General features: G+C 39.7%; 51 protein-coding genes and 2 other annotated features (2 of these 53 running past the window's edge). Of the genes, 34 read left to right on the top strand and 17 right to left on the bottom strand.

All coding sequences use genetic code 11. The features are described from left to right. Positions 1-77 carry the start of a class I SAM-dependent methyltransferase gene (locus tag MKX73_RS01615; RefSeq protein WP_340716032.1) on the bottom strand. It extends 505 nt beyond the left edge of the window, so only the first 77 of its 582 coding nucleotides appear in the window; it begins with the start codon at positions 75-77; the stop codon falls past the left edge of the window. Continuing rightward, positions 74-1,030 carry a TIGR01212 family radical SAM protein gene (locus MKX73_RS01610; RefSeq protein WP_340716031.1) on the bottom strand — a complete coding sequence of 319 codons (957 nt, stop codon included), beginning with the start codon at positions 1,028-1,030 and terminating at the stop codon, positions 74-76. Before MKX73_RS01610 ends, MKX73_RS01615 begins: the two co-directional genes overlap by 4 nt. A 133-nt stretch (positions 1,031-1,163) precedes the next feature. Between MKX73_RS01610 and MKX73_RS01605 the strand changes: the two genes are divergently transcribed. The 3 genes from MKX73_RS01605 (at position 1,164) to MKX73_RS01595 (ending at position 7,224) form a co-directional block, all read left to right on the top strand. After that, complete coding sequence (locus tag MKX73_RS01605) at positions 1,164-2,333, top strand: MDR family MFS transporter (RefSeq protein WP_340716030.1); 1,170 nt, start codon at positions 1,164-1,166, stop codon at positions 2,331-2,333. A gap of 51 nt (positions 2,334-2,384) precedes the next feature. Beyond that, positions 2,385-2,600 (top strand) — a binding site (T-box leader). 112 nt (positions 2,601-2,712) lie between these two features. Continuing rightward, on the top strand, positions 2,713-5,127 hold the full coding sequence (gene leuS / locus MKX73_RS01600; protein WP_340716029.1) for a leucine--tRNA ligase: 2,415 nt from the start codon (positions 2,713-2,715) through the stop codon (positions 5,125-5,127). Positions 5,128-5,655: 528 nt separating this feature from the next. Beyond that, positions 5,656-7,224 carry an IS1182 family transposase gene (locus MKX73_RS01595; protein ID WP_340715958.1) on the top strand — a complete coding sequence of 523 codons (1,569 nt, stop codon included), beginning with the start codon at positions 5,656-5,658 and terminating at the stop codon, positions 7,222-7,224. A 269-nt stretch (positions 7,225-7,493) separates the two neighbouring features. Here the strand turns inward: MKX73_RS01595 and MKX73_RS01590 are convergent, their stop codons facing one another. After that, positions 7,494-8,717 (bottom strand): IS110 family transposase, encoded by a 1,224-nt coding sequence (locus MKX73_RS01590; protein ID WP_340715959.1) that lies wholly within the window; start codon positions 8,715-8,717, stop codon positions 7,494-7,496. Between the two features lie 362 nt (positions 8,718-9,079). On the opposite strand from MKX73_RS01590, the gene MKX73_RS01585 reads away from it, so the two are divergent. Then, positions 9,080-9,514: a CoxG family protein gene (locus MKX73_RS01585; protein ID WP_340716028.1), complete on the top strand. Its 435-nt coding sequence runs from the start codon at positions 9,080-9,082 to the stop codon at positions 9,512-9,514. A gap of 198 nt (positions 9,515-9,712) precedes the next feature. On the opposite strand, the gene MKX73_RS01580 is transcribed toward MKX73_RS01585, so the two are convergent. Beyond that, on the bottom strand, positions 9,713-10,663 hold the full coding sequence (locus tag MKX73_RS01580; protein ID WP_340716027.1) for a nuclease-related domain-containing protein: 951 nt from the start codon (positions 10,661-10,663) through the stop codon (positions 9,713-9,715). A gap of 314 nt (positions 10,664-10,977) precedes the next feature. Between MKX73_RS01580 and trhA the strand changes: the two genes are divergently transcribed. Then, complete coding sequence (gene trhA, locus MKX73_RS01575; RefSeq protein WP_340716026.1) at positions 10,978-11,619, top strand: PAQR family membrane homeostasis protein TrhA; 642 nt, start codon at positions 10,978-10,980, stop codon at positions 11,617-11,619. Positions 11,620-11,659: 40 nt separating this feature from the next. Here the strand turns inward: trhA and MKX73_RS01570 are convergent, their stop codons facing one another. Together MKX73_RS01570 and MKX73_RS01565 are read right to left on the bottom strand one after the other, a co-directional pair. Continuing rightward, complete coding sequence (locus tag MKX73_RS01570; protein WP_340716025.1) at positions 11,660-12,475, bottom strand: cysteine methyltransferase; 816 nt, start codon at positions 12,473-12,475, stop codon at positions 11,660-11,662. Between the two features lie 89 nt (positions 12,476-12,564). Further along, positions 12,565-13,818 carry a BaiN/RdsA family NAD(P)/FAD-dependent oxidoreductase gene (locus MKX73_RS01565; RefSeq protein WP_339176634.1) on the bottom strand — a complete coding sequence of 418 codons (1,254 nt, stop codon included), beginning with the start codon at positions 13,816-13,818 and terminating at the stop codon, positions 12,565-12,567. Positions 13,819-14,080: 262 nt separating this feature from the next. Here MKX73_RS01565 and MKX73_RS01560 point away from each other — a divergent pair, with 262 nt between their 5' ends. Both MKX73_RS01560 and MKX73_RS01555 read left to right on the top strand, forming a co-directional pair. Beyond that, positions 14,081-15,697 (top strand): putative polysaccharide biosynthesis protein, encoded by a 1,617-nt coding sequence (locus MKX73_RS01560; RefSeq protein WP_340716024.1) that lies wholly within the window; start codon positions 14,081-14,083, stop codon positions 15,695-15,697. A 50-nt stretch (positions 15,698-15,747) separates the two neighbouring features. Beyond that, positions 15,748-16,461: a pseudouridine synthase gene (locus MKX73_RS01555; RefSeq protein ID WP_340716023.1), complete on the top strand. Its 714-nt coding sequence runs from the start codon at positions 15,748-15,750 to the stop codon at positions 16,459-16,461. A gap of 189 nt (positions 16,462-16,650) precedes the next feature. Here MKX73_RS01555 and MKX73_RS01550 read toward each other — a convergent pair whose 3' ends face one another. Further along, positions 16,651-16,872, bottom strand: coding sequence for a DeoR family transcriptional regulator (locus MKX73_RS01550; RefSeq protein WP_008408196.1), 222 nt, complete (start codon positions 16,870-16,872; stop codon positions 16,651-16,653). Positions 16,873-17,198: 326 nt separating this feature from the next. Between MKX73_RS01550 and pepV the strand changes: the two genes are divergently transcribed. The 6 genes from pepV (at position 17,199) to MKX73_RS01520 (ending at position 23,101) form a co-directional block, all read left to right on the top strand. After that, positions 17,199-18,593, top strand: coding sequence for a dipeptidase PepV (gene pepV / locus MKX73_RS01545; RefSeq protein ID WP_340716022.1), 1,395 nt, complete (start codon positions 17,199-17,201; stop codon positions 18,591-18,593). Between the two features lie 19 nt (positions 18,594-18,612). Continuing rightward, positions 18,613-19,464, top strand: a complete 852-nt coding sequence (dat, locus tag MKX73_RS01540) for a D-amino-acid transaminase (RefSeq protein ID WP_340716021.1) — start codon at positions 18,613-18,615, stop codon at positions 19,462-19,464. 117 nt (positions 19,465-19,581) lie between these two features. Continuing rightward, positions 19,582-20,580, top strand: coding sequence for a nuclease-related domain-containing protein (locus tag MKX73_RS01535; RefSeq protein WP_340716020.1), 999 nt, complete (start codon positions 19,582-19,584; stop codon positions 20,578-20,580). Positions 20,581-20,583: 3 nt separating this feature from the next. Then, complete coding sequence (locus MKX73_RS01530; protein ID WP_340716019.1) at positions 20,584-21,504, top strand: diacylglycerol/lipid kinase family protein; 921 nt, start codon at positions 20,584-20,586, stop codon at positions 21,502-21,504. 65 nt (positions 21,505-21,569) lie between these two features. Next, a complete protein-coding gene (trmB, locus tag MKX73_RS01525; protein WP_340716018.1) occupies positions 21,570-22,217 on the top strand; it encodes a tRNA (guanosine(46)-N7)-methyltransferase TrmB in 648 nt (215 codons plus the stop codon). A gap of 23 nt (positions 22,218-22,240) precedes the next feature. Continuing rightward, complete coding sequence (locus MKX73_RS01520) at positions 22,241-23,101, top strand: YtnP family quorum-quenching lactonase (RefSeq protein ID WP_340716017.1); 861 nt, start codon at positions 22,241-22,243, stop codon at positions 23,099-23,101. Positions 23,102-23,143: 42 nt separating this feature from the next. Here the strand turns inward: MKX73_RS01520 and MKX73_RS01515 are convergent, their stop codons facing one another. The 3 genes from MKX73_RS01515 to MKX73_RS01505 form a co-directional block, all read right to left on the bottom strand. Beyond that, the gene (locus MKX73_RS01515; protein ID WP_339195445.1) at positions 23,144-23,827 is read right to left on the bottom strand and encodes a DUF3169 family protein; all 684 of its coding nucleotides are present in this window, start codon (positions 23,825-23,827) and stop codon (positions 23,144-23,146) included. Further along, complete coding sequence (locus MKX73_RS01510; protein ID WP_339172676.1) at positions 23,827-24,030, bottom strand: helix-turn-helix transcriptional regulator; 204 nt, start codon at positions 24,028-24,030, stop codon at positions 23,827-23,829. The genes MKX73_RS01515 and MKX73_RS01510 overlap by 1 nt, the downstream gene beginning before the upstream one ends. A gap of 133 nt (positions 24,031-24,163) precedes the next feature. Next, positions 24,164-24,478: a peptidase M4 gene (locus MKX73_RS01505; protein ID WP_079528542.1), complete on the bottom strand. Its 315-nt coding sequence runs from the start codon at positions 24,476-24,478 to the stop codon at positions 24,164-24,166. Between the two features lie 146 nt (positions 24,479-24,624). Here MKX73_RS01505 and MKX73_RS01500 point away from each other — a divergent pair, with 146 nt between their 5' ends. From MKX73_RS01500 to MKX73_RS01460, 9 genes are all read left to right on the top strand, one after another. Further along, the gene (locus MKX73_RS01500; RefSeq protein ID WP_340716016.1) at positions 24,625-25,701 is read left to right on the top strand and encodes a M42 family metallopeptidase; all 1,077 of its coding nucleotides are present in this window, start codon (positions 24,625-24,627) and stop codon (positions 25,699-25,701) included. Positions 25,702-25,856: 155 nt separating this feature from the next. After that, complete coding sequence (locus tag MKX73_RS01495) at positions 25,857-26,393, top strand: DUF84 family protein (RefSeq protein ID WP_340716015.1); 537 nt, start codon at positions 25,857-25,859, stop codon at positions 26,391-26,393. A 72-nt stretch (positions 26,394-26,465) separates the two neighbouring features. After that, positions 26,466-26,984, top strand: a complete 519-nt coding sequence (locus MKX73_RS01490) for a hypothetical protein (RefSeq protein ID WP_340716014.1) — start codon at positions 26,466-26,468, stop codon at positions 26,982-26,984. A 108-nt stretch (positions 26,985-27,092) separates the two neighbouring features. Beyond that, complete coding sequence (locus tag MKX73_RS01485) at positions 27,093-27,908, top strand: DUF1444 domain-containing protein (RefSeq protein WP_340716013.1); 816 nt, start codon at positions 27,093-27,095, stop codon at positions 27,906-27,908. After that, complete coding sequence (ytpR, locus tag MKX73_RS01480; RefSeq protein WP_340716012.1) at positions 27,905-28,519, top strand: YtpR family tRNA-binding protein; 615 nt, start codon at positions 27,905-27,907, stop codon at positions 28,517-28,519. Before MKX73_RS01485 ends, ytpR begins: the two co-directional genes overlap by 4 nt. Before the next feature lie 210 nt (positions 28,520-28,729). Beyond that, the gene (locus MKX73_RS01475; protein WP_340716011.1) at positions 28,730-31,897 is read left to right on the top strand and encodes a DNA translocase FtsK; all 3,168 of its coding nucleotides are present in this window, start codon (positions 28,730-28,732) and stop codon (positions 31,895-31,897) included. Positions 31,898-32,042: 145 nt separating this feature from the next. Beyond that, positions 32,043-33,341, top strand: coding sequence for a UDP-N-acetylmuramate--L-alanine ligase (gene murC / locus MKX73_RS01470; protein WP_340716010.1), 1,299 nt, complete (start codon positions 32,043-32,045; stop codon positions 33,339-33,341). Between the two features lie 388 nt (positions 33,342-33,729). Further along, complete coding sequence (locus MKX73_RS01465; protein WP_251686455.1) at positions 33,730-34,239, top strand: DUF948 domain-containing protein; 510 nt, start codon at positions 33,730-33,732, stop codon at positions 34,237-34,239. A gap of 40 nt (positions 34,240-34,279) precedes the next feature. Beyond that, on the top strand, positions 34,280-34,762 hold the full coding sequence (locus MKX73_RS01460) for a YtxH domain-containing protein (protein WP_340716009.1): 483 nt from the start codon (positions 34,280-34,282) through the stop codon (positions 34,760-34,762). A gap of 37 nt (positions 34,763-34,799) precedes the next feature. Here the strand turns inward: MKX73_RS01460 and pilM are convergent, their stop codons facing one another. Then, positions 34,800-36,956, bottom strand: a complete 2,157-nt coding sequence (gene pilM / locus MKX73_RS01455) for a pilus assembly protein PilM (protein WP_340716008.1) — start codon at positions 36,954-36,956, stop codon at positions 34,800-34,802. A 177-nt stretch (positions 36,957-37,133) separates the two neighbouring features. Between pilM and MKX73_RS01450 the strand changes: the two genes are divergently transcribed. The 3 genes from MKX73_RS01450 to ccpA all read left to right on the top strand — a co-directional run bounded on the left by MKX73_RS01450 (position 37,134) and on the right by ccpA (position 40,312). Then, complete coding sequence (locus tag MKX73_RS01450; protein ID WP_340716007.1) at positions 37,134-38,219, top strand: bifunctional 3-deoxy-7-phosphoheptulonate synthase/chorismate mutase; 1,086 nt, start codon at positions 37,134-37,136, stop codon at positions 38,217-38,219. 126 nt (positions 38,220-38,345) lie between these two features. After that, positions 38,346-39,107 (top strand): 3-hydroxybutyrate dehydrogenase, encoded by a 762-nt coding sequence (locus tag MKX73_RS01445; protein ID WP_340718827.1) that lies wholly within the window; start codon positions 38,346-38,348, stop codon positions 39,105-39,107. 206 nt (positions 39,108-39,313) lie between these two features. Next, complete coding sequence (gene ccpA / locus MKX73_RS01440) at positions 39,314-40,312, top strand: catabolite control protein A (RefSeq protein ID WP_340716006.1); 999 nt, start codon at positions 39,314-39,316, stop codon at positions 40,310-40,312. A gap of 74 nt (positions 40,313-40,386) precedes the next feature. Here ccpA and MKX73_RS01435 read toward each other — a convergent pair whose 3' ends face one another. Genes MKX73_RS01435 through MKX73_RS01425 form a run of 3 tightly spaced genes read right to left on the bottom strand, consistent with a single transcriptional unit; the run spans position 40,387 to position 42,852 of the window. Further along, positions 40,387-41,550 (bottom strand): acetoin utilization protein AcuC, encoded by a 1,164-nt coding sequence (locus MKX73_RS01435; protein WP_340716005.1) that lies wholly within the window; start codon positions 41,548-41,550, stop codon positions 40,387-40,389. After that, positions 41,547-42,194 carry an acetoin utilization AcuB family protein gene (locus tag MKX73_RS01430; protein ID WP_340716004.1) on the bottom strand — a complete coding sequence of 216 codons (648 nt, stop codon included), beginning with the start codon at positions 42,192-42,194 and terminating at the stop codon, positions 41,547-41,549. The genes MKX73_RS01435 and MKX73_RS01430 overlap by 4 nt, the downstream gene beginning before the upstream one ends. Positions 42,195-42,219: 25 nt before the next feature. Beyond that, positions 42,220-42,852 (bottom strand): GNAT family N-acetyltransferase, encoded by a 633-nt coding sequence (locus MKX73_RS01425; RefSeq protein WP_340716003.1) that lies wholly within the window; start codon positions 42,850-42,852, stop codon positions 42,220-42,222. Between the two features lie 164 nt (positions 42,853-43,016). On the opposite strand from MKX73_RS01425, the gene acsA reads away from it, so the two are divergent. The 5 genes from acsA (at position 43,017) to MKX73_RS01400 (ending at position 49,271) form a co-directional block, all read left to right on the top strand. Continuing rightward, positions 43,017-44,744: an acetate--CoA ligase gene (acsA, locus tag MKX73_RS01420; RefSeq protein WP_445783300.1), complete on the top strand. Its 1,728-nt coding sequence runs from the start codon at positions 43,017-43,019 to the stop codon at positions 44,742-44,744. A gap of 199 nt (positions 44,745-44,943) precedes the next feature. After that, entirely contained in the window at positions 44,944-45,978 is a 1,035-nt protein-coding gene (argC, locus tag MKX73_RS01415) for an N-acetyl-gamma-glutamyl-phosphate reductase (RefSeq protein WP_340716002.1), read from the top strand. Between the two features lie 182 nt (positions 45,979-46,160). Further along, a complete protein-coding gene (argJ, locus tag MKX73_RS01410; RefSeq protein WP_340716001.1) occupies positions 46,161-47,384 on the top strand; it encodes a bifunctional ornithine acetyltransferase/N-acetylglutamate synthase in 1,224 nt (407 codons plus the stop codon). Continuing rightward, entirely contained in the window at positions 47,347-48,123 is a 777-nt protein-coding gene (argB, locus tag MKX73_RS01405) for an acetylglutamate kinase (protein ID WP_340716000.1), read from the top strand. The genes argJ and argB overlap by 38 nt, the downstream gene beginning before the upstream one ends. Further along, positions 48,120-49,271, top strand: coding sequence for an acetylornithine transaminase (locus MKX73_RS01400; RefSeq protein ID WP_340715999.1), 1,152 nt, complete (start codon positions 48,120-48,122; stop codon positions 49,269-49,271). The genes argB and MKX73_RS01400 overlap by 4 nt, the downstream gene beginning before the upstream one ends. Positions 49,272-49,325: 54 nt before the next feature. Here MKX73_RS01400 and MKX73_RS01395 read toward each other — a convergent pair whose 3' ends face one another. Next, positions 49,326-52,196 (bottom strand): transglycosylase domain-containing protein, encoded by a 2,871-nt coding sequence (locus MKX73_RS01395; protein ID WP_340715998.1) that lies wholly within the window; start codon positions 52,194-52,196, stop codon positions 49,326-49,328. A 102-nt stretch (positions 52,197-52,298) separates the two neighbouring features. Beyond that, positions 52,299-52,506 (top strand) — a binding site (T-box leader). 73 nt (positions 52,507-52,579) lie between these two features. On the opposite strand from MKX73_RS01395, the gene tyrS reads away from it, so the two are divergent. The 3 genes from tyrS (at position 52,580) to MKX73_RS01380 (ending at position 55,826) form a co-directional block, all read left to right on the top strand. Further along, on the top strand, positions 52,580-53,851 hold the full coding sequence (gene tyrS, locus MKX73_RS01390) for a tyrosine--tRNA ligase (protein WP_340715997.1): 1,272 nt from the start codon (positions 52,580-52,582) through the stop codon (positions 53,849-53,851). A gap of 93 nt (positions 53,852-53,944) precedes the next feature. Further along, a complete protein-coding gene (locus MKX73_RS01385) occupies positions 53,945-55,117 on the top strand; it encodes a PstS family phosphate ABC transporter substrate-binding protein (protein WP_340715996.1) in 1,173 nt (390 codons plus the stop codon). A gap of 97 nt (positions 55,118-55,214) precedes the next feature. Then, positions 55,215-55,826, top strand: a complete 612-nt coding sequence (locus MKX73_RS01380) for a YIP1 family protein (RefSeq protein ID WP_340715995.1) — start codon at positions 55,215-55,217, stop codon at positions 55,824-55,826. A gap of 224 nt (positions 55,827-56,050) precedes the next feature. Here MKX73_RS01380 and MKX73_RS01375 read toward each other — a convergent pair whose 3' ends face one another. Further along, entirely contained in the window at positions 56,051-56,206 is a 156-nt protein-coding gene (locus MKX73_RS01375) for a YjcZ family sporulation protein (protein ID WP_340715994.1), read from the bottom strand. Between the two features lie 163 nt (positions 56,207-56,369). Then, complete coding sequence (rpsD, locus tag MKX73_RS01370) at positions 56,370-56,972, bottom strand: 30S ribosomal protein S4 (protein WP_008407801.1); 603 nt, start codon at positions 56,970-56,972, stop codon at positions 56,370-56,372. Between the two features lie 486 nt (positions 56,973-57,458). On the opposite strand from rpsD, the gene MKX73_RS01365 reads away from it, so the two are divergent. After that, on the top strand, positions 57,459-57,671 hold the 5' portion of the coding sequence (locus MKX73_RS01365) for a diguanylate cyclase domain-containing protein (RefSeq protein WP_340715993.1). 1,650 nt of this gene lie beyond the right edge of the window; 213 of the gene's 1,863 nt are visible here — the first part of the coding sequence; its start codon is at positions 57,459-57,461; its stop codon lies off the right edge, out of view.

The following is a 57,671-nucleotide window of genomic DNA, read 5'->3' as shown; positions in this document are numbered from 1 at the left end:
TCGACTGCAATATCTCCCTCGGAAACTGACATTTCCAATAAGGTTTGGGCATATTGAAGAACACGTTCTAGTTTCATTTTTTCACATCCGCCTTATAAAACTTTCCTTGGTAAGAACCGCGGCGTTCCAGCTCTGCATCAATTCCGTTCAGAACTTCCCATTTGTTGACAGACCACATTGGACCAATCATTAAATCGATCGGACCATCACCGGTAATACGGTGGACGATCATTTCAGGAGGAATAATTTCCAGCTGATCTGCCACCAGTTGAATATAAGCATCCTTCTCCATAAATTCCAGCATGCCTTTTTCGTACTGCTTCACAAGCGGTGTCCCTTTTAAAAGGTGCAGCAGATGGATTTTGATGCCTTGTACATCCAGTTTCGCCACTTCACGTGCTGTTTCCATCATCATATCGTAATCCTCTAAAGGTAATCCGTTAATAATATGTGTCACGACACGAATTCCATGCTTGCGCAATTTATTGACACCTTCCACATATGTCGCGTAATCATGTGCACGGTTAATTAAATTTGCTGTTTTTTCATGAACTGTTTGAAGTCCCAGTTCCACCCACAAATACGTACGTTCATTTAACTCTGCCAAATACTCTACAACATCATCCGGCAAACAGTCAGGACGCGTTGCAATTGAAAGCCCCATTACTCCTTCACAGGCAAGTGCTGCTTCAAACTTTTCCTTTAATACTTCAAGTGGAGCATGCGTATTTGTATACGCTTGGAAATACGCCATTGTTAAGCCGTCTTTCCATTTGTTCTCCATTTTTGCTTTAATCTTTTCGAACTGTACGGGAATCGGATCGACTTTACTGCCCGCAAAGTCTCCTGAACCTGCTGCCGAACAGAATGTACAACCGCCAAAAGCGACTGTACCATCACGGTTTGGGCAATCAAAACCTGCATCCAAAGCAACCTTGTAAACTTTCTTTCCGAATTCATTTCGCAGATAGCGATTCCATGTATAATAACGTTTCCCGTCTGACGGGAAAGGGAAATTTGTTTCAGTCATTCCTAGTTCACTCCTCTAACGTATTATTCTAACACGGACGGAACATCGTGTCCTACTAGAAATCTTTTTCTTGTACAAATTCCTGTTACAGAATAAACTAGTAAATTGAGCAAATATTGAAGGAGGAAGTTGAGTGCCGAAACAAGTATGGTTTTTAATTATTGGCACATTCGTAAATACGGTCGGAAATTCATTTTTATGGCCTTTAAATAGTATTTATATTCATGATCATTTAGGAAAATCTTTAACTACCGCTGGAATTGTCCTCATGCTGAATTCATTGGCAGGTGTGTTCGGCAATCTGGTAGGTGGTTATTTATTTGATAGATTAGGTGGCTATAAAGCAATTTTAATTGGGGTTGTATTTAATTTATTGTCAATCACACTGTTAACCATTTGGCATGACTGGCCGCAATACATCATATTTTTGACGATGTTGGGCTTTAGCGGGGGGATTGTGTACCCGGCGATTTATGCGATAGCAGGGAGTGCCTGGCCAGAAGGGGGGCGACGTGCGTTTAATTCGATCTTTTTGGCGAACAACGTAGGGGTCGCAATTGGACCGGCATTGGCAGGCATTGTTGCCGATATTAAATTTGACTATGTATTTAGTGCGAATCTATTTTTCTACGCTGTATTTTTTGTGCTTGTCATCACGACATATAAGCGGTTTGATATGAAGGGACTGACAACAAAGCCGTTCTCAGGTAATGAGACAAAACGAAGAAACAGGGGACCGATTGTGGCGATCAGTATATTAAGTATATCATTAATCGTCTGCTGGTTAAGTTACTCTCAATGGAGCGCGACCATTTCTTCTTATACGCAGGGGCTGGGAATGAGCCTGTCCGAATACAGTTTACTATGGACGATTAACGGATTTATGATCGTTGCAGTTCAACCGATTATCCGACCGCTTGTCACACGCTGGGAAAACAAAATAAAACATCAGCTGGTTCTTGGTCTCATATTGATGTCGCTATCTTATATCGTCGTCTATTTTGCCCAGGACTTTAAGATGTTTGCTGCAGCGATGGTCATTTTGACGTTCGGCGAAGTGTTCTTTACACCGGTAATTCCGATGATTGCCAATAAATTGGCGCCTCATGGACAAGAGGGTTTCTATCAAGGGCTAGTCAACAGTGCATCAACAATGGGACGGATGATTGGTCCTGTGTTTGGCGGGTTAATGGTAGATTTATATGGCATGCAAATTTTGATGCTAATATTATCCCTGCTCATTGTCATGGCTATTATTCCGTGTCTGGTCTTTGATCGGACGCTGGGAAAAGAACAAACATAAAACAGTTACTTGTACTTTTGTGTTGAATTCGTTAAAATGAATGAAATAATAATATTGACTGTGATGAGGAATAGTAAACGGACGCACTTTATAGAGAGCTGGCGGCAGGTGGAAGCCGGTAAGTGTCAAGTTGAACTCGCCTCGGAGTTTGCTTTAGTGAAGTAATAGTAGCTAATGGCCGTGTATTCGCGTTAAGAAATGAAGCTGAGTGCTGCGTCACTAATTTGGGTGGTACCGCGGGAGTATAAAATACCTCTCGTCCCTTCTTATCATAAGATGGGACGGGATTTTTTTATTTTTTAAATATTCTGTTAAATCATTGATGATGCGCCTAAAATACATAAACCACAGCAAGAATATATTTAAAGGAGGAATTATTGTGAGTTTTAATCATCAGCAAATTGAAAAAAAGTGGCAAACGTTTTGGGATGTCAATAAAACATTCAAAACTGAAAATGAAATGGATAAACCGAAATTTTATGCATTGGATATGTTCCCGTATCCATCAGGTGCGGGTCTGCACGTAGGACACCCTGAAGGCTATACGGCGACAGATATTTTATCTCGTTTTAAACGTATGCAAGGCTATAATGTACTTCATCCAATGGGTTGGGATGCATTCGGTTTACCTGCAGAGCAATATGCACTTGATACAGGAAATGACCCTGCTGAATTTACGGCAAAAAACATCGCAACATTTAAACGTCAAATTAACGAACTAGGTTTCTCTTATGACTGGGATCGTGAAATTAATACAACTGACCCGTCATACTACAAATGGACGCAATGGATTTTCACTAAGTTAGTGGAAATGGATTTAGCGTATGTGGATGAAGTGGCAGTAAACTGGTGTGAAGCATTAGGTACAGTACTTGCAAACGAAGAAGTAATCGACGGAGTTTCTGAGCGCGGCGGCCACCCGGTAGTTCGTCGTCCGATGCGACAATGGGTACTGCGTATTACAAAATATGCAGACCGTTTAGTCGATGATTTAGTTGATGTTGACTGGCCTGAATCGATCAAGGAAATGCAGCGTAACTGGATCGGCCGTTCTGAAGGCGCACAAGTGAAATTCACAGTTGCCAACACAGACAAAAACTTCGAAGTATTCACAACACGTCCGGATACATTATTTGGCGCGACTTATTGTGTATTAGCTCCAGAGCATAAATTAGTAGCTGACATTACTACTGCAGAGCAAAAAGAAGCGGTAGAAGCATACTTGGAAAAAGTATCGTTAAAATCTGATTTAGAACGTACAGACTTAGCAAAAGAAAAAACAGGTGTATTCACAGGTGCTTATGCAGTGAACCCGATTAACGGCAAACAAGTGCCAATCTGGATTGCGGATTATGTATTGGCAACATACGGAACAGGTGCAATTATGGCTGTTCCTGCACACGATGAGCGCGACTATGAATTTGCTAAAGAGTTCAACTTGGAAATTATTCCGGTTCTTGAAGGCGGAGACATCGAGAATGAAGCATTCACTGGTGACGGTGCGCACATTAACTCGGACTTCCTGAACGGATTAAATAAAGCAGAAGGTATTGCGAAGGCAATTGAATGGTTAGTGGAAAATGGTGTAGGGGAAAAGAAAATCACTTACCGTCTACGTGACTGGTTATTCAGCCGTCAACGTTATTGGGGTGAACCAATTCCAGTAATTCACTGGGAAGATGGCACAATGACTACGATCCCTGTAGAAGAGCTGCCACTGGAATTACCGAAAACAACAAACATCCGACCTTCAGGTACAGGTGAATCACCACTTGCAAATATTGAAGAATGGGTAAATGTAGTTGATCCGGTAACAGGCAAAAAAGGACGCCGTGAAACGAATACAATGCCGCAATGGGCTGGTTCATCATGGTACTTCCTGCGCTATATCGATCCGAAAAATGATCAGGCGCTTGCAGATCCTGAACTATTAAAACACTGGCTTCCAGTCGATATTTATATCGGTGGTGCTGAGCACGCGGTACTTCACTTACTATACGCACGCTTCTGGCATAAAGTGCTTTATGATTTAGGGCTAGTTCATACGAAGGAACCGTTCCAAAAGTTATTTAACCAAGGGATGATTCTAGGTGAAGGTAATGAAAAAATGTCTAAATCTAAAGGCAATGTAGTAAACCCGGATGACATTATCGCTTCACACGGTGCAGATACATTACGTTTATACGAAATGTTCATGGGTCCACTGGAAGCTTCTGTAGCATGGAGCACGAACGGCCTTGATGGGGCACGTCGTTTCCTAGATCGTATCTGGCGTCTATTCGTAACAGATGAAGGAAAGCTAGCTGCAAAAATTCAAGATTCTTCTGATACGACATTGGAAAAAGTGTATCACCAAACTGTGAAAAAAGTGACAGAAGACTATGAAGGCATTCGCTTCAACACAGCGATTTCACAAATGATGGTATTCATTAATGACTGCTACAAAGCGGAAGTAATTCCAACAGAATATGCAAAAGGCTTCGTGAAGCTTTTATCACCGATCGCACCGCATATTGCCGAAGAGCTTTGGTCAATTTTAGGACATGAAGACACAATTACGTATGCAACATGGCCAACATTCGATGAGTCGAAACTAGTAGACGATGAAATCGAAGTTGTTGTACAAGTTTTAGGTAAAGTACGTGCAAAAGTAACGGTTGCAAAAGATATTACTAAAGAAGAGTTAGAAAAAGTTGCTTTAGCAGACAGCAAAGTACAAGAATTTATCGAAGGAAAAGCAGTTGTGAAAGTAATTGTCATCCCAGGTAAATTAGTTAATATCGTTGTTAAATAATTATTGAAATAAAATTAATGAGGCAGGGACATAAGTAGAATGACCGTTAAATAATAGGAAAGCCTTTGTTAAGAAACGGATATTTTGCAAAATTGATTGGAATGCAGGGCGACTCCTGCGGGAATAGCGTGACGCCTGAGACTACAGGCTCAGGCCACGCCCGCGGAAAGCGTCCCGGAATGGAAATCAATTTTAACGCTCAGCAAAAAAAGGGGGTGGGACAAAACCCGCCTCAAAATCAAAAGCCGTTCAAATTTTACGATGAGTAAAGTTTGAACGGCTTTATTATTATGTGTCTACTATGTAGTCGTTGTTCTCCGTTACGGCGGACGCTTTCCTGGGGGCACGGCTCGAGCCTGTAGTCTCTCCCACGTGCTTGTCCCCTGGGAGTCGCCGCCTTCACTCCGAACAACTAATTTTTCTTCTATATCAAGTAAATCTCTGCATAATTTCAGGCATGAAAAAAGGACATTCTCTGTTAAAATTTAAGTATCCTACAACCAAATTTCAAACGAAAGAAGTGTCCCTATGTTTAAAGATTATAACATGAATCAAATTATATTACCGCTAGATTTAGAAGTAAAGTTACATAAAAATGATATTGCCTTTTCTATCCATCATTTGGTCGAAAGCATTCCGAACGAAGCTTTCGCTCCTTTTATTCACCATACTGGTTGTCCATCATATCATCCACGTATGATGCTAAAGCTGATTTTATGCGGTTACACACAATCCACTTTTTCAGGAAGAAAAATAGAGGATCTGACAAGAGACAGTATCCGTATGATGTGGCTTGCCCAAGGATATGAACCAAGTTATCGCACTATTAACCGTTTTCGTGTACATCCCAATATGAAGGAACTCATTCGCCAATGTTTTGTACAATTCCGCTGTCAGCTAGTTGAAGAAAAACTCATCGATCAAGAAGCGATTTTTATCGATGGCACAAAGATTGAGGCAAATGCCAATAAGTTCACATTTGTTTGGAAAAAATCAGTGGAAAAACATCATACCAACCTCGTAGAAAAATCAAATAAACTTTACGATGAGTTATTGGAACATCAAATTATTCCTGAAATCAAACGTGAAAGTGATGAGCAGTTATCGATAGAAGAGTTAACTCAAGTAGCACATCACCTAGAAGAAGTAGTCGACGACTATACAAGCAAAATAGAACATTCTGAAGATGTCATTGAGCGAAAAAGATTACGTAGCGAACGAAAAACACCGAAGCAAATCCTCAAACAAGTACATGATTGGATCATAAGAAAGCAGAAATACCAAAAAGATTTTGAAGTGTTTGGCACACGTAACAGTTATTCAAAGACGGATCATGAAGCAACATTTATGCGGATGAAAGATGACTATATGCAAAACGGCCAATTGAAGCCAGGGTATAATGTACAAATCGCTACAGAAGGTCAATATACACTCGCGTACGATGTATTTCCAAATCCAACAGACACGAAAACACTTATTCCATTTCTTAGTCAAATTGAAGAAAATTATTTCGAGTTACCAAAACATATTGTAGCGGATGCCGGATACGGCAGTGAACAGAATTACCATGATATTCTTAACAAACGCAAACGAACTCCACTCATTACATTTAATCAATACTTGAACGAACAGAAGCGAAAATATAAAAATGATCCTTTTAAGACAAGTAATTGGGTGTATGAGAAAGAAAACGATGTCTACATTTGCCCAAATGAAAAGAGATTACGATTCCAATATAACTCTGTTCGTACAGATAAATCGGGTTTCCAACGAGAATTTAAAATCTATGAATGTGAGGAATGTACAGGGTGTCCTTTCCGTACAAAATGTACAAAAGCTGCAGAAGGTAAAAATCGTAGACTCATGATTAATGAGAAATGGGAAAAACAAAAAGAAGAAGTAAGAGTGAAGCTTTCAGAAGAAAAAACGGCTGCCATTTATCGTCGACGTAAAATCGACGTGGAACCAGTTTTTGGATTCTTGAAGGCTAATTTGTGTTTCCGTCGATTTTCTGTTCGTGGAAAATCGAAAGTTACTAACGAAATAGGTTTGGCATTAATGGCCACAAATTTAAGGAAGTATGCGGTAAGAGGATAACACCTCTTCCAATATTTTCTTTATAAAACGCAAAAAAGAGAAATTGCATTGTGCAATTTCTCTTTTTGCGTAAACTGGAACTAATTCTGTCCCAACCCCTTTCTTACGATTAGTCAAGTGTATTCTACAACTTTAGTAGCTATTTTAGATTTGAGTGTAGGGGCATAGTTTCTCTCTTTATTTTACACGTATATTTTTATATGCCAAAAAGACCTAACGATTTTTATTTTTTTCGAGAGGTCTGTATGATATAGTGGAGTTACGTTTTATTACGATTTCTGAGCTGGTAGTGCGGACTCATAATCGTAAAGGATGCCTCGTGTTAATAACTGAAATGTCACTTTCAGAAACTTATTAACACAGGCGATGATCGCAACCTTATGAGGCTTTCTCTGAGGTTGCGTTTTTAATTTATAATAGTAATCCGCAAAATGATTTGGTTTCTCTTTTAACATAAGCATCCCTTGCATCATGAAATATAAAATTTTCCGCAAATGTTTATTCCCACGCTTATTGATACGATCCCGATATTGTGTGTTCCCGGATTGATAGCGCATGATATCGATCCCTGCGTAGGCGTTTAATTGTTTTGCATTTCGGAAGCGGCGAATATCACCGATTTCACCAATCAAGCGACAAGCTGTTGATTCACCCACACCAGGGATGGAGCGTAATACAAGATATTCTTGACGTTCTTTTGATAGCTCCGTCATCTGTTGGACAAGCGCCTCTTTCTTTTCCTTCAGTTCTGCAATACGAGTTGCGTAATCCTTTACTTGATCACACCTTACATCTGTCGGCTTAATGGCCGGATAACTATTTTGAGCTGCTTCCATCAGTTCAACGGCTTTTTTCTCTGCACGAGTAAGGGAAAGGTTCTTTTTCGTATTCGCCTTCAACCGATTTTTTATGACGGTTTTTGAATGAGACAAAACAAAGGTAGGGTGTGGGTAAAGCTGTACGATATTTAAAAATAATGCGGAACTTGGCGTAATGAGTTTTTCAAGCTCTGGAAAACTCATCTGTAAAATCGCATGCATCCGACTCTTTAGTAAAATCATTTCCTCATCGATTTCATCATAATAGCGTGTAAGTGCACGCATCTGTTCATAATAATCATCTTGAACGTAAGTCGCTTCACGTTCCAATCTAAAATGCGTTTTGGCTAGTTCATGTGCGTCACTTACATCCGTTTTATGGCGTCGCATTTTCGCCATCTGTAAATTCGCTTCAAGTGGATTCATCCGACTATATGTATAGCCATGATTTTTGAAAAACGCTTCTACTGATTTGGAATAGACGCCTGTTGCTTCAAATACAATTTCAGGAGCTTGTCCATCTAGTTTCTTCATTTCTTCGATACGCTCGTGTAATCGCTCAAAGTCAATTCGTGTGTGATTTAATTCGCCTTCAAACTCACATTTTCGATACCGATCATAAATAACGACCGAACTTTTGCCTTTACTAACATCTAACGCAATGACATGTTTCATGATTTCATTCTCCTTTTTAGCCAGTCATAGAAGCCTTCACAATACCTTATCGATTCCACTTTCTTATACACGATCTCTTTGGACCCAACATACTAAACTGATTCATATAAGGGCGTGAAGTTAGCCGGTTTTTTTAAACGGACTCACAAATGGTCCCAGGGGCTGGTCGGCTTTTCTTCACTTCTACTATAAAAAAATAGTAGCACAAACCATGGCCTTGGTTTGTACTACTAATGTTAGTATGTTTTTTATTTAGATTTTGCATGAAAAGCAAAAATAACTATGTTGCGTAACTGATTTCTATGTAATACTAGAATAGTAAATGGTCACATTTAATGAATTGAAGAAAGAAGTGTAACAACATGGCACAAGCATCACATTCAGTACAAATCCCAGTTAGCCAGGAGAAAGTATGGGCTTTCGTAAGTAAAATTGAAAAATGGGCTGTATTGGTTCCAGCTTACAAAGAGCATAAAGAACTGGATGCCCAAACATCACATTGGACATTCGAAGGAAACTTTAAAGGCTTAAAGAAAAAAGTTGAAATCGAAATCAAAATTATCGAAATGAATGAGCCTTCTAAAATCAAATTTGAAATTACAGGGCTATCGGATAATATTAAAGGCGGCGGTGAATTTACTGCCGAGCCGAAAGATGGCGATACATATATGACCGGTACAGTAGAAGTAACTGCCGGCGGTCTTTCAGGCGCAGTATTGAATCCGGCTATTAAAGTATTATTGCCAAAAGTAACGACTCGCTTAACAGAAAAAATCGCTCGTCATATTCAAGCGTAATTACCACAAACCCCTACCGGAAAAATATTTCCAGTAGGGGTTTTTAGGTAAACGAGATAGGAGGACGGGGAGATTTAGCCAAAGGTACCGGGAATTTGGTCAAAGGTGTAGGGAATTTAGCCAATGCCTGTAATGATTTAGTCAATCGGGACGCTTATATAGCCAACGGATGTTATTATTTTGCCAATGCTTCTATTATTAGTCATCATCGCTCTTATAATAAATATCTTCAGGAATTTGATAATAGCGGCCTTTTGTTGCACCATACTTTTCTAAATTGAGCCTCGCTAATATTTTTGAAGCTGCAAAAGTACTTTTTATGCCTGTAAATTCACGAAATTCTTTATTTGAAATACGAGGACTGATCAGCACCCGGTAATGATGCAGTGCTTCAAGTAAAGCTACCCGGGATTTTGAGTGGCATTTTTCGCATTGCCAAATGCCGCGCTGGTAATGCATCCGGCTCATATACTCGCATTTTTGGCATAACACGCCCGATTTCAGCCGGCAGCGAGCAATCGTTTTTCTGGCGGGCAAAGGGTGTATTAACATTTTCAGTTGGGAGCATATATACGCTATATTGACCTTTTTATGGTCATTTTCCGCATAAAGTTTTTCTAAATGATGGGGCAATCCGCTTAAATGGATAATCGGGAAACCTTCCAATGAGATGTCGAGCTCTGCGCGGTAATTGGCTATTACAACTAATTGAAGAACGGGCATCGTTATATTTAATTTTTGTAAAAATTGGCTGACAAAAAGTTTATGGCGGTACACTTGATCAAAGGGATTTGGAAAGTTGTCCCGCGTTTGATTTTCTGTTATGCGGGTAAATTCGTGAAAAACAGGTTTATAATAGAGTTTTCCTGTCAGTTGTTTTACCTCGAAAATGAGGATGAAATACGGAGTAATGAGCAGGGCATCGATTTGATGGGTAAAACCGAGGTCATTTACACATTCAAAATTATAAAAAATAGAATAATCGCTTTTAAAGGAGAAATCTTTCAGGGTATTTTTCAGCTTTTTTTCACCCGCAAACCCGGCTTTCATACGGTAAAATTCTTCCTGAAATGCGGCAGCTTCCGGATCATTTGGGAGAATTCGCTGGATGGCTGCTTCAATGAATAAATAATGATTCGATTTTTTCACAAAAACACCTCCAAATCAATTCTATCTAGCCTATTTCTTGATTGGAAGTGAATTGCCGAAACTTTATTTTTAAGAATCTTCAATACGGATATTGTCTGTTTTTCCTGCACAATTCATCAGAAATAATTAATTTAGTCATTAAATGAAAAAATTTAGTCACTATAAGAATGAATTTAGTCAACAGAACTTATTATTTAGTCATAATAAAAGTTTCCAGCAAATCCATGATAAATATCATATGGAAAGCATGACAAGTTCTTCTATATCAACTAGATATATTTTTTTATAATTGAACATATGAAAGAGGTGGCTTTATGACACAAATCATGATGGAACAAAGTGGATATAGTACAAAGGAAGAATTTTGGAATGGACTGACACACGGAGTCGCCGCATTGCTGACGATTCCCGCAACATTGCTGTTAATAAACAAAGCTCAGCATCAAGGCACAACATTAGAGCTTGTCAGTTATATTATTTTTGGTATTTCAATGTTTTGCCTGTATTTTGCTTCAACGATGTATCATTCATGGCCGAAACATAAAACATTTCTGAAAAAGCTCGATCATAGCTCAATATTTTTAATGATTGCAGGAACATATACACCGATCGTATTAGTCGCAATTGGCGGCAAATTAGGTTGGACAATTTTTGCGGTTCAATGGATTTTAGCAGCAATCGGTATTGTGCTGAAACAGTTTTTTGTTTACCGTTTTAAATTACTGTCGCTGTCTGTTTATATCGGGATGGGCTGGCTGATCATTTTTGTTGCCAAGCCGTTATTCGCACATATAGGCTTCGCAGGCTTTGCCGTATTATTAATCGGCGGGCTTTCCTATACGGTCGGCACTTACTTTTACAAAAATGACCGCATTCCATACAACCATGCAATTTGGCATTTATTTGTTTTGGGCGGCAGTGTCGCGATGTTCTTCGCAATTTACTTATATGTATAAACAAAAGAGTCAATCCCCAATACCGGGATTGACTCTTTTTCTATATGCTCGCTGTAAACTTCTCGATTAAATCCTGCAAATAATCGTCGTATTGCTCTTCATTGCGCTTTTTCATTTCTTCCAAAACCTGATTTAAAAATGTTTTGTTGTTCATGAACTGATCCGGCAGCGTTTCATATAGTAGCTGATGGTGGTAATTTTCCTGATCCAAATAAAGCTCAAAATAATAGCCGAGCTTTTCGTCCTCATTAAACATATGCATCATGCACTCTACTTCATAGCATTGCATAATAAAATCATGTTTAAAGCCAACTTGAACGGTAAATGCAATATGTCCGCCTTCACTATCCAATTTAAACGAGTCCATATCTGAAATTATCTGATTTTTATGCGTGAGCCAGTACAGTTCTTCTGCCTGCCGGTTTGTCGTAAAGCTAGTAATCCCCTTTGGTGCATTTTCAATGAAGAAATGCTTTGCGAGTTTAGCTTGCACGGCCTCTTCAATTGATGAAGAAGAGGCAATTTTATCGAGCTGCTGACAAACGATCAGCAATAGTGCCGGACTTTTTTGCAAATGTTCAATAATCTTTTTTAATTGCATCGGGCAAACATTTGGGATATTGACTAAATCGACAGCTAAAGTCATGCCGACACCTTGTTTATTTAAGCCGAGTATCAAATATAATGGAACACTTTTCGCATAGGAGTTATTTTTTTCAACATAGCAAAAAACACGAATGGAAAAGGTGAATTCATCTTTATTACGATTGCTTATTTTAGTGCATGATAAATGCGTTTGCATTAGCTCATCTGATGCTAAATAAAGCATAGTCTGGTTTTTTTGAGAATTATTCATCGTGCCGTATCCTCCTGAGTGTACATACCTCTTATGATACTAGGGAATGATGAGCAGTTCTAGTATTTTTACGATTAAAATCAGAAACGTTACTGTTGACCCGCACTCATACCTGCAATTCGTCCTGTTACGAGCGCGGAAGTAATATTATAACCCCCTGTATAACCGTGAATATCCAAAATCTCACCACAGAAGTAGAGTCCCTGTTTTTTCTTGGAAGCCATTGTTTTTGGTTCTATTTCTTTTACCGAAACACCGCCCCCTGTAACAAATGCCTTTTCAATCGGTTGGGTACCGTGAACGTCCATCGTAAATGCAACAAGTTCACGTGCAAAGTTGCGAATCTTCTCCTGAGATAATTCTATGCCTGTTAACTGTGCGTCAATACCTGCACGCTCCATTAAAAATAGAAGCCATCGTTCAGGAACAAGTGATTTCCATAAGTTTTTCACCGCTTTTTTCGGTTCTTCCTTAATTGTTTTATTTAACATTTGGAAACATGTTTCTTCGTTATACTCCGGTAATGACTGAATACGGACCTGTACGGGCGCGCTGCCTGATTTCAGCTGCTCTTTTACAATAAACTGACTGCAGCGTAAAATGGCAGGGCCGCTTAAACCGAAGTGAGTAAACAGCATATCCATCTGATGTGTTACAAGAACTTTCCCTTTTTTATTCAGAACAGAAACAGCGGCATCGCGTAATGCCAGCCCTTGTAATTCACGTGATTGAATGAACGGTTCCTTTGATGTCACCGGAACTTCTGTCGGGTAAAGCGTAGTAACGGTGTGACCTGCACGTTCTGCCCACGGATAACCGTCTCCAGTTGAGCCTGTTTGAGGAACAGCTTTACCACCGACTGCTACAACAACTGCATTTGTACGGATTTCTTCGCCGCTCTCCAAACGTACACCGTATATTTTTTCATCATCCATGAGCAATTTATTAACTGCCGTGTGTAAACGGACTTCCACTTTTAATCGTTTCATTTCATTGACAAGTGCATCAACGACATCCTGTGCGCGGTTGGATACAGGGAACATACGCCCGTGATCCTCTTCTTTTAATGCTACGCCCAGTCCTTCGAAAAATGCAATGATATCTTCATTATTATAAACGGTAAAGGGGCTATATAAAAAGCGTCCATTTCCGGGAATATGCTTAATGATTTCTTCCGCTGATAGTCGATTGGTTACGTTGCATCGTCCACCGCCTGATATGGCCAATTTTTTTCCTACTTTTGAGCCTTTTTCAAGGAGCAGCACTTTTTTGTTTTGTTCGGCTGCGGCGATTGCAGCCATCAATCCTGATGGACCGCCTCCTATTACAATTACATCATACATAGATAATTTCTCACTTTCTTTTGCAATAATTTTTCGTTCAACGGATTTTTCTCTTACTTATTATACACGAAGTGAAGAAACTATTTGAGTAAATGGTCTTTCACATGTAAACTTGTAAAAGGAAATGTACGGGAACTTTTTAATGAGAGTACCGTCACAAGAAGGAAGTTAAATAATGTAAATAAATAACTTGCTTTACGATTTCGTAATGTAAGTGAATTGTTATACTGAGAGAATTTCATATAGAACGGTAGGTTATTTCATGTCTTCATTAATGAAAGGAACAGCCATATTAACGATCGGGTTGTTTCTATCAAAGCTTTTAGGGTTAATCTATATTTTCCCGTTTTACGCCATTGTAGGTGAAGATAATATTGCTTTATACAATTACGCCTACATTCCTTATAACATTATGTTAAGTATTGCCATTGCGGGACTGCCGATTGCAGTATCAAAATTCGTATCGAAATATAATGCGCTCGGGGATTTTGATGCCGGCCGCAGACTGGTAAAAACAGGTGCTTTACTGATGACGCTTACAGGAATTGTAGCGTTTATTTTAATGAATCTGCTTGCTACCCCGCTCGCAAATATAGTGATTAATAGTGATGAACAGGCATTTACTGTGGAGCAAGTTGCAAATGTCATCCAGTGGGTGAGCTATGCATTAATTGTTGTGCCTTTTATGAGTTTGATACGCGGTTACTTGCAAGGATACGGGCATTATTTGCCGACATCTGTTTCTCAGTTGGTCGAGCAGATTGTGCGCATCGTCTTTTTACTAGGCGGGGCATTCATCGTTGTCAATGTGATGGACGGTGATGAGATTACGGCCATTAATTTCTCGGTATTTGCCGCATTTATTGGAGCGCTTGGCGGGCTTTTGACATTGTTTTATTACTGGAAAAAACTTCGTCCCGAGATTAAGGCTGTTCAGGTTGTAGCACCGAGAGAACAGAGACTTCCTTATTCGGATATGTACAAAGAGATTTTTAAATATTCGATTCCTGTAGTGTTCGTCGGGCTGGGTGGTTCATTATTCCAGCTTATTGATTTGCTGACATTTAACCGTGCGATGGCAGCCAGTGGAATACCAGCGGAAATTTATGATCTGTACTTCACGATGCTCAACTTGTTAACACAAAAAATCGTTATGATTCCTGTTGTTTTGGCTACAGGCTTTTCAATGGCAATCATTCCGACGGTGACGAAATTTTATACGGAAGGTAATTTGCGTCAAGTACATAGTGCGATGGACAAAACGTACCAGGTGCTGTTGTTTATTACGGTACCGGCAGCGATCGGAATTTCGATTTTAGCGGAAGATTTATATCATTTCTTCTATTCCTTCAGCGAAATGGGTACACAAGTATTAAGCCATTATGCACCGCTTGCAATTTTCTTTGCTTTATTTTCAGTAACCGCTGCTATGTTACAAGGGGTCAATTACCAAAAGTGGGTCATCTTCAGTTTACTTGTCGGCTTGCTTACAAAAACGATACTTAATACACCGCTTATTCACCTCATGTCGGTTGATGGAGCTATATTAGCGACAGCACTTGGCTATGGAGCGACAATCACAATTAATATTTTTGTCTTGAAGAAAGTGACAGATTACAATGCGACTGTTGTTTTAAGACGTATTCTATTAATTATTATCCTGACAATCGTGATGGCTTTAGCGGTATGGATTACACATATAGTTTTAACAGCGATTGCACCGGCTGATACGAAGATATTGGCACTTCTATATGCAATTATTTGTGCAGGGGTCGGCGCGGTCTTTTACGGCGCGATTTCTTATAGACTAGGGTTAGCCCAATTATTATTAGGTGATAAATTCACAAAAATTGCACGTAAATTAAGATTAGTAAAATAAAATTGAGGACGTCGCATCGTAGGCGTCCCCTTTTTTTCATGGAGGACTTTATGCGTTTAGATAAATTACTGGCTAATATGGGCTACGGCTCAAGAAAAGAAGTTAAACTATTATTAAAGCAAAAAGCTGTAACAGTGGACGGTGTTACAGTAAAAGATTCAGCAATGCATGTGAATCCTGAAAAACAAAATGTTTCGGTATTTGGCGAGCGTGTGGAATATGTTGAGTTTATTTATTTAATGATGAACAAACCCCCGGGTGTCATTTCAGCGACTGAAGATCGTTACGATCAAACGGTCATTGATTTACTCGATCCCGCTCATCAGCACTTTGAGCCATTCCCTGTCGGACGTTTGGATAAAGATACGGAAGGGCTGCTGCTCATTACAAATGACGGTAATTTAGCACACAATCTGCTTTCTCCTAAAAAGCATGTCCCAAAATGGTATTATGCCAAAATTGACGGGGTAGTAACGGAAGCTGATATCGAAGCCTTCGCACAAGGTGTAACATTGGAAGATGGTTATCATACAAAGCCGGGAGAATTGAAAATATTAGTGTCCGGCGAGCAATCGGAAATTGAACTGATGATCCAGGAAGGGAAATTCCATCAAGTGAAGCGCATGTTTGTGGCAGTAGGCAAGAAGGTTACGTATTTAAAACGTCTGTCTATGGGAACATTGCACCTTGATGAAGAACTGGCATTAGGTGAATACCGCGAGCTGACAGAACAGGAACTTGAGCTGTTAGCGTCAAAATCATAAACAATAGAAAAGCGAATGCCCCGACGAAAAGGCATTCGCTTCTTTTAGTTCTTGTGTCAAGAACTAAGTGAACGCTTGCTGACACAGCAAGGTTCATAATATTTCATGTGTAACTGATCGACACCTTACGTTATGTTGGGACAATTAGTCCTTTCTCACAAAATAAAGAATCAGCCGCTTTCAAGAATTCTAAGATGTCATTTTTACTTTTTTCTTCGTCGTTGTCCATTTACCCCGACTTGGACTCATTACCAAGTCATTGAAGGCTAACACATTCAAATCTCTTTGAATGGTGCGAGGAGTGATGTTAAACTCTTCGACTAAATCCTGTGTAGTCACTTCTCCTTTATTCAGGATAAACATATACACGTCTTTAATACGATTAAGCATTCTATCAGTAGTTGGCTTCATTTCTAAAAACCACTCCTTCGATCTTAAATTCTCATGGCATAAGACTAGCGGACGACAAAATATGTGCGGAGTGCACTTAGGCTTTAATAGTTTGCCTTAGACATCCCCTTTTCTGAAAGTTTGGTCAGAATAGATGTTCTGACACATACATTATAGCGGAAAACCAAACAGATTTCCAGAAATGAGAGACGAAAAACACTATTTTTACAGAAAATTCATATATTTAATATTCCTAGAAATATAGGTTGTAATGATTTTGTCAAATGATTATTGTAATTTTAACAAGAAGGAGTACAATAACAATATTATAAAAATGAGGTGTATTTATGGATTGGTTACAGCTGGCTCAGGCAAGAAAAGAAGAGCTTATTCAAGAATTACAGCAATTAATTCAAATAGAAAGTGTAAAAGATGAAAATAATTTTTCTGATATAATGCCTTTCGGTGCTGGTCCGAAAGCAGCATTGGAATTTATGCTTCAAAAAGGTTTAGAACAAGGGATGACTACAAAAAACGTGGATCATATGGCCGGCCATATTGAGATGGGGCAAGGTAAAGAACTTGTTGGTGTGCTTTGTCATGTAGATGTAGTACCTGCCGGAGATGCTGCAAGCTGGACATATCCTCCGTTTGAAGGACAAGTCGCAGATGGTAAATTGTTTGGCCGTGGTGCGATAGACGACAAAGGTCCAACAATGGCAGCTTGGCTGGCGATGAAACTGATCCACGATGCGAAAATCCCTTTGAAAAAACGTGTACGTATGATTATTGGTACAGATGAAGAAAGCGGATTCCAATGTGTAACGCGCTACTTCGAAAAAGAGGAAATGCCGACAATTGGTTTTGCACCTGATGCAGATTTTCCGCTAATCAACGCTGAAAAAGGTATTGCTCATTTAACGTTCTCCAGTAAAGAAAAACGATCAGGCGACGAGCAATTACTGTCATTCTATGCAGGCAGCCGAACAAATATGGTGCCGGATGAAGCAACAGCTACTTTAAAATATGCCGAAAAAAGCACAAGTGAGAATTTTCTGAAATATTTAAAAGAAAATGATGTTGAAGGCACTTTCACTAATAACGATAATGGGATTATAATTGTTGTGAAAGGTAAATCAGCCCATGCAATGGAACCGGAAAAGGGGAAAAATGCAGCGGTTTATTTAGCGAAATTTTTACAAAGTATTGTGGAAACAACACAAAGTAAGTCGTTTATCGAATTCATTGTCCATGTTTTTGACAACGATCATTTTGGAAAAGCATTGGATTTCCAATTTGAAGATGCAATGTCAGGACCGACTACTCTAAATCCTGGAATCGTCACTTTTAATGAGCGTGGTGCATCAATTGAAGTAAGTATGCGCTATTCGGTGACATATCCGTTTGAAGAGAAAATAACGAAAGCACAGGCATTACTGCAGCATGAAGCATTTACATTAGATGTAGTGAGTAATTCAGTCCCGCATTATGTGAGCGAGGAACATGAATTGGTTCAAACATTGCTGCAAGTATATCGAAAATACAGCAATGACTACTCGAAGCCACTTTCAACTGGAGGGGGGACATATGCTCGCGTTATGAAAAAGGGGGTCGCATTCGGAATGCTGTTCCCAGGCGAACTAGATGTTGCCCATCAGGCCGATGAATTTGTTGATATTGATAACTTGATAAAAGCGACTGCCATTTACGCAGAAGCAATCGTAAATTTAGCAACTAACTAATAAAAAGGTGGTATTTGAGATGAGCTTTAGTTTATGGAATGATCAAATTGTAAAAAATGAAGAAGTATTGGTGGACAAGGAAGACCGCGGATATCAATTTGGCGACGGTGTGTATGAAGTAGTAAAAGTGTATAATGGGGAACTGTTTACAGCGACTGAGCATATTGACCGTTTTTATGACAGTGCTGAAAAAATCCGCATTACGATTCCTTATACAAAGGATAAGTTACATCAATTACTTCATCAGCTTGTAGAAGCAAACAATATCGACACAGGTCATGTTTACTTCCAGATTACACGTGGTGCCGGCCCTCGTAACCACATTTTCCCGGGTGATGAGGTGATACCGGTAATTACAGGAAATACGAAAGAAAATCCACGACCATTGGAGAACTTTGAAAAGGGTGTAAAGGCTACATTTGTGGAAGATATTCGCTGGTTGCGCTGTGATATTAAATCACTTAACTTGCTTGGTGCGGTTCTTGCAAAACAGGAAGCATATGAAAAAGGCTGCTATGAAGCAATTTTACACCGTGATGAGATTGTTACAGAAGGTTCATCTTCAAACATTTATGGGATTAAAGAAGGTGTACTATATACACACCCGGCCAACAATCTCATTTTAAATGGGATTACTCGTCAAGTAATTATTAAATGTGCAGCAGAAATCGGTCTTACTGTTAACGAACAGGCTATGACGAAAGAGCAGCTGCTTGCTATGGAAGAAGTAATCGTTTCTTCAACGACATCAGAAGTAACTCCGGTTATTGAAATTGACGGTACAATTATCGGCAATGGTACACCGGGCGAATGGACACGTAAATTACAAGCACAATTTGAAACAAAAATTCCAAAAGGGATTAAAGCTTAATTCATATAATTTATTATAATAGCGCCTTGCTTAACGGCAATGCGCTATTTTTTTTTGCGGATAACCTGTAAAATATAACGTAATGAAGATTAGGAAAGAACTTAGGGAGTAGATAAAATGGCTCAGTTAATAAAACTTCAAGATTATATTTCACGATACGAAATTGACTTGGCACGCTATCCAACACAGTTTATCCGCTTAAAGCAAAATCAGTGGGAGCGAATAAAGTATCAATGGCAGACAGGTGGAGCAATTGAACGTTGGGAACATATAGAGGAAGAAGTAAAGGAAGAGAAGAAAAAATCACTGTTTCAAAAACTTTTCCCATTCAAAAAAGAAGTAGAGGCAATCGAAGAAGAACAAGAAGATATCGAAAAAGTGTCGATCTCCAATGATTGGGCAGTTGAAGAAAATCCATATCAGGAAGACGATTCGACGCTGATTTTCGAACCGAATCTTGTCTATACGCCAAAAACATTGGAAGAACTTAAGAAAATGTTCATCGACCAGTTTTTTCATTTTCAAATGAAATGGGCAAGCTCGACATTGCGTGAAAAATCTTATGTAGATCCAAAATTTATGCGTGATACATTATTGCGTTCCATGCTCCAAACATTGCCGGATAATTACTTAGTTTTCTATTATCCGATAATACGTGTGAAAAAAGCGCCGATCGAATTGGATATTATTATAATGACACCGACAGAATGTCTATGTATTACGGTTTTGGAACAGGAAAGTCAGGCGGTATATATCGCAAATAGCGAACGCTTCTGGTTGAAGAAGGTCGGAAAATACGAAAAGAAAGTGTTAAGCCCTTTAATTCAATTAAACCGGATGGAAAAAGTTGTCGAACAGATTTTTGAACACAATCATATTGAACTGCCAATTCGTAAAGTGTTGTTAACAAGAAATGGCTATATTGATTATCCTGGAACAATGTATGGCGTTTCATTTGTGGATAAACGGAAATTCCCAGAATGGATGGGACAATTAGCGCGTTCTGTTTCACCGATAAAGCATATGCAAATACGTGGAGCACAAGCGATTTTAAATACAGTTCAGACAACATCTTTCCAGCGTGATATTTGGAATACGGAAAATAAGGAAGATTAAATAATGGAAGTTCATTTTATAATTAATCCTTATGCGGGCAACGGGCAGGGGGTTAAGCGTTGGCATCAGTTTGAACGGCAGTTGACAATCCCGTATCAAATCCATTGGACAAAATATGAAGGACATTCGCAGCTGCTGGCAAAGGAAATTGCCGGACGGGCAACAAAGGAAAACCCGGTATGTCTAATTGCTATTGGCGGTGATGGGACGATTCATGAAGTGCTGAATGGCGCAGTACATTTCGGAAATGTCTACTTAGGAGCAATTTCTGCGGGCTCTGGCAATGATTTTGCCAGGGGGTATCAAGCATTCGAAACGGGCAAACAGCTACAGGAATTTGTAAATAGAGTGAATAGTACTTCACATGACTGCGGGGTAGTGCGGCAAGGCGGGAATACCAAATACTTTATTAATAATTTTGGTGTGGGGTTTGATGCATTAGTGGCGAATATCGCAAACAAGTCAACACTGAAAAGGTCGCTTAATAAATGGAAACTTGGAAAGCTGAGCTATCCTTATTATGTTATTCATGCACTTTTTACATATAAACCGTTTAAGCTTAAGATAGTCCAAGCAGGAAAAGAGAAGCAATATCAAAATGTATGGTTTGTAACGGCAAGCAATCAGCCTTATTTTGGCGGGGGAATGAAGTTATCTCCAAAATCAGATACATCCGATGGCCAGCTCGAACTGACCGTCGTATCCAATTTATCGAAATGGAAATTATTATTCCTTTTCGGGACAGTGTTTTTAGGGAAGCATACACTTTTGAAGGAAGTCGAACAGTTTGCAGCAACGGATGCACAGCTGATTTTTGAGGAACCGGTCATGGCACATGCAGACGGAGAAACTCAAAAGTTAGCAGCCGGTCAAAATAGAATTGAAATAACCGTTCAGAAAAAAGCATGGAATTTAGCAAAATAAAAGCAAACGAAGCTATTTTCCGTTATAATATGAGGCAGCTACACAATAGAAAAGAGGATAAGTAAGTGAGATTAAAGCATAAACCATGGGCAGCGGAATATATTCAACAACATCCTGATGTCATTATTCCAAACCCGGAAGATTATAAAGGCAAGTGGAATGAAGTATTCGGCAACGATAACCCGATTCATATCGAAGTCGGTACAGGTAAAGGACAATTCGTTTTGGGGATGGCGCTGCAAAATCCGGATACTAACTATATCGGTATTGAATTATTTGATAGTGTTATCGTCTGTGCCCTTGAAAAAATCGAGGCAGAAAACAAACCATCGAATTTGCGTTTATTAAAAGTTGATGGCGCAAAATTGGAAGAGTTTTTCACAAAAGGGGATGTGGACCGTGTTTATCTGAACTTCTCGGATCCATGGCCAAAAACGCGACATGCAAAGCGTCGCCTTACACATGAAGGTTTTTTGAAAATTTATGAAAACATTTTAGTTGATAACGGTGAAATCCATTTCAAAACGGATAACCGTGGTCTTTTTGAATATTCACTCGTAAGTATGAACGAGTATGGTATGGCATTAAACTATGTATCGCTAGACTTACATGCGAATATGCCGGAAGATAATATTATGACAGAATACGAGGAGAAATTCTCGAAACTCGGTCAGCCAATATATCGACTAGAATGCCAATACAAGACGAAATAACAACGATTTAGGGGGATGGAAAAATGGATCGATTTGAATTTCACAACATGACACTGACTTGGTTACATGGAGGTGTCACAGCACTGGATGGCGGGGCTATGTTTGGGGTAGTGCCAAAAGCACTTTGGTCTCGTAAATATCCGGTAAATGAATTGAACCAGATTGAATTAGCATGTGAACCAATTTTAATTCAATACGAGGGTAAAAATTACTTGATCGATACAGGTGTAGGTGCCGGTAAGTTAAATGAAAAGCAGCTGCGCAATTTCGGTGTTTCCGAAGAATCAACAATTGAAAAAAGCTTAGCTGAAGCCGGTTTACAGCCAGGCGATATTGATGTGATTTTAATGACGCATCTCCATTTTGATCATGCCGGCGGTTTAACGAAGTGGGAAGGGGACAAGCTTGTTCCGGTTTTCCCGAATGCAGTTATTCACACGACGCAGATTGAATGGGACGAGATGCGCAATCCGAATATTCGTTCAAAAAATACGTATTGGAAAGAAAACTGGGAGCCTGTACAGCATTTAGTATCAACGTACGAAGGGGAGCTGGAAGTGGCTCCGGGCTTAAAAATGATTCATACGGGCGGCCATAGTGAAGGACATGCGATCATTCGCCTTGAACAAAATGGTGAAGTAGCACTACATATGGCGGATATTATGCCGACACATGCTCACCAGAATCCGCTGTGGGTACTGGCGTATGATGATTACCCAATGACAAGCGTATTTGCGAAGGAAAAGTTGATGAAAGAAGCGCTGTCAAACGGCTACCGCTTTATCTTTTATCATGATGCGTATTACCGCATGATTCAGTGGGATACAACAGGCAAGGAAGTAACAGACAGCCTGGAACGTTCGAAACCGGCATTAATTAAGTAAACACGTAAGCACCTGCATGATGATCGATGCAGGTGCTTTTTACTATCGGTTACGTACTTTCAGTATATATTTTGTATTCACCGTGATCAGAATTAAAGCAATGATCAGAATGGCAAAAAGCTGGGATTCACCGGATGCGACTGAATAGAACATGCATAGTAACAATGAACAAAGTAATAAAATATTCGTCAAATTAAATGCGGAATATAAACCTTGTAACATGATATGGCGTTCGCCTTCATCGGACATTTCAAACATCTTTTTGGTATAGTGTTTATCATTATAAGAAGGGATTTCACGGTACGGATACACATATTTTATATAATTTCCTACTAATGGTATAGCGATAATAGCTATTAAAATAATAGGAACTGAAAGAATTTGAATACCAATTGACTGTTCTGTAATGATACCAACGCAAGCACCTGCAATACTGATAATTAATGACATATTAATTGCCAATGAAGCATCACTGTATAGCTTATATAAATTCTCTTCGTGCAAATCTTCGTCTTCACCACTAAGCTGCTGCAATGATTGTCTTTTTAACTGGGCTAATTTGATGTAGCCCCCAACAGCTAACAGAAGCGCAATGCCTAAAAATACAATGGTCATTTCTGTGGCAATTTCGTATAAAGGCAGAGTAAATTCGCCTGTTACGATAAAGGATCCTATAAGTCCCCCAATAAGACCTCCAAATAAAAACTGTTTTAACGTTCTTTTCATTATAATTCCTCCTCTTCAAAAATAAAAATCTCATCAATCGGTTCGTTCAAAATTTTTGATATTCTTACGGCTATTAATAGTGAAGGGACGAGTTCTTCGCGTTCAATCAGGCTAATCGTCTGTCTTGATACTTTTGCGCGTTTTGCTAATTCGGTTTGATTTAACTGATACCTTGCCCGCAACTCCTTTAGTCTTGTTTTCATTTCTTCACCTCTTGTATATGATTGTAAAATAGTTGAGTCAGTTTGACAAGTATTCTTGTCATAATGACTAAAATATTTTTATAATTGACCGAAAAAATACGATGACTAAAATTATGTCATCGCATCCTTTACACTATATTTGTTTAATATCTACAATGGCACCGGAACGGGCATCTGCTGCGAACTCGTAGTTTTCAAGCTCGCCGTTGATTGTACGGGAAATACCTCCACGATAGACCGGTGTTTCTGTAAAGCCATTGCTGAAGTTTTCTGTTTTCATGTAAATCCAGGAACCATCAATTGGTGCATGTTTTTTAAATTCATCTTTGATGTTGGCTAAAATATGATCTGGATTCGCAAAAGGTGCGACACGATTGCTCATTTCTTTAACAATGACAGCTGCTGCCATCCCTGTTACAACCCCTATTGTAAAGTCTTTTAAATTCATTTCAAAATACCTCCTCAAAATAGTGACTACATTTACTTTATCATATTCTGAAAATAGAGTAAAAATAATAGAAGGTTCGAAAGTCGAAATATTGCTTGCAATTTGTGATATAATGAAGGCAAATCTACATTTAGAGGTGTTGCAGAATGAATCAAGATACACTTACTCTTTTTAAAACATTAACAGAACTGCCTGGTGCGCCAGGGAATGAGCGTGCAGTCCGCAATTTTATGCGCTCCGAATTAGCAAAATATTCTGATGAAATTATCCAGGATAATTTAGGCGGCGTATTCGGTGTGCGTAAAGCAAAAGATGAACAAGCGCCGAAAATTTTAGTTGCTGGTCATATGGATGAGGTCGCTTTCATGGTTACTTCCATTACTGAAAACGGCATGATCCGTTTCCAGACACTTGGCGGCTGGTGGAATCAGGTTATGCTTGCGCAACGGGTTACGGTTTATACAAAAGACCGTGAAATTCCGGGTGTTATTGCATCAATTCCACCGCACCTATTAACGGATGCGGAACGTTCAAAACCGATGGATATTAAAAATATGCTGATCGATATCGGAGCAGATTCAAAACAAGATGCGATGGATTTAGGTGTACGTCCAGGACAATCCATTATTCCGGTATGTCCTTTCACACCGATGGCCAATCCGAAAAAAATTATGGCAAAAGCTTGGGATAACCGTTACGGCTGCGGTTTAGCCATCGAACTTTTAAAAGAGATTCATGGTCAGGAAGTGAAGAGCAATATTTATTCCGGAGCAAATGTAATGGAAGAGGTCGGTTTACGCGGGGCTGCAGTTTCATCCAATATGATCAAGCCTGATCTGTTCTTTGCATTGGATGCATCACCTGCGAATGATACATCTGGCGATAAAAATGAATTTGGTCAACTAGGTAAAGGAACATTACTGCGGATTTTAGACCGCTCAATGGTAACACACCGTGGTATGCGTGAATTTGTGCTGGACACAGCTGAGTCAAACAATATTCCATACCAATATTTCGTCTCTCAAGGTGGTACAGATGCAGGACGTGTGCACACTCAAAATGACGGCATTCCTTCAGCAGTAATCGGGGTTTGCTCACGTTATATTCACACATCTGCTTCTATTATTCATGTGGATGACTATGCAGCAGCTAAAGAACTGTTAGTGAAATTAATTCAAACAGCAGACCGTTCTACAGTCGAAACTATTCGTGCAAACGTATAAAAAAATTCGATATTATATTATAATACAAGGATGCGAATTTATCGCATTCTTGTTTTTTAGTTGCGGACAATAAGTCTAACGTGACTTACATACAATCGGTAAACCATTTATTGAGGTGGAGACCGTTTAAAAACGAACAGCTTGGAGATGAAATAATGAGAGTAGCAGTCGGATCGAAAAATAAGGCGAAATTAGGTGCTGTCGAAGCAATTGTCAAACAGTATTTACCTGAAGCCATAATCGAAAATATGGAAGTACCTTCAGATGTATCGATTCAGCCCTTTTCAAATGAAGAAACAAGACAAGGTGCGATCAACCGTGCACGCCATACAATGATGCTGACAAATGCGGATATGACATTTGGACTTGAAGGTGGCGTCGATGAAATCGAAGGAACAATGTATTGCTGTAACTGGGGGGCTGCTGTTTTAAAGGATGGGACAGTCATTGCCAGCTCCGGTGCTCAGTTTGCCCTACCGGAAGAGATTGCTCAGGAGCTTCGTATGGGTAAGGAACTTGGACCAGTGATGGACGTCTATACAAATAGCGAAAATATTCGCCATCATCAGGGAGCAGTCGGTATTTTCTCAAATAATTTGATCGACCGCCAAGAAATGTTTGAACATATCGTCAAATTATTAGTTGGTCAAATTCTGTTTAAAATAAATAAAGAGCAAAAGGACCAGATGTAGAGCACATTCGTTGCATTACGGCTCGTAAAATTATTATGATACTGATGGAACGATTGAAAGAGAGGGAAAACAATGAGTCGTAAATGGATACATGCGTTTTTGCTAACTTCACTTGTTGTTATATTATCAGCATGCGGCCAAACAGTCGAAGAACAGGCACAAGCAGGGATGCAAAATGCTGAAAAAACGTTTAGCAGCGAAACGAACGAAGCAAACAAAACGATTGGACATATAGAGCTATACTTACCAAAAGGATATAGCATTGAAAAAGGAATCGATGAACTGAATTATACGATTCTGAATGGTAAAGATTCTTATATATTATTTGTTAATCAAAATGAACCGGAAGACAGTCAGTTACAGTATGACTTGTTAAAGCAGGAAAGCAAAAATGAAATTGTTGAAGAGCAAACATTCGAATCGGATGGCCATTTCGGATTTTCTGCTGTTACAAAATTTCCTGAAGAGAAATATGAACTGATCGTCAATATAGGCGGAGTTAAGTTGTCGACTATTTCCGAGGATAAAAAAATTGATGATAAAATCAAGGAAATGATGGAAATTGTAAAATCGGTGAAAGTGGTTAACTAGTTGGAGCGTTGAGTAAAGTAATCACCTAGCTTTTTTGTTACAATAGATGAAGTAAATGGAACGGTTCACATTGGTGAACCGTTTTTGATTAGATAAAGGAGTGGTTGAATGGAATCGAAACAGTTAGTAGCTGAACTGAAGGCTAAGTTAGGTGAGGCGAACTTTACATTCACATTCGATGAAAAGCATGATAAATTACGTCTTGAACATAAAAAAATCGGGCGGGGAATGGATATCTCTTTACCCGAAATTTTAACGAAGTACGAAAAGAAAAAACAGCAGGCAATCGATGAAGTCATTTATACAATCGAGCAAACATTTTTAGCAATGCAACGGGAAAAAGAACAGGGATTCGGCGGACTTGCATCTGTGTATCCGATCATCCGCTCAACATCTTTCCCTAAAAAGTCGAATGAAGGACATGCATTTGTCATGACAGATCATACCGCGGAAACACGTATTTATTATGCGCTTGACCTAGGGACAACATATCGTTTAATTGACGAGTCAATGCTATCGAAATTAAATGTAACAGAGGAACATATACGCGAAGCTGCACGTTTTTCTGTAAAAAAATTGCCGACTTCTGTGAAACGTGATGAAGTTTCGGGCAATGTTTATTATTTTTTAAATCAGAATGACGGTTATGATGCAAGCCGTATTTTAAACGAAAGCTTTTTAAAGGAAATGGAAAGTCAAATTGAAGGCGAAATGACGGTATCTGTTCCGCATCAGGATGTACTGATTATTGGTGATATTCGGAATGAAGTAGGGTATGATGTATTAGCGCAGATGACGATGCATTTCTTTACAGTTGGTGCAGTTCCGATTACGAGCTTGTCATTTGTATATGAAAACGGTCATTTAGAACCAATATTTATTTTAGCGAAAAACAAAGTGAAAAAGGAGCAAGAAGAAAAATGAAAGTAGCTTACAACAAAGCACATGTAGGAGATGTCCTATTAGTTCAATTATCAATGGAGCCGATCGTAAAAACAGCGATGGATCGCGCTGGCGATGTAGCCATTTTAAAAGAAGAGACAACTGGTGAAGTGAAAGCATTTAACCTTTTTAATGCCAGCAAGTATGTAGAACTGGATGTTGCAGGGAATGTGGAGGTAACACCTGAACTTGTAGAAAAATTAGAAGCGGCTTTAAAGGCAAATGGCGCAGAAATTTCTCTAGATGTAGACTTCTCACCAAAATTTGTAGTTGGCTATGTAGAATCAAAAGAAAAGCACCCAAATGCAGATAAACTAAGTGTCTGTAAAGTAAACGTCGGGGATGAAACATTGCAGATCGTTTGTGGCGCTCCGAATGTAGATGCAGGGCAAAAAGTAGTTGTAGCTAAAGTCGGCGCTGTGATGCCTTCTGGTCTATTGATCAAAGAAGGCAACTTACGTGGTGAAGATTCATTCGGTATGCTTTGCTCAGCACGTGAACTGGCAATTCCTGGCGCACCTGAAGTAAAAGGCATTTTAGTGCTGGAAGATTCTGCAGAAGTAGGAAGCCCATTCGAAGTACCAGCTCGTTAATAAGTACGATAAGTTAGTATGTTGAGGTGAGTCTCTCATACTAACTTTTTTTTATCCTTAAAAATATCAGCGACAAAGCGCATTTACCCGGCAAATATGATATGCTTTTGAGGTGTATATTATTTATACACAGCAATTTAAATAAGAATAAAGACCGTTGCAAATAGTGGAATTTGTACGGCAATGTTTTTAAGGAAAGAAGTGGTATTTATGAGTTGGATTAAAAATAAATTTAATAAACTATTTAAAATGGATTCAGAAGAAGAATATGATGAATATGAACAATCACCAAAATCGGATGAAATAGATCAAACAAAGCAATCACAGGCGACGGGAAATTATTATGAAGAACCTGACGCACCGAAAAAAGCATTCCGATTCCCTTTAATAGAAGATGATTATGATGAAGCAGCAAAGCAAAAAGATGAGCAGCGGCAAACGACGCGCTTTTATGATGACGATAAAGAAGAACTGACATTACCAAATTATTTGCAAAAGCATACAGCCAAGGAAGTATATGATGTCGAAGTATCCGGTATACGAGATTTACTGGAACGCCGCCGTAAAGGGAAGGGCCACACAAATGTCGTGCATACAAGGGATCCTGTCCGCCGTTTACCGAATTTAAAAGAAGAACGGGAAGCAATACGTCATAATAAGCCTGTCCGTGCAGAAAGAACTGAAAATAAACAAATTTTAAAACCGATCGAAATTAGGAAACGTTTTATTCCTACAGATGTTCCGTCGCCTGTACATGGTTTTAAAAAGCCGTCCTCAATAGAAAAATTAATTGAAAAGCAGCAGGATGAAAAGCTTAATAAGGAAGACCAGGAACATCCATCAATAATTGAACAAGAAAATATTGAAACGGCAGAACAGCCGACTGAACCGGTTGTTATACCATCAATCGAGGAAGAACAACAGGTTGTTGCAGAGCCTGAACAAGAAATACACGAGCCGTTATTGGAAGAAGATATTGTACAAACTGAATTATTTGAATCAGAAACTGAACCTGCACCTGAACCAGAAGAAGAAGTGATTTTAGCTGAAAAGGAAGAATCAGCCGAGGAAGAACAGCAAACCGTTGAAGAAGCGGTACTTGAACAACGTACGGAAGCGGTTATCGAGGTGGACAATGAAGTGGAAGAGGCTGTAGAAGACGAATCTTCCGTTGCTGAAACAATCAATGACGTACAAGTAAAGCATGTAACGATTGAAAATTCGACCATTCATATCGGTCAATTAAATGTGGAGCAAATGCCCCCATCTGAAGAAGCGGTTGTAATTGAAGAGCAGAAGGAAGAAATGGATCCAGTACAGCCGATCAGTACGAGAAGCCGTGTTCCTTTTAATGTAGTGATGCTGAAGTCAGACAAGGAAAAACTGATGACGAAGCAATTCGTCGAACAGCAGCTCCGCATGCGAAGTAAAAAAAATAAAGTAGACGAAGTAAAGCAGGAAACCGTTATTCATCCGGCCATAGAGACGGATGAAGTTCATACAGAACAAGAGGATACAGCGCAGCACAATGATGAAACAGAAACTGTTAAACAAGAAATAGAGCGATCTCAAAATGAAGCACGACAAGAACAGGTAAATGCTGAAGTCATTACTTTTAACGAGCAGGTTGTGAAGCATGAACCGACTAATCAGTTTGAAGAGCAAACGATGCGGACAACGACTTCTACATCTGTTGGATTGCTGGAACGAGAATCCGATATACCTGCAAAAGTAGAAGAGCTATTAGAAGTAGCCTCAACTACGGAAGCTGTCGTAGAAGAAGTTCCGGAAACGTTGAACGTTCAAGAAGTGCCTGAAATCCAAGAGGTGACAGAACTTCCGGCAGTTAAAGAAGAGGAAGAGCCGATTGTTGAAGAAACGGCAGATGTAAAAGGACCTTCTATGCAAGAAGTGATAGCAGAGGAAGCTGAGACCGTAATAGAAGCACCTCCAGTTAAAAGAATACCTTATGTAAAACCACCTCTTGAATATTTAGTACCGCCGGAGGAAATGGTGGAAGACCGCGACTGGATGGATGAACAAGGCGAAAATTTAGTGGAAGCACTATCGCATTTCCAAGTTCAGGCGCAAATTGAATCGATCGTTCAAGGACCGGCTGTTACACAATTTGAAATTACAGTAGGGCACGGGACGAAGGTAAGCAAGGTCCGCAATTTAACGGATGATATTAAATTGGCATTGGCTGCAAAAGATATTCGAATTGACGCGCCAATTCCGGGGAAACGATCAATCGGGATTGAGATTCCAAACAGGATTTCCCGTTCGGTGCGACTTTCGGAAGTGACAGAATCAGCATCATTTAAAGATTCGGATTCACCATTGGAGGCAGCACTTGGTTTGGATTTAACAGGGAAGCCGGTCACAATCGACTTACGGAAAATGCCGCATGGGCTGATCGCCGGTGCGACAGGATCGGGTAAATCAGTATGTATTAACTCGATTTTAGTCAGCCTGCTGTATAAAGCAAATCCGAATGAACTAAAGCTTATGCTGATTGACCCGAAAATGGTAGAACTTGCGCCATTTAACCATATTCCGCATTTAGTCAGCCCTGTTATTACCGATGTTAAAGCAGCAACTGCAGCGTTAAAATGGGCAGTAGAGGAAATGGAAAGACGTTATGAGTTATTTATGCACAGCGGTGCACGTAAAATAGAAGCATATAATAAAATGTGTGATGCAAATGGTATGTATGCACAGAAGCTTCCATATCTATTAATTGTCATCGATGAGTTGGCGGATTTAATGATGATGTCCCCACAGGATGTGGAAGACAGCATTGTCCGAATTACACAGAAGGCCCGTGCTGCAGGAATACATTTAATTGTTGCTACACAGCGCCCATCCGTAGATGTTATAACTGGTCTGATAAAGTCCAATATTCCAACGCGTATCGCCTTTTCGGTATCATCACAAATCGACTCTCGCACAATTTTGGATTCACAGGGCGCGGAACGATTGCTGGGACGCGGAGATATGCTATATTTAGGAAATGGAATGTCGGCTCCAACCCGTATTCAAGGTACATTTGTAACAGATGATGAAATCGAAGAAATTATCGAGTATGTACGTGAACAAGGCGAGCCACAATATATTTTTAAACAGGAAGAATTACTAAAACGCTCAGAAACAATAGAGGAACAAGACGAGTTGTTTGAAGAGGTATGCCGATTTGTCTATGAACAAGGCTCAGCATCGACATCACTTTTACAACGCCGTTATCATATTGGCTATAATCGAGCAGCTAGATTAATCGATATGTTAGAGCGACATGGTTATGTTTCTGAACCAAAAGGAAGCAAACCGAGAGATGTATATATTACAGAAGAAGAGCTGTTTGAGCAATTCGGAGGCTAAAGCATCAGTTAGTTGAACAATTTAAAAATTAGAATTGTCGTTCAATTATCGTAACGTGTATTTAGTGCTATAATGTAGGCATACTTTGAAACAATAAATTGATAATTCAATGGGGTCTTCGTATCCTAGGAGGGTTTTATAAATAATGACACGCTATCATTTTACCGGTATTAAAGGTTCAGGCATGAGTTCCCTGGCGCAAATTCTATTTGATGCAGGAGAGCAAGTTCAAGGTTCAGACTATGAAACATACTATTTTACGGAGCAGCCATTACGTGACCGAGGAATAGAAATTTTAAATTTTGATGAAAACAATATTAAAGAAGGTTTAACAGTTATCGCAGGGAATGCGTTTAATGATGATCATCCAGAATTAGTGCGTGCACGCGAGTTAGGTGTTGAAGTCATTCGCTATCATAAGTTTTTAGGTGAATACAGCAATCGCTATACGTCAATTGCCATTACAGGTGCACATGGTAAAACGTCTACGACCGGCTTAATGAGTCATGTTGTAGGCGGTTATATGCCGACATCATATTTAATCGGTGACGGTACCGGTTCAGGTAAAAAAGATGCTTCATATTTTGTAATGGAAGCATGCGAATATCGACGCCATTTTTTAGCGTATCATCCGGATTATGCAATCATGACGAATATCGATTTCGATCATCCTGATTATTTCACGAGCATTGAAGATGTATACGATGCATTCCAACAGCTGGCTTTACAAGTAAATAAAGCAATCATTGCTTGCGGGGATGATGAACAGCTTCAGAAAATTCAAGCCAATGTGCCAGTAGTCTACTACGGTTTTGATCCTGCCAATGATTTTTCAGCGCGTAATATCGTAAAAACATCAGAAGGTACGGAATTTGATGTTTATGTACGTAATGAGTTTTACAGTAAATTCTTTATCCCGTTATTCGGTGACCATACGATTTTAAACTCGTTGGCAGTAATTTCACTGTGCCATTATGAAGGGGTTCCGGCAAAGCTGATTCAAGAACGCCTTAATACTTATGGCGGTGTAAAACGTCGCTTTACTGAAACAAAAGTGGGCAATGCGATTTTAGTGGATGATTATGCTCACCATCCGACAGAAATTGCGGCAACTTTGCAATCAGCGCGCCAAAAATATCCTGATCGTGAAGTTGTAGCGGTATTCCAGCCCCATACGTTTACTCGAACTAAAGCATTTTTACAAAACTTTGCGGATAGTTTGAGCGGTGCCGACGCAACCTACTTATGCGATATTTTTGGTTCGGCACGCGAAAAACAGGGAGAACTTTCGATTCATGATTTAGCAAACTTAATCGATGGCTGTACTGTGTTAACAATCGAAACAGTTGATCAACTTAAAAAACATGAAAATGCCGTATACCTGTTTATGGGAGCGGGAGATGTTCATAAATATCAAGATGCCTTTGAAGCAATTTTGAATTAATTGAAAAACGGCTTAACCTAAAATAAAAAGGATAAGCTGTTTTTCCATACATATAGTGAACTTCAATTAGTACGGTTTTCTTCAATTCCTGCTGATTGGGGAACACTACCTAAACATATTACATCCTGTGATAATTGGACTTGCAGGATAAATGATAGAACTTCTATTCATAAAGGGTTTTATTCATCAATAGATTGGGGAATATGAAAGCATGGACAAAATAGCCTTTCATCTTTAGTGAATAAATAAATAACAAATTAACAATATTCACGCAGGAAAAGCTAGTATTTCTAGATGGGTTTACGGAAAAAATGCTTTTCTAGGAAAAGGATTGTCGCAATTTTTGTCGAATGTAATAAATGGAACTAGATAGAGGAGGTTATATTTGATGGAAGTATTACTTTATATTGCGGCATTAGTGGCTGCAATCGGATTTTTAGTCCTATGTGTAAGTATTGGTATGACATTGTTTTCTGTAAAGAATACATTAAATTCAATTGCGGGAACAGTCGCCGGTATCGAAGGACAAATGGAAGGCATTACACGTGAGACGACAAGCCTGCTTACAAAAACAAATGCATTGGCAGATGATATTTCAGATAAATCGGAGAAGTTAAATTCAGTGATGCATGCTGTAAAAGGTGTTGGGGATTCTGTGAATAATTTGAATTCATCAGTTCAACGTATTACAACATCGATTTCAACAGAAGTGCATAAAAACGAAGATAAGATTGCGCAAGTTGTCCAGTGGAGTAATGTAGCGATGGGGATTGCAGACCAATGGCGTCAGCGCAAGCCGATTAATGAAGAAGATATTATTTATACGAGTACTAAAACAAATGAAACACCACCAAATTTAGGCCAGAAGTCGAAGTTTGGTTTCCTAAAACGTAAGTAAAAGGGTAAAGAACATTCAATAACAAGGGGGAATTTTTAAAATGGAAGAAAAACGCGTAAACTATGATTATAACCGATTAAATGATTCGATTTATGATGATGAAAAAATTCATGTTAAGGATTTTGTTATCGGAGCATTGGTAGGCGGCATAGTTGGTGTAGCGACAGCTTTATTACTTACACCGAAGACAGGCAGTGAAATGCGTAATGATGTTGCGGTACAAGCTGTCACATTGAAAGATAAGAGCATTGAGCTTTCCGGCACTGCAAAAGAGAAGACAGCACAGCTTTCGACGCAGTTAAAAGAACAATCATCTTCAATTGTTGAAAAAGTTAAAGCGAAAACAGCGAAACAACCACCAGTTATGGATGATGGAACAGCTTCATCTGAAGGTGAAGAGCCATTACCATTGGATAAAATGGTCGATGAAGAAGTACTTGCTGCTGAATCTCCGGATCCGGATAGTGTAAATACAGACCCGGATATCGCACCAAACTCAACACGCCATACAGATGTACAATAAGAACAACGGCTCCCAAAAAGTATTGGGAGCCGTTTTTTTATTCAACAACCTGTTGATCGTTAAGCTGAATTTCAAGTTGGTCGCCACCGAATATTTCAGCATCAAATGAAGAAGCCTGTCCATTACGTAAAATCGTAAATGACCCTTTAAATGATGCAGGAAGCTGCCAGTTTGAAAAACGAAAGACATCCTGATAAATCCATTTGCCTGTATCTTTTGCGATAATATTAATTGTCGCCCCATTTGGAACTGTTGCTTCACTTTGCACTACTTGACCGTTTACCGAGAACTCTCGTGCAACTTTTACAAGCTCGACTTGTTCATGCTGGAACGTTACAATCGCCTTTTCTTCCAATAACAAATTCAAATGTGCTGCAATTTGTTCAGCTGTCGGTAAATGGCGCTCTTCGAATGTAATGATGTCCCCATTTTGAATAGGGTAATGCAGTTTTCCCGGCTTTCCGTTAATAAAAAGCTGTGATGAAAAATCAGGGAAGGATACAGGTTTCCCGTCAATCTGAACAAAATATGATTGGAACTGTTGCATACAGATGGATTGGTGCAATGATTTCAATACATCTTCAGCCGTTTCGACTGTTTCTACGACAATTACGTCCCGATCCTGTAAAGGAGTATCCAGTTTTACAATTTTCCCGTTTACAAAAACTTTCGGTTCAACATTGTATTGCTTATCTTGGATCGTCACATTTTTTACGGAAGCGTGGTCAATAATGTCCTCTATAGTAACGGATGCGGCTTTCCCATCTCTTCCTGGCATCAGCTCAATTCGGTCTCCATTTTTAATAAGGGACTTAATCGAGGCATTTTTACCATTCAGTATAATCTGTGCGGGCTGTCCATGCTCACCTGGCACGAAAACGTTTTGCCCGTTCACTGTAACCGACAAACCGTGTCCTGGTTTTCCGTACAATTGTTTTGCTCTGACGTTCGCAGCCAAAAAGGCATCCCCGACAGTCATTTCCTTCAACTCAAATAATCGTACTATTTGTTCGTTGACTTGAATTGACATGTAATGGATCGGTGATTTTTGTGCGGCGATCGCAATACCGATCGGTGTCACAAGTTCAGGCGTTGCGGCAATATGCTGTGCACGTGTTAAATTCTGAATAGCACTCACATCACGGACAGCTACACGGTTGGACGGCAAATTTAATGTTTTCCCGATTTCTTCCGGCAAGCGGGGTGTTAAACTCCCGCCACCAACTAACATGACCGCTTTTGGAGGCGTGTTATTGTTTAGCCGTAATATTTCTTCTCCAATGGAGTTAGCCAAATTTTCAATGGCAGGGTATATTGCTTGGATCACTTCTTCCCGCGGGAAATATTCGTCAAATCCTAAAATATCCTGAATGAGAATTTCCTCGCTCGTATGCAATTGACGCTTTGCCATTTCAGCGACCGGAAAGTCCAGTAAATAATGGTCACTTAAGCTTTCGGTAATTTCATCACCTGCAGTCGGCACCATTCCGTAAGCTACAACCGTACCTTTGTCTGTAATGGCAATATCCGAAGTTCCGGCCCCAATATCAACAAGTGCAACATTCAAACGGCGCATCGACGGAGGAATAAGTACATTGATTGCGGCAATCGGTTCCAACGTGAGGGCTTCCATCTCCAGATTGGCACGTTTTAATGCGGCAAGCAGTGATTCCACGACAACGCGCGGCAGGAAAGTGGCAATCACTTCGACGGATGCTTCATCGCCTTGCTGATCGAGGAGGCTGCCAATTTCTTCTCCGTCCAAACGGAAATATAAAACCGAATAGCCTACACAGTAATAATGATTATTTTTTGTATCTTCCTTATGGAGCAATAATTGCTGCTGCGCCTGTTGAACGGCTTGCAGTTCCAGACGGTTAATATCTTCTTCCGTAAAGATCGGTCGGTTTTTAATAGATATGGAAACACTGGCCTGTTCGGTTTTCAAGGCACGTCCGGCTGCTGCTACACTCACTTTCTCCAAAGGACCGTGAGTATCTTCCAATTCAGTCTTAATCTCCTGTATAAGCTCCGCTACATACAGGACGTTATGTATTTGGCCATCAACCATTGCACGCTCTTTATGCTCTTTTACTAAAATATCGGCGACATGGTAAGTGTCTGCATGCTGTTCTAAAATAATGCCGACAACGGAGCGTGTTCCGATATCAAGTGCGAACAATTTGTTTGCCATATGAAAACGCTTCCTTTCTATTACTATCACAATATACTTTAGCGAGTTGAAGCGCTAAATTAAAAATGCGTGACATTCTACAATAGTTTGATTATAATAAGATTATTACTTAAAAATGTATCATACTTTTTATTTAACTGAAAGTGCCGGATACGCAAAGAAGAGGGGTAGAGGAATATGCATCAACAAGATTTAGAAAGCTTACGTAGCCAGATTGACAGCTTGAACTTAGAAATTTTACGTTTAATAAATGAACGTGCATCAGTAGTAGAAGAAATTGGTAAGATTAAAGAGAAGCAAGGTGTCAATCGCTATGATCCACTACGCGAGCGTCATATGCTTGACTTAATTAAAGAAAACAACAATGGTCCGTTAAATCAAATGACGGTTGATTATATTTTTAAACAAATCTTCAAAACAGCGCTTAAACAATTGGAAGCAGAAAAGAAAAAGGAATTACTCGTTTCACGTAAAGAAAAGTCAGAAGATACTGTCATTAATGTGAATGGTGAATTGATCGGTAAAGGTGCTCCTTCTTTCGTATTTGGACCATGTGCGGTTGAATCATATGAACAGGTTGCTGCAGTAGCTGCGACAATCCAGGAAAAAGGATTAAAATTAATCCGCGGTGGTGCATACAAACCACGTACATCTCCGTATGATTTCCAAGGCTTAGGTCTGGATGGTCTGAAAATTCTTAAAGATGTTTCTAAAGAATACGGTTTAGGTGTCATCACAGAAATCGTAACACCTGCTGATTTAGACCATGCATTGGATTACATTGATGTGATTCAAATCGGTGCCCGTAATATGCAAAACTTTGAACTATTAAAAGCGGCTGGATCAACGAATAAGCCTGTCTTATTAAAACGCGGTTTAGCAGCGACAATTGATGAGTTCATCCATGCGGCTGAATACATCATGTCAAAAGGTAATGAAAACATTATTTTATGTGAACGCGGTATTCGCACATACGAAAAAGCAACTCGTAACACATTGGATATTTCGGCAGTTCCGATTTTAAAACAAGAAACACATTTACCGGTAATGGTAGACGTGACGCACTCTACAGGTCGTCGTGATTTATTGCTGCCATGTTCAAAAGCGGCAATCGCTATCGGAGCAGACGGTGTCATGGCGGAAGTGCATCCAGATCCATCAATCGCATTATCGGATCAGCAGCAGCAAATGGATATCCCGACATTCAATGCTTACTACGATGAACTTTTAAAATTCATGAAACAATACGAAGTGTCAAAATAATCATTAACAAGCCCATGTTGAGTCATTTCAACATGGGCCTTTATGTATTTCTGCGTGCTTTAATTTGACGAATGCAGCACAGTAAATTACAATTTTTTCTAAATACCTTATATAAGGAGGAACGGCATAGTGCAAAAAATTGCGTTGATCACAGGGGCTGCACAAGGAATAGGTTTTGAAATTGCGAAAGAACTTTCAAATAGTGGAATGAAAGTTATCATTTCCGATAAAAATGAAGAAAGTTTGAAAGAAGCCGTTACTGAAAGACCGGATTTGGAGTATCTATTATGTGATGTCAGCGATGAAGACCAAATTAAAGAAACGATCGATACAGTTATTTCGCAGTTTGGTGCACTACATATCATGATCAACAATGCAGGTTTTCAGCATGTATCCATGATAGAGGAATTTGATACGGAAATTTTTGAATTGATGCAGAAAGTAATGGTTATCGGGCCTTTTATTTTTATGAAGTATGTGTTACCTATTATGAAAAAGCAAAATTTCGGCAGAATAATTAATATCGCTTCCATTAACGGTTTGGTCGGTTTTGCAGGGAAAGCGGGATATAATACCGCTAAACATGGTGTGATTGGGTTAACTAAAGTAGCGGCACTTGAAACGGCTGCAAACGGGATAACCGTGAATGCAATTTGTCCTGGCTATGTCGATACAAAATTAGTAAGAAATCAATTTCACGATTTAGCGAAAACCAGAAACATACCGGTTGAAGATGTATTGGAACAAGTACTCTATCCTTTAGTACCGCAAAAGCGGCTCATTGATGTTTCCGAAATTGCAGCATTGGTCATTTATTTATGCGGTGATGCAGCAAAAGGAATGACAGGACAGGCAGTAGTATTGGATGGAGGCTACACTGTTCAATAAAAAAATAGCAGATTTAAACAAGTGCTATCGTTTTGATAGCACACTTTTTGAATAATTTAAGACAATTGCTGAAAAAACCAGGTATTCACTAGGTTTTAGATTGAAAATAGAAATGAAAATATTATATGATGAAGCTATACATAACAATTAGTTCAACTAGTCGTTTATAAAAAAATGGATCACTATGATTAAAGGGGGAGAAACTTTTGACTGTCACAATTTATGATGTTGCACGTGAGGCGAATGTATCAATGGCAACCGTATCTCGCGTAGTAAATGGAAATCAAAATGTTAAGCCTGCAACAAGAAAAAAAGTGTTGGAAGTGATTGAGCGTCTTGAATATCGTCCAAATGCAGTAGCACGTGGCTTAGCAAGCAAAAAAACAACATCAGTAGGAGTCATCATCCCTGATATTTCGAATAATTTAAATGCTGAGCTTGCACGAGGCATTGAAGATATTGCGACAATGTACCGCTACAATATTATTTTAGCAAATTCAGATCAAAACGAAGAAAAAGAGTTGTCTTTACTTGATACGATGCTAGGAAAGCAAGTTGACGGTATTGTGATGATGAGTGAAGAGGTAACTGAAAATATTCAACGCGCGGTGGAGGCATGTCCAGTACCGATTGTATTGGCGGGTTCTATCAGTTCAACTGAAAAAGTAGCTTCTGTAAACATTGACTATTATAATGCAGCATTTGAAGCTGTAGAAACACTAATTGATAATGGACATACGAGAATTGCATTTGTCTCAGGTCCTTTGCAGTATACAGTGAATGGTCAGCATAAACTTGCAGCCTATAAAGATGCGCTTGAAAAAGCAAATATTGAAATAGATGATGCTTTAATTGTTGCCGGAGATGGCTCTTATGATGACGGGTTGGAAAGCTGGGAGAATTTAAGTGAACTGCAGCAGCCGCCTACAGCCATTTTTGTCGGGAATGATGAGCTTGCAATTGGACTGGTACATGGTATTCAAGATAGCGGAAAAAATGTACCGAATGATGTTGAAATCATTAGCTTCGAAAATTCAAAACTAGCGCGCATGGTACGACCTAGACTTACAAGTGTTGTATTGCCTTTATACGATATTGGAGCAGTCGCGATGCGCTTATTAACGAAGTATATGAACAAAGAGGAAGTTGAACAGCAACATGTCATCTTGCCTCACCGTATAGAAAAGCGCGGTTCGAGTAAATAGCAGAAGCGCCTGTCAACAGCTGACAGGCGCTTTTATTATATCTTTATAATGTTGTCAGTTCTTTATAACAAAAATTACGAACGATTTTTTTCCGTACGAATAATATGTAGTGCTTTTTCAAGCATTCGTGCATTTTTTTCCTCAATTTCTGCTTTACGCGGAATAGGATCATACAAAGGGTGTGGATCATTCCAAGTCGGGATTAGCGGAACAGGTGATTCCGGTTGCCATTTATCAAGCCATTGCTGAGGTAACGGTCCAGTCGGAGCAGGCTGATCGGTCATTTCCGTCCAAATATGTGACCAAGCCCGCGGGACGACCCTCCAAATATCATAGCCGCCGCCACCAACTGCAATCCATCGACCATCACAGTATTCATGTGCCAATTTATGCGCAAGCTTCGGTATTTCTTTATAAATGTTCATTGTCCCGTATAAATGTGTGAGCGGGTCAAAATAATGGGCATCTGCACCATTTTGTGTCAGTACGACATCCGGTTTGAAAAATTCAAAAACTTCCCGCATTGACTGTTCATAGATTTCCAGGAAGCTCTCATCTTCCGTAAACGCATCAATCGGAAAGTTAAAAGAAGTCCCGTACCCTTCACCATTCCCGCGCTCTGTTATATTGCCTGTACCCGGAAACAAATAGCGTCCTGTCTCATGGATCGATAATGTACATACATTCGGGTCGTCATAAAAGGACCATTGGACGCCATCACCGTGATGGGCATCAGTATCTACATATAAAACCCGCAGCCCGTACTTTTCCTGAATATATTTAATCGCTACACTGCTGTCATTGTAAATGCAAAACCCGGATGCTTTACCACGGAAACCGTGATGAAGTCCGCCGCCTAAATTTAATGCGTGCTGTGATTTACCTTGCAGTACCTGATCGACCGCCTGTAAAGTACCGCCGACCAGCAGTGCGCTTGCTTCATGCATATTTTTGAAAATCGGTGTATCCTCTGTTCCTATACCATATGGTTCCCCTTGCTGCGCAGATAACTCGCCATGACCTGCTTTTTTTACGATTTCAATATACTGCATGTCGTGGGCCAGCGCAATTTCTTCATCAGTTGCAATACGAGCAGGGACGATATCCTCATCCTGAAGGGCACCTATACTTTTCAGTAAATCAATTGTTAAGTGTAATCGCTTATGGTTAAACGGGTGTGTGTCCGAAAATTTGTAAGTGAGTTGTTCTGGAGAATAAATAAATACAGCTTTTTTCATAATGTAACGCCAGGCAAGTTTGGCCACAATACATCGTATCCTTGCTTTCGCAACTCTTCAATAATATGCAGCGGATTGATTACTTGCAGACGGACACTTACAATTCGGGACTTCACATTTTCACCATCAGGATATACGAGAACACTTAGTACATTTGCTTTGTTTTCATGGAATACTTTCGTAATCTCAAAAAGCATGCCGGGTTTGTCATTTACCCGAATATCAATTTTAGAACCGGGTTTATGTGCGCCTGTTAATTCGATGTAAGTATATAGTAAATCTGTCGTCGTTACGATGCCGATCAGTTTTCCGGCAGTAACAATAGGTAAACAGCTGATTTTAGCATCATAAAAAGTCATGGCCACTTCCTCAACGAAGTCTAACGGATGGCCGACAATCGGATTTTTGACCATAATTTTCTCAATTGGAGCATCATAAATCGTAGAGTCAGGCTCTTCGCGCAACCGGGAAGGCAAAGCATTTTTCAAGTCATGGTCTGTAATGATTCCTACAACCAGTTTCTCTTCGTTAACAATTGGCACATGGCGAATATTTTTATCCCGCATAAGACGCACAGCATCACGCACTGTGTTTTCGGGCAGGAGTGTATGTATTTCTCTTTGCATAATCTCTTCGACGATCATAGTTCATTCCCCTTTGTGATAAGAATTAATACATGAAACGATTTCTAAAGCGAAGTCTGTCAAATCTCTCCAATGTCTCATTACCCACACGTGCCCCTACACGCGCCATTAGACAGTTGGCAGGATGGGAAGTAATTTCAGGGTCATCAGTTGCATAATACTCGAAATTGACGGAAGTCATCATTCTCTCCATCATATTCCTATATTCCCAAACAGATAAACCGGTTCCTTTTAAATCCCAATGCCAGTAATATTCCGTTGTAATCACTAAATAATCTTCCATCGCATCATCCATAAATGATACTTCCAATAATTTTTTGCCTGCGCCGGATCCTCTAAAAGCAGGAATGACTTCAATGGCGCCAAGCTCAATCATATTCGGAATCCGATCTTCAGACCACCGTTCCAACGGATCTGGATAGAGATACGTGACATAGCCGACAACAATGTTATCCTGTCGAATGACAATAATGCGCCCTTCCTCCAGCTTGGCAATCCCGACAAGTGCTTCATGCTGCTGATGAGAAGGTCTAAAAGCTTTCAAATCTTCATGTAATGTGTAGGCAGCTAGTTTTTCGGAAGAAACAGGTCCTTCTACTAAAACATTACCATTCTTCGTTTTGAATTCAAGACGATAATAATTTTTCACATGAATCATATTCACACCACCTGCTTTTAATACATCTATTATACTCTATTTCATGCGAAAATACGCTTAAATTCGCGAGATGTAACTAAATTGATTGAAAGTTTTAAATATTTTGCCTATTATAGTATTTTTATTGTAAAATGATTGTAGTTTTTAATGAAAGGGGATTTTTCATGGGGATGAAAACAATGGAAAAGCTTGCAGTTCTTCCAGGGGAACATAATTTAAAAAATTATGAGGAAACAGCTGCAAATCATGATTGGCAACAGAGTGAAACAGCATTTTCTTGGTTTGAAACGGGGAAAGTCAATATTGCATATGAAGCAATAGACCGGCATGCAACAACACACCGCAAAAACAAAGTCGCTCTTTATTATAGTGACGGGAACCGAAAAGAAGCCTATTCTTTTTATGATATGAAGCGTCATACGAATAAAGCAGCGAATGTGTTGAAGGAAAAGGCGGACTTAAAAAAAGGGGACCGTATTTTTATTTTTATGCCACGCACACCGGAGCTATATTTCAGCTTAATTGGTGCATTGAAAATCGGCGCGATTGTTGGACCATTATTTGAAGCATTTATGGAAGGTGCCGTATATGACCGCTTAATGGATAGTGAGGCGACCGCAATCATTACAACGCCGGCACTGGTGAGCAGAGTACCGCTTGAAAAGCTGCCGCATTTAAAGACGGTTTTTGTAGTCGGCGAAAATATTGAAGAAACTGACAAAATTTTAGATTTTAATAAATACTTTGCAGAGGCATCTCAGGATTTTGACATTGAATGGGTCGATAAGGAAGATGGCTCCCTTTTGCATTATACTTCCGGATCAACGGGTGCTCCAAAAGGGGTATTGCAGGTCCATTATGCAATGGTTCAGCAATACCAGACTGCACAGTGGGTACTGGATTTAAAAGAGGATGACATTTACTGGTGCACAGCCGATCCGGGTTGGGTGACAGGGACAGCTTACGGGATTTTCGGTCCATGGTTAAATGGTGTGACGAATGTAGTCATCGGAGGTCGCTTCAGTCCGCAAGCCTGGTATGGAGCAATTGAGGACTATGGTGTCACAGTGTGGTATAGTGCGCCAACTGCATTTCGAATGTTGATGGGAGCAGGTCCGAACATTATCGGTAAATATAATCTTTCTACACTTCGTCACGTTTTATCGGTTGGTGAACCATTAAACCCGGAAGTAGTGAAATGGGGAATGGAGATTTTAAATCATCGTATCCACGATACATGGTGGATGACCGAAACGGGGGGCCATATGATCTGCAACTACCCATCGATGGATATTAAGCCAGGCTCAATGGGCAAACCTGTGCCGGGAATTTATGCAACGATTGTAGATGATCAAGGCAATGAAGTACCGCCTTATACGATGGGGAATTTGGCTATCAAAAAAGGGTGGCCGGCGATGATGCGGCAAATTTGGGGGAATCCCGAACGCTATGAATCTTATTTCTTAAAAGGAGAATGGTATGTTTCAGGAGATTCTGCATTTAAGGATGAGGAAGGTTATTTCTGGTTCCAAGGTCGAGTAGACGATGTTATTATGACGGCTGGAGAACGAGTTGGACCATTTGAAGTGGAAAGTAAACTGCTTGAACATCCTGATGTAGTGGAAGCAGGTGTAATTGGTAAACCAGACCCGGTGCGCGGTGAAATTATAAAGGCATTTATTTCATTACGTGAAGGGGTAGAGCCTAGTGAAACGCTTGAAGCGAATATTCGGGACTTTGTAAAAACAGGATTATCTGCCCATTCAGCACCACGGGAAATTGAATTCAGAGATAAGTTGCCGAAAACTCGAAGCGGGAAAATTATGCGCCGCGTGTTAAAAGCGTGGGAACTCGATTTACCGGCAGGCGACTTATCAACAATGGAAGATTAACTTTATATGCCAGTACTTCTTAAATCGGGGCGCTTACATATGTAGGCGCCTTTTGCATTATTATTTAACGATAATTTAGAATAATCTACAATTATATAAAAATACAGTTGACTAAATAAATATACATACTTATACTTATTTTTATCATTTAAAATTCGTAAAAATTTTTTCGGCTATATAAAAATGACGAGGTGACAACATGAAAGCAGGTATTATTGGTGCAACAGGGTACGGCGGATTAGAACTACTACGGTTTTTGCATAATCATAAAGAAGTGGAGGAAATTGGATTATTTACATCCTCTGATGAAGGAACTCAATTTTCGGATAAATTTCCACATTTAACGGATATTTATAATCAGCCATTACTTAAATTGGACGATGATGCATTGGCGGAATACGATATTGTATTTGCAAGTACACCGTCTGGAGTATCAAGTACGATTTTCCCTTCTTTAGTTGAACGGGGACCAAAATTAATCGATTTATCCGGGGACTTCCGGCTGAAAAATTTAGCAAGCTATGAAACTTGGTATAAAAAAAATCCGGCTCCACAGGAAGTAGTGGACCGAAGTGTATACGGATTAACAGAGTGGAATGAGCAGGCTATTGAAAAAGCCGATTTAATTGCCAACCCGGGCTGTTATCCAACGGCTGTTCTATTATCCATCTTGCCTCTTATAAAACATCGGTTAATTGATCCGAGCTTCTTGGTCATCGATGCGAAGAGCGGAATTTCAGGAGCAGGTAACAAACCTTCACAAACAACACATTTCAGTGAAGCAAATGAAAGTTTCTCGATTTATAAAATTAATGAACACCAGCACATTCCCGAAATCGAACAAGCGATTTCGATGTTTACCGATATCGACACAACAATTACGTTCAATACACACCTGGTCCCGATGACACGCGGTATTTTAGCAACTTCCTATGCACAAGTAACGGAAGGAGTAACCCAAAAACAATTAGTGGACTGTTTAACAGAAACCTATAAAAATCATCCATTTGTCCGTGTCATTCAAGAAACATCCTCAGTAGGAACAAACCGCGTAAAAGGTTCGAACTATTGCGACATATATGTGAAACTCGATGAAAGGACAAACCGGGCAACGATTATCGGTGTGATCGATAATTTAGTTAAAGGAGCAGCCGGCCAGGCGATCCAGAACATGAACGTACAATTCGGTCTCCCGCAGCAAACAGGCTTACAACTCGTTCCGTATTTTATTTAATTTATAAAGATGAGAAATAGACGAAAACCAAGTTGATTGGAATAGAGGGGAGGCGACTCCAGCGGGAATAGCGTGATGCCTGAGACTACAGGCTCAGGCCACGCCGCGGAAAGCGTCCGACCCGGAATGGAAATCAACCCGCATATTATGACGAGGACTTTAATTTAAGGGAGGGTCATTAGATGACTTCAACAATAGAGATGAAAAAATTATCAAGCAAAAATATCGTATCACCAAAAGGGTTTACTGCAGCAGGTGTTCATTGCGGACTTAAACATAAGAAAAAAGATTTAGCGATTCTAGTTAGTGAAGTACCAGCTAGCGTTGCCGGTGTATTTACGACAAATGCAGTCCAGGCAGCACCTTTAAAAGTAACAAAAGAAGTTGTATATGAAACGAAAAAAATGCAGGCGATCATCGTAAATTCAGGAAATGCCAATGCATGCACAGGAAAACAAGGTTTATTGGACGCATATGAAATGCAACTGCTTGCCGCACAAAAGCTTGGCATTGCATCCAATTTGGTAGGGGTAGCCTCTACGGGTGTCATCGGTGAAATCATGAAGATGGAGCCGGTTAAAAAAGGTGTGGAACTACTAAATCCCGATTCAAAGCTAGAAAGCGGAATTGATTTTTCACAGGCTATTTTAACGACAGATACAGTAATGAAAAATACAACTTATGCAACGATCATTGATGGCAAGGAAGTAATTGTTTCAGGAACAGCGAAAGGCTCTGGGATGATTGAACCAAATATGGCCACAATGCTCGGGTTTATTACAACAGATGCCAATATTGAATCAGAAGATCTGCAAAAAGCATTATCGAGTGTAACGGATTGCACATTCAACTCGATCACAGTTGATGGAGATACATCAACGAACGATACGGTTATTGTAATGGCTAACGGCTTAGCAGGAAATGAACCACTATCTCCTGCACATCCGGACTGGGAAAACTTTTACACAGCACTGCGTCTTGTAGCGGAAGATTTAGCAAAGTCAATTGCACGTGACGGAGAAGGCGCGACAAAGCTGATTGAAGTAGAAGTGGATGGAGCAGTTTCAGATGAAGAGGCACGTAAAATCGCTAAAACAGTAGTAGGTTCACCACTTGTGAAAACAGCAGTGTTTGGCTGTGATGCAAACTGGGGCCGTATTATTGCAGCAGTTGGCTATTCCGGAGCTGTGATCGACCCTGATAAAATCACAATCAAAATTGGTGGAGCTACAATGGTGGAAAATGGCGAACCAATTAAGTTTTCCGAAGAAGAACTCATCGGAATTTTAAAACAGCATGAAGTAAAAATATATGTGTCACTGGAAGTCGGCAATGGGCACGGATTTGCATGGGGGTGTGATTTGACTTATGACTACGTTCAAATCAACGCATCATACCGCTCGTAAAATGGTCATCAAGCTTGGCGGCAGCACATTAGAAGGTCTTAATGAGACCTTCTTTCGCAATTTTAAAGCATTGCAGGAACAAGGTATCCAACTCATCATTACACATGGCGGAGGGCCTGCAATTAACCGTGAATTAGCCGCGGCAGGAATCGAGTCACATACAATAAACGGACTGCGTGTAACGAGTGAAGAAATGATTGGTATTGTACAGTCAACTTTAATCGGAAAAGTAAATCCTTCACTTGTCCATGAGCTCCATACAGCAAATATTTCTGCCATTGGACTGAACGGGTTTGATGGCGGGTTGCTAGAGAGTGAATTTTTAGATAAAGAAATTTACGCATATGTAGGAGAAGTGAAGCATGTTAATATTAATATGTTAAATTCTTTGACGGAAGCTGGAATTGTACCTGTTATTGCCTGTATCGGTGCAACGAAGGATGGGCAGGCACTGAACATTAATGGCGATACAGTGGCAAGTGAAATTGCATTGGCTGTAGAGGCAGATTGTCTCCTGCTAGTGACGGATGTTGCCGGTATTCGCATACAGGATGAATACCAGACGGAAGTGACACCAGGCTTAATCGAACAATGGATTGGCGAAGGGCATATATACGGCGGGATGCTTCCGAAAGTGCAAGGCGCCCTTAATTGTTTGAAGGCAGGTATTCCTTCTGTTCAAATTGTTAATGAAACTTTAACCGGGACGACTATTTTAAGTGAGGAGCTAGTGAAATGAGTGCATTATTCCAAAATTACGCAAGAAGACCTTTTGCTATTGTCGAAGGAAAAGGAACAGAAGTATTTGATACGACAGGGAAAAGATATTTAGATTTTACGAGCGGCATTGCTGTTTGTAGTTTAGGGCATGCACATCCATCAATCGTTGAAGCTATTCAAAAACAAAGTCAAAAACTGTGGCATATTAGTAACTTATTTGAAAGTCCAGGACAGGAAAAACTTGCAGCATCACTAGTAAAAGATTTGCATTTATCCTATGCGTTTTTCTGTAACAGTGGTGCAGAAGCGAATGAAGCAGCTATTAAATTAGTACGTAAGCATACAGGGAAACATAAAATCATCGTGTTTGAACAGAGTTTTCACGGACGTACATTCGGTGCGATGAGCGCAACTGGACAAGATAAAGTACGTAAAGGCTTCGGTCCTTTAGTAAGTGAGTTTGTGACATTGCCGTTTAATGATGTTGAAGCATTAAAAGCGGCGGTTGATTCAGATACTGCTGCAATTATGCTGGAAATGATTCAAGGTGAAGGCGGAGTAAATCCCGTGACGGATGAATTCGCGCAAGCCATTCATGAAATTCAGCAATCATCGGATATTTTAGTCATTGTTGATGAAGTACAAACAGGTATCGGGCGTACAGGAACACGTTTTGCATATGAACAGACAGCTATCAAACCGGATATTGTGTCCATGGCAAAAGGTCTTGGCGGCGGTTTCCCGATTGGGGGAATCCTTGGGACAGAGAAGCTGTTTAACACATTTAATGCCGGTACACACGGCACGACATTCGGCGGAAATCCTTTAGGGGTTGCCGTTGCACAAACGGTTATCGATCAAATATTCAATGATGCCTTTTTGGAAAATGTAAAACAAAAATCGACGTACTTTATAAATAAACTGGAAGAAGCTTTTCCGGAAGATAAATATAAGGTTCAAGGTAAAGGATTAATGCTTGGTCTAAGCCTTGGCGGCGAAGATGTGGCACCTTATGTGGCCGCATTGGATAAAGCCGGTCTATTGACGGTTGCAGCCGGTCCGAAAGTAATCCGGTTATTACCTCCTTTAACAGTGAGCGAACAGGAAATTGATGAAGCAGTCAATTTACTAAAAGATGTATTAAGAGCGGAACAATTATCAATTTAATCGCATTAAAAAATCTCACCAACTTTGTTTCAAGTTGGTGAGATTTTTTTGTTTTTATTCTCCGGATGGTTCTGGTTCGACCGGATCAACGTCAACTTCAATCTCGTCCAGGTCTTCGACTACTTCTCCAGGTACAACATTTTCCTCTTCCTCCGGTTCCGGTGGTGCAGGTGGAGCAGTTTCAACCACTTCTCCTACTTCATTCGAATAGCCAGATTCCAATCCTGTAATATCGACTGCTACAACGATGTAGCGAACGCCTGGTGAAACAGACACCCGGTAACCTTCATAAGATTTTAATGAACGTACAAGCGATCTACCCTGGTCGGTAACGCTATATACGCGATAGCCAACAACATCATTCGATGGAGAGGCTGTCCATGATAGTGAGCCGTTTGCCAATGTTGCATAAACAGGCTGCGGCGGTGCACTGTCCGCAGAGAATGGAGCACCGGTTACAACACCTTTACCAGAACTGAATGACAGTAATTTTGAAGCGTCTCCACCGAGTCTGCCTAACATCCGGTCAACGAATGCCTGATTTAATCCAAAACCGCTCATTTGGACAAATTCAGTAGGTGTATTTGATAATGCGGCATAGGTATTTCCGTTAATTACGACAGATGTGGACGATACAAAGCTATCATCCGGCTGTGTCGGTAAAAATACATTTTTATTAAATAAATCGGAAGTAACTAAACCGGCATTAGAACATGAAGTTGAAGGTGCCAGTCCTGAAATACCGCAAAATGATCTTGTTACGACGCCTTCCGGTTTTTTGAATGTTTCTTTTGTACCGACTAATTCCGGGTTAATGTCATAAAGTGAATTTAAGTACTTTGCCCATAGTCTGTTTACACGCTGACTAGGGTGCTGGTAACGGTTATTAAATGCATAAAGGGTACGTTTCATTTCATAACCCATCCAGACACCTAACGATATGTTCGGGTTATATCCAACAAACCAAACATCGTTATGGTCCTGTGTTGTACCAGACTTGGCAGCGAAGTCAGATGAGAATTTCAACTGGCTCTTTGCTAATGTACCTGTTCCGCCCTGCTTCAGCACATCACGCAGCATATCTGTCATCATATATGCTGTTTCAGGTGCAAATACTTTCACAGGTTCTACTTTATGTTCGTAGATAATATTGCCGTCCAGATCTTCAATGCGGTCAATCATATAGGCATCGATAAATTGCCCGCTATTGGCAAATGTTGCATAGGCATTAGTATTTTCTTCAACTGAAGCACCAATATCCAAAGCTCCAAGAACTGTAGAAAGGTTTACATAGTCCTTCTTGTCTAGCTTGGAGAAGCCCATTTTTTCCAAATAGGTTGCCGGACTGCGGTCTAAAATTGAATCATATAAACGAAGAACGGCTAAGTTTTGTGATGAAGCAACTGCCTGGCGTGCCGGTATAATTCCTAATTCCTGATTCGGGTTATAGTTTACAGGGTCATAACCGTCAGATGGACGTACAAATTTCACATCGACAACAGGGCTTCCTGCTCCGATAACACCATAATCGAGTGCCGGTGCATAGGCAAGTAACGGTTTCATTGTTGAACCGTTTGAACGGAATGCATTTGTTGCGTGATTTACTTGTGTAATATTATGATCGCGTCCGCCGACGAAACTTAAAATGCGGCCCGTACTATTTTCAATCACGATACTTCCTGTTTGTACAGGAACATCCACTTCAATTTCTTCGCCTGTTTCAGGATCTTTTTCTTTTTTCTTGTATGTTTGCCCGTATAAAGTGAATTCTTCCGTCACTTTTTTCATGGCATCATACATATCTTTATTGATCGTTGAGTAAATTCGGTAACCGCCGGAACGTATTGTACGATCGGCCATTATCGTATACTTTTCTTTTAAGTTCTCTTCTTCTTTTAAACGGTCCGGATCAATACCGTCTTTTTCCGCAAGTATTTTCGCGAAAATCTCTTTTGAACGCAACTCAAGTTCAGCTGTTAACCAAGGATATTTTTCTTCCGGACGCATTTCATACCCTTTGAAGTCTTTCGTAACATCGTACGCAATGGCTTCGTTATATTCTTTCTCGGTAATATAGCCCGCTTCCTGCATACGGTAAAGAACCGTTTTCATACGGTCAATACCTGGCTGTATTCCTTCCGCACTTTTTTGCTCACCTTTATTTGTAAAAGGCGTGTAGGTGAAAGGTGCCTGGGGAATACCGGCAATATAGGCTGCCTGCGGTAAATTTAATTTAGATGCAGAAACACCGAAAATTCCTTGTGCAGCCGTCTCGATACCGGCAATATTACGACCTGAAGAATTTCGGCCATACGGGATAATATTTAAATATGCTTCGAGTATTTCTTCTTTTGTCATAAAATGTTCCAAACGATAAGCTAGTAAAATTTCCTTTGCTTTACGTTCATATGAAACTTCATTCGTTAATATTTGGTTTTTAATTAATTGCTGAGTAAGGGTAGAGCCACCTGTCTGTGTAGACGAGTTGGATACATCTTGAAGTAAACCACGTAATACAGCTTTTGGCACAATACCCGTATGCTCACGGAAATATTCATCCTCTGTAGCAAGAACAGCATTAATTAAGGATGGGGATATATTGGCAAGCGATGTTTCACGTCGGTCTAAATCTGTTCGAATCTTTCCTATGTAAATATCGTCCGCAAAATAAAGTTCACTTGTTTCTTCATAATTGAAAATTTGCTCACGCATTTCTTCTTTCGATCGCAAAGGTTCATCCTTTGTTAATGATGCGAAGTAACCTGCGCCTACACCTCCGACAAATAATAGTGTCGTGGCTATAAAAATAATCGCCAGCAATGTTAAATTCCAGAATACACCGCTGCCAATTCGGACATAGCGCAATCTTTCTGAAGAAGCAAGGATTTCGATTTTTTTATTCAATTTTTCGAGCCATTTTCTCACATCATCGACCTCCTAAAATCTTGTTTATTATAGCATATTTGAGATATAAACGAATATAAATATTGACATCAACCATTTTCTAGGTAGAATAGGAAATATAAATTTCAGGCAACGAAGAGTTTGCAGTAATAAATGTGTTCCCTGCATAGAGAGCTAGCGGTTGGTGAAAGCTAGACATAGCGCATTTATGAATTACGTACTTGGAGCCTGAACGGATCGTCACGTTATAGACGCTTAAAGTGGAAGAAAGAGTTTTAATTTTCTTCAAGCCGGGTGGTACCGCGTTAAATAAAAATTTAACGTCCCTGCATGCATTTGCGTGTAGGGACTTTTCTATTTTCCTTACAAGTAAATGACGCATCATGTAAAAGGAGAGAAAACAAATGACAAACGAATTACTGCAAGATTTGGAATGGCGCGGATTGTTATACCAGCAAACTGACGCAGAAGGTATGGAAAAGCTTTTAAACGAGGAAAAGGTTTCCCTATACGTAGGTGTTGACCCGACAGCAGACTCGATGCATATCGGACATATCGTGCCATTGCTTACGTTACGCCGTTTCCAAAAAACCGGCCATACTCCGATTTTATTAGTTGGTGGAGCGACGGGTACAGTAGGGGATCCATCTGGCCGTTCAGAAGAGCGCCAGTTACAGACGATGGACCAGATCGAAAAAAATGTGCAAGGACTTAAAAAGCAAATGGAGCGCTTATTCGACTTTTCGTCGGATGCGGCGAATAATGCTGTTCTTGTTAACAATAATGACTGGGTAGGTCCAATGTCATTAATCGATTTCCTTCGTGACTACGGGAAACTGATCAATGTCAACTACATCTTAAATAAAGATACCGTTGCATCACGCCTGGATTCAGGGATTTCGTTCACTGAATTTGCATACACATTAATCCAAGGTATCGACTTCAATCACCTATATGACCATCACAATGTTCGAATTCAAGTTGGCGGTTCGGATCAGTGGGGCAATATTACAACAGGCTTGGAAATGATTCGTAAAACGCATGATGAAAATGCGAAAGCGTTTGGTATTACAATTCCGCTAGTAACAAAAGCGGATGGTACAAAATTCGGTAAAACGGCGGGAGGCGCTGTATGGCTGGATGCTGCTAAAACATCACCATACGAGTTCTACCAGTTCTGGATCAATACGGCGGATGCCGATGTTGTGAAATACCTGAAAATCTTCACATTCCTGACACGTGAAGAGATTGAAGGTCTGGCAGTAAGTGTAGAAGAAGAGCCGCATTTACGTAAAGCTCAAAAAGCGCTGGCTGAAGAAATGACACGTCTAATCCATGGTGAAGAAGGTCTGGAAGCGGCAGAGCGTATTACAAAAGCATTATTCTCTGGTGATTTGAAAGCATTATCAGTAGAAGAAATGAAAGTAGCCTTTTCTGGTGTACCTTCTGTAGAAGTGGCAAAAGAGGATAAAAATATTGTGGAATTAATCGTGGAAGCTGGAATTTCTTCATCAAAACGCCAAGCACGTGAAGATGTTACGAATGGTGCAATCAGTGTGAACGGTGAAAAAATTACAGATCTTGAATATGTAATCGATTCGAAAGACCGTTTGGAGGATGCTTTTGCAATTATCCGTCGCGGTAAGAAAAAATACCATATGGTGAAATTTGCTTAATTAATTAAAACGTCTTGGGAACGAGTTTTCCAGGACGTTTTTTTAAAGGAATTTCATGTTTCATAAAGAACGTATAGGTTAGGGGTGAAAGTATTGATAAATAAATCGTATTTAGGGAAAATTATCATTTCAATTTTTGTTTTGCTGACTGTTTGCTTTTTTACTTTCATATTGCTATTTTTGGTTGCGTTTAGCGGCAATATTCATTATGTACCGTTAGTAATTTCCGCAGCGGTCATTTTATACATTGGCTATGTGCTTGTGATATTTGATGTTTTCTATAAAAATAGTAAACGTATAAAAATCTTTTGGGGGATCGCAGGAATCGTTTTAGTCGCAAGTTCGGTCCAACCTGTTTATAAATGGTTCGATGATCGAGTGCCTACTGTTGAAGCAGAAGTGGATATTTATCAATATGAACCGTTTACAGATAAAAATAGATTAGTTCAGTTGGATAAGAAACCGACGTTAAAGCTGGATGAACCTTTACCGAAAATCGATGGCGCAACGGCATTGTATCCATTGTATGCCGCCATTACAGAGCATATATATCCGGAAAAAGAATACAATCCGTACCAGAGTGAAGTAATGGTCAACCAGACGCATGAAGCATATACCAATCTGATTTTCGGAAATACAGACATGATATTTGCAGCGGGCCCATCCGATGCGCAAATTAATCAAGCCAAACAACGGGGGATTACACTTCATATGACGCCGATCGGAAAAGAGGCGTTTGTCTTTTTCGTCAACAGTAAAAATAACGTCAGTCGTTTATCGCTTGATCAGATTAAGGGAATCTATGCTGGCGAAATTACAAACTGGTCAGAAGTGGGCGGAAAAGATGATGCAATCCGGGCTTTCCAAAGACCTCAGGACAGCGGATCGCAAACGGCATTACAAAGGCTGATGGGGGATAGAACGTTAATGGAAGCCCCAACGGAGGATGTAGTGACAGGAATGGGCGGAATTATCAATGAAGTGTCTCAATATAAAAATTATAAAAATGCAATCGGCTATACTTTCCGCTACTATTCAAATGAAATGGTGAAAAATAAAGAAATCAAACTTTTGGAAATCGATGGAGTTGCACCGACAAGAGAAACGATTCGCAACGATACGTATCCGATTGCTTCCGAATTTTATATTGTGACAGCAGGCGAGCCGACGGGAAATGTTAAGAAAGTGGTGGATTGGGTGCTTTCGGAAGAAGGACAGGCGTTAGTGGAAAAGGCGGGCTATGTATCTCTTAAATCTGCCGATTAGTAAAAGATTGGTATGCTACTAAAGGAGCAATAACTTTGTATCACCTTAAAAGTATCAGTATAATAGAATGTATACATATTTTTAGGGGGATGTTATTTTGAGTGAGCAACTAACAGGTACAGTCGATGATCGACATGCCATCTTAAGCATTGCTGTTAAACCCCGAGATACTATTCGTTATGTGTTAACAACTAAAAAGTTATCTTATTTCATTTTCGTTGGTATTATCGGTGTGTTTGCTAGCAATTTAATCAGTTTTATCGGGAGTGAATTTACAGGGCAATATACATTGGGGGATATTGTTTATTCAACTTTTCTTTTTAGTCTAATACTGTATTTTCTTTCTACGGTCTTCTCGGCAGGCGTCTTGACACTATCAGCAAAAGCATTCGGTGGTATAGGAAAATTTAAAGAAATGTTCCGCATGATCAGTGTGACAATGATTCCTTATATTTGGATATTGCCGGTTCTGCTTTTCTGGATGCAGTTCGCACCACAGTCATTCTTTAAAATCTCCTATATGGAAACATCACTAGGTGATTTGATTCTGCAATTTGTTTGCGGGACACTGATTATTATCAGCAGTATTTGGACATATGTGATTACGGTGATAGGGATATCAGAAGTGCACCGCATTTCGAAATGGAAAGCATTTTTTGCTTCATTTATAGTAATTGCTGTACTGGGAGCAACATACTTTGTCTTTTAAATACGATATATAATTTCTTACGTATCAAAAAAATGCTGCCGCTATATAGCGTGCAGCTTTTTTTATTGCTGTTGAAATAGGCTTACAGTAATAGAAAGTCGATTATGTAGTAATGCAAAAATAGAAGGGTCACAGGGGGAAGTGACCCTAATGGCCTGAGAAGCAGCAATAAGTAGATGGTTTTATATCCGACTGGCTAATAATATTCTCGTAACTCGATATTATTAGTAAGCAAAAGTAGCGCCGACAATAATTAAAAGAATGAATAGAACAACGATTAGAACGAATGTTGAACTATTACCGCCGCTGTTACCACCGCCACCACAGCCGTAACCGCTGTAGCTTGGTTGATTTTGATAGCCTTCATATCCGTAACCCATTAAATTCACCCCCTTTCCTCGTTATCCTATTCATTGAAGAAAGATTGATCGGGGCGATTGAACAATTTTTAAAAAAAGTTTTGCCAAATTAATAAAAAAACCACCAAGCACCTGACGAAGAGGGCTTGGTGGTTTGTTTCGAATATATCTGAAGCTCGAAAGATTAACGAGAGTAGAACTCTACGATGAATTGTTCGTTGATTTCAGAAGATAATTCAGAGCGCTCTGGTAAACGTACGAAAGTACCTACTTTAGAGTCTGCATCGAATGATAAATATTCTGGTACGAAGCTGTTTACTTCGATTGATTCAGCAACAACTGAAAGGTTAGCTGATTTCTCACGTAAAGAGATCGTTTGACCTGGTTTTACTGAGTAAGATGGGATGTCAACGCGGTTACCATCAACTAAGATGTGACCGTGGTTAACTAATTGACGAGCTGCACGACGAGTGCGAGCTAAACCTAAACGGTAAACTAGGTTGTCAAGGCGAGTTTCAAGTAAGATCATGAAGTTTTCACCGTGAACACCTTGTAATTTACCAGCACGTAGGTAAGTGTTTTTGAATTGACGTTCAGTCATACCATACATATGACGTAATTTTTGCTTTTCAGTTAATTGTAGACCGTACTCTGATTTTTTACCACGAGAGTTCGGGCCGTGTTGACCTGGTGCGTAAGGGCGTTTTGCGATTTCTTTACCTGTGCCGCTTAATGAAATACCAAGACGACGAGATAGTTTCCAAGATGGACCTGTATAACGAGACATAATTGTGTCTCCTCCTTAAAATTGGTTTTTGTTGTAAAAGAAAAAACCAGTTGTACCCGACATTAAACGGTATTCTATTTTCATGTATCTTCGCCCATGCAGCCGAAAGGGTTACACAATACACCATTCTGTTTACACAGAAGGAATAAAATACTGCATTTAAGTTATACAACTACTGCATTCATTTTACACAAAGGCTATTGTATCTTTTTTTTATCTATTCGTCAACAAAGGTGTTCTACTTTTAAAATATATTATGGGAAATAAAAAATAAAAATAAATTTTCATTTATATGGGTATTTAAGCATAAAAGAGGGTAGTAGATAAGGATGGGAAAATACTTGAAATAATCAAAAAACCAATTCGAATTGAGGTGTTTACTAGAAAAATATAACAAAATTGAATAGTCAATAAGACATAAAATGTGTATACTTGATGTTAAGTGAAGAGAATCGACATCGCAATAGTAAAAGAAAAGGTGATTTAATGGTGGAAAATCAACAAAAGATCGATCAATTTAAATCGGATATTTTAAGCCTTTGTATGAATACGAAATTACAACGAAGTAAATTTTATGATTACTTTTTCCTATTAGAAAAAAGCTTGATTAAACACTTTAGAATGGAACATTGTTTTCTGTTTCATGTAAGCGAAAATAAATTGAAACCGATCGACAACTTAGAATTACTGAATGTTGAT

Source organism: Solibacillus sp. FSL W7-1436, from assembly GCF_038007305.1.
Taxonomy (GTDB): domain Bacteria; phylum Bacillota; class Bacilli; order Bacillales_A; family Planococcaceae; genus Solibacillus.
Note: the sequence above shows the minus strand (reverse complement) of the source record. Positions and strands in the feature narration are given on the sequence as shown.

Bases quoted from the DNA above. Each gene is read 5' to 3' on its own strand.
- MKX73_RS01450 (WP_340716007.1), top strand. From the start codon at position 37,134: ATGCATCAACAAGATTTAGAAAGCTTACGTAGCCAGATTGACAGCTTG.
- MKX73_RS01430 (WP_340716004.1), bottom strand. From the start codon at position 42,194: ATGATCGTCGAAGAGATTATGCAAAGAGAAATACATACACTCCTGCCC.
- MKX73_RS01550 (WP_008408196.1), bottom strand. From the start codon at position 16,872: ATGAAGCCAACTACTGATAGAATGCTTAATCGTATTAAAGACGTGTAT.
- MKX73_RS01495 (WP_340716015.1), top strand. From the start codon at position 25,857: ATGAGAGTAGCAGTCGGATCGAAAAATAAGGCGAAATTAGGTGCTGTC.
- MKX73_RS01565 (WP_339176634.1), bottom strand. From the start codon at position 13,818: ATGTATGATGTAATTGTAATAGGAGGCGGTCCATCAGGATTGATGGCT.
- MKX73_RS01375 (WP_340715994.1), bottom strand. From the start codon at position 56,206: ATGGGTTACGGATATGAAGGCTATCAAAATCAACCAAGCTACAGCGGT.
- pilM (WP_340716008.1), bottom strand. From the start codon at position 36,956: ATGGCAAACAAATTGTTCGCACTTGATATCGGAACACGCTCCGTTGTC.
- rpsD (WP_008407801.1), bottom strand. From the start codon at position 56,972: ATGTCTCGTTATACAGGTCCATCTTGGAAACTATCTCGTCGTCTTGGT.
- MKX73_RS01460 (WP_340716009.1), top strand. From the start codon at position 34,280: ATGGAAGAAAAACGCGTAAACTATGATTATAACCGATTAAATGATTCG.
- acsA (WP_445783300.1), top strand. From the start codon at position 43,017: ATGGGGATGAAAACAATGGAAAAGCTTGCAGTTCTTCCAGGGGAACAT.
- MKX73_RS01570 (WP_340716025.1), bottom strand. From the start codon at position 12,475: ATGAATAATTCTCAAAAAAACCAGACTATGCTTTATTTAGCATCAGAT.
- MKX73_RS01515 (WP_339195445.1), bottom strand. From the start codon at position 23,827: ATGAAAAGAACGTTAAAACAGTTTTTATTTGGAGGTCTTATTGGGGGA.
- argB (WP_340716000.1), top strand. From the start codon at position 47,347: ATGACTACGTTCAAATCAACGCATCATACCGCTCGTAAAATGGTCATC.
- ytpR (WP_340716012.1), top strand. From the start codon at position 27,905: ATGAAAGTAGCTTACAACAAAGCACATGTAGGAGATGTCCTATTAGTT.
- argJ (WP_340716001.1), top strand. From the start codon at position 46,161: ATGACTTCAACAATAGAGATGAAAAAATTATCAAGCAAAAATATCGTA.
- argC (WP_340716002.1), top strand. From the start codon at position 44,944: ATGAAAGCAGGTATTATTGGTGCAACAGGGTACGGCGGATTAGAACTA.
- MKX73_RS01490 (WP_340716014.1), top strand. From the start codon at position 26,466: ATGAGTCGTAAATGGATACATGCGTTTTTGCTAACTTCACTTGTTGTT.
- MKX73_RS01595 (WP_340715958.1), top strand. From the start codon at position 5,656: ATGTTTAAAGATTATAACATGAATCAAATTATATTACCGCTAGATTTA.
- MKX73_RS01400 (WP_340715999.1), top strand. From the start codon at position 48,120: ATGAGTGCATTATTCCAAAATTACGCAAGAAGACCTTTTGCTATTGTC.
- dat (WP_340716021.1), top strand. From the start codon at position 18,613: ATGAGCTTTAGTTTATGGAATGATCAAATTGTAAAAAATGAAGAAGTA.
- trhA (WP_340716026.1), top strand. From the start codon at position 10,978: ATGACACAAATCATGATGGAACAAAGTGGATATAGTACAAAGGAAGAA.
- tyrS (WP_340715997.1), top strand. From the start codon at position 52,580: ATGACAAACGAATTACTGCAAGATTTGGAATGGCGCGGATTGTTATAC.
- MKX73_RS01500 (WP_340716016.1), top strand. From the start codon at position 24,625: ATGAATCAAGATACACTTACTCTTTTTAAAACATTAACAGAACTGCCT.
- MKX73_RS01590 (WP_340715959.1), bottom strand. From the start codon at position 8,717: ATGAAACATGTCATTGCGTTAGATGTTAGTAAAGGCAAAAGTTCGGTC.
- MKX73_RS01425 (WP_340716003.1), bottom strand. From the start codon at position 42,852: ATGATTCATGTGAAAAATTATTATCGTCTTGAATTCAAAACGAAGAAT.
- MKX73_RS01435 (WP_340716005.1), bottom strand. From the start codon at position 41,550: ATGAAAAAAGCTGTATTTATTTATTCTCCAGAACAACTCACTTACAAA.
- MKX73_RS01465 (WP_251686455.1), top strand. From the start codon at position 33,730: ATGGAAGTATTACTTTATATTGCGGCATTAGTGGCTGCAATCGGATTT.
- MKX73_RS01610 (WP_340716031.1), bottom strand. From the start codon at position 1,030: ATGACTGAAACAAATTTCCCTTTCCCGTCAGACGGGAAACGTTATTAT.
- MKX73_RS01475 (WP_340716011.1), top strand. From the start codon at position 28,730: ATGAGTTGGATTAAAAATAAATTTAATAAACTATTTAAAATGGATTCA.
- MKX73_RS01505 (WP_079528542.1), bottom strand. From the start codon at position 24,478: ATGAATTTAAAAGACTTTACAATAGGGGTTGTAACAGGGATGGCAGCA.
- pepV (WP_340716022.1), top strand. From the start codon at position 17,199: ATGGATTGGTTACAGCTGGCTCAGGCAAGAAAAGAAGAGCTTATTCAA.
- MKX73_RS01530 (WP_340716019.1), top strand. From the start codon at position 20,584: ATGGAAGTTCATTTTATAATTAATCCTTATGCGGGCAACGGGCAGGGG.
- MKX73_RS01555 (WP_340716023.1), top strand. From the start codon at position 15,748: ATGCGTTTAGATAAATTACTGGCTAATATGGGCTACGGCTCAAGAAAA.
- MKX73_RS01560 (WP_340716024.1), top strand. From the start codon at position 14,081: ATGTCTTCATTAATGAAAGGAACAGCCATATTAACGATCGGGTTGTTT.
- MKX73_RS01520 (WP_340716017.1), top strand. From the start codon at position 22,241: ATGGATCGATTTGAATTTCACAACATGACACTGACTTGGTTACATGGA.
- murC (WP_340716010.1), top strand. From the start codon at position 32,043: ATGACACGCTATCATTTTACCGGTATTAAAGGTTCAGGCATGAGTTCC.
- MKX73_RS01585 (WP_340716028.1), top strand. From the start codon at position 9,080: ATGGCACAAGCATCACATTCAGTACAAATCCCAGTTAGCCAGGAGAAA.
- MKX73_RS01510 (WP_339172676.1), bottom strand. From the start codon at position 24,030: ATGAAAACAAGACTAAAGGAGTTGCGGGCAAGGTATCAGTTAAATCAA.
- MKX73_RS01485 (WP_340716013.1), top strand. From the start codon at position 27,093: ATGGAATCGAAACAGTTAGTAGCTGAACTGAAGGCTAAGTTAGGTGAG.
- MKX73_RS01535 (WP_340716020.1), top strand. From the start codon at position 19,582: ATGGCTCAGTTAATAAAACTTCAAGATTATATTTCACGATACGAAATT.